The organism is Actinomadura darangshiensis, assembly GCF_004349235.1.
Classification (GTDB): domain Bacteria; phylum Actinomycetota; class Actinomycetes; order Streptosporangiales; family Streptosporangiaceae; genus Spirillospora; species Spirillospora darangshiensis.
The window spans coordinates 1-46,019 of sequence record NZ_SMKY01000036.1 but is presented as its reverse complement, the minus strand read 5'-3'; the positions used below and the strand labels follow the sequence as shown (position 1 = coordinate 46,019).

Here is a 46,019-nt window from a genome sequence, read left to right as displayed (position 1 = left end):
GGGCGCCCTCGAACCCGAGCACGGCCAAGCACCCGGCCCCGCTCGGCCCCTCGTCCTCCAGCCCCCGCCCACCACCATCCGACCGACGAGCTACGCTCGGCCCTCCGATGGCGGTCGGGTCGGCGAGGCCGACCATGGTCTCGGCCTCGTCGGACAGCCGCAGGACGGCGGGCAGCGGGCCGTCCTGGGCGAGCCGGCGCAGCGCGGCGGTGCCCTCGGCGAACGACGCGAACCGCCAGCCCTCGTACTCCTTCGCCGCCGGCACGGGGTGCACCCGCACCCGCACGGAGGTGATCACGCCGAACGCGCCCTCCGAGCCGAGGACGAGCTGCCGCAGGTCCGGCCCGGCGGCCGACTTCGGCGCCCGGCCGAGGTCGAGCGTCCCTTCCGGGGTGGCGGCGGTCAGGCCGACGACCATGTCGTCGAACCGCCCGTACCCGGCGGACGCCTGCCCGCTCGACCGCGCCGCCGCGAACCCGCCGATCGACGCCCACTCGTACGACTGCGGGAAGTGCCCGAGCGTGTAGCCGCGCTCGTTGAGCAGCGCCTCCGCCGCCGGGGCGCGCAGGCCGGGCTGCAGGACGGCCGTGCGGGACACCTCGTCGAGCGAGACGAGCCGGTCCATGCGCCGCAGGTCGAGGGCTATGAACGCGGTCACGCCCTCCGGTGCCAGGCCGCCGACGACGGAGGTGCCGCCGCCGAACGGGACGACGGCGATCCGCCGCGCGGCGCACGCCTCCAGCACGGCGAGGACCTCGTCGTGGGAGCCGGGCAGGACGACCGCGTCCGGGGTGTCGGAGGTGTCGCCGGCGCGGATGCGCAGCAGGTCGGGAGTCGACTTGCCGCGGGTGTGCCGGACGCGCGACTCGGTGTCGGCGCGGACGTTGCCGTCCCCGACGACGGCGGCGAGCGCGGTCAGGTCCTCCCCCGGGAGGCGGGGGGCGGCGGCCTTGACGTCCGGCAGCGCGGCGGGCGGCGCGTCCGCGGGCCGCACGCTGAGCAGGTCGCGCAGCAGGCCGACCATCGGCTCGGGCAGCGGGGCCGCCTTCGCGGGGTCGCCCCAGCCGCTCCACAGCATGTCCGGCGTCTCCGTCATCGCGCCCCCTTGTCCGTGTGGCTTACACTGTGACATATGACGTCTACTCGTCACAACAGGAACGGCGCCCGGACCGCCGACGACACCGTGCTCGACGCCGCGCGCGACTGCGTGCTGGCCGTCGGGGTGCGCCGCACGACGCTGACCGACATCGCCCGCCGCGCCGGCGTCTCCCGGATGACGCTGTACCGCCGGTGGCCGGACGTCCGCACGATCGTCGCCGACCTCATGACCCGCGAGTGGACCGCGATCGGCAGCGCGCTGCAGCCGCCCGACGACGGCCGCCCCGTCCGGCCCCGCATGGTGGACGGCCTGGTCACCGGCGTGCGGACGTTCCGCGACCACCCCCTGCTCCGCAAGATCATCGAGGTGGACCCGGAGCTGCTGCTGCCCTACCTGCTGGACCGCCGCGGCGCCAGCCAGCGGGTCTTCCTCGCCTGGTTCGAGGAGGCGATCGACGCCGGGCACCGGGACGGCACCATCCGGCCCGGCCACCCCGCCCGGCAGGCCCGCGCCCTGCTGCTGGTCGTCCAGTCCTTCGGGCTGTCGGCGCCGACGATGCTCGACGCCGCCGACCCCGGCCTGGACTCCGACGCCTTCGACGCCGAACTCCGCGAAATCCTGGAGAGGATGCTCGCCCCATGAACGTCTCCCGACCCGACCCGCGCACCTCGCTCAACGCGGCACGCCGGGAGCGCGAGCTCGCCGCGCTGCCGGAGGAGGTGGTGGACGTCCTGGTCGTCGGCCTGGGCGCGACCGGGGCGGGCGCCGCGCTGGACGCCGCGTCCCGGGGGCTGTCCGTCGCCGCGATCGACGCCCACGATCTGGCGTTCGGCACGTCCAGGTGGAGCTCCAAGCTGATCCACGGCGGGCTGCGCTACCTCGCCCAGGGGCAGCTGGACGTCGCGCACGAGAGCGCGGTCGAGCGCGGCACGCTGATGCGGCGCACGGCCCCGCATCTGGTCCGGGCCCTGCCGTTCGTCCTGCCGCTGACGCCGCTCGTGTCCCGCTCGCAGGCGCTCCTCGCGGGCGGCGGGATGCGCGCGGGCGATCTGCTGCGGCTCGCCGCCCGCACCCCGCGCTCGGTGCTGCCCGGCCCGCGCCGGCTGTCGGCGGTGGAGACGCTCCGGCTCGCGCCCGCGCTGCGCCCCCACGGGCTGCGCGGCGGCCTGCTGTCGTGGGACGGGCAGCTCGCCGACGACGCCCGCCTCGTCACGGCGATCGCCCGGACGGCGGCCGGGCACGGCGCCCGCGTCCTCACCCGCTGCCGCGCGGTCGAGCTGACCGGCGACGGCGCGCTCGTCCGGGACGAGGCGACCGGCCGGGAGTTCACCGTCCGGGCGCGGTCGGTGGTCAACGCGGCCGGCGTGTGGGCGGGCGGCCTCGTGGACGGCGTGCGGCTGCGCCCGTCGCGCGGCACCCACCTGGTGCTCCGGGCCGAGACGCTGCGCGGGCTGACCGCCGGGATGCACGTCCCGATCCCGGGCGCGGGCAGCCGGTTCATGCTGGTGATGCCGCAGGGCGACGGCCGCGTCTACGTGGGCCTCACCGACGAGCCCATGGACGGCCCCGTCCCGGACGTGCCGGTGCCGTCGGAGGGCGAGATCGGGTTCCTGCTCGACGTGCTCGGCTCGGCGGTCGACGTCCCGGTGCGCCACGACGACGTGATCGGCGCCTTCGCCGGGCTGCGGCCCCTGCTGGACGCCGGGCACGGCGGCGACACCGCGGACCTCTCCCGCCGGCATGCCGTGCTGACCTCGCCGGACGGCGTCGTCACGATCGTCGGCGGCAAGCTCACGACCTACCGGCGCATGGCGGAGGACGCCGTCGACGCGGTGGTGCGCGCCCGCGGCCTGCCCGCCGGGCCCAGCTGGACGGCCCGGCTCCCCCTCGTCGGCGCGGCCCCGCGCGCCCGCCTGGACGCGCTGGACGCGCCGACCCGCCTCGTCCAGCGGTACGGGGTCGAGGCGCCGCTGCTGGCCGCGCTCGGCGAGCGGGACACGGCCCTGCTGGAACCGGTCGTGCCCGGGCTGCCGGTGACCGGCGCGGAGCTGGCCTGGGCGGTGCTGCACGAGGGCGCCATGGACGCGGGCGACCTGCTGGACCGCCGCACCCGGATCGGGCTCGTCGCCGCCGACCGGGAGGCCGCGCTGCCCGCGGCGGAGGCGCTGCTCGCCACCCCGCCTGGTTTCGCCGCGATCCGTTAGGTTACCCTTACCTAATCGATTGAGCGAAGATCGACGGGGGGCTCACTTGACGCGGGGCAAGGGCTGCGGGCACTGCCCGGGAAGCCACACCGGCGAGCGGCCGTGCCTGGCGACCGCGACCGTGAAGGCGGGCGCCTGGCTGCTGGTCGAGCATCCCGGCCCCTGGCCCGAGCGCGTCGAGGACCTGCCCGGCCCGGAGCCGGTCGCCGAGGCCGTGCGGAACGCGAAGAAGGCGGGCGTCCGGCCGCAGCTGATCCGCCGCCCGGGCCGTCGCCGCGCCACCCCGCCGCTCCAGGTCTACGCCGGCTTCGCGCGCGGGACCGAGGCCTGGATCGAGGGGCGCGAGCTGGCCGATCCGGCCGAGCTGGCGGCGCTCGATCTGCACGCGCTGGCCGAGGGCCGGTCACCGGGCCTCGGGGAGCGGGTGCCGGACCCGGTGCTGCTGGTCTGCACGCACGGCCGCCACAACGCGTGCTGCGCCCGGACGGGTGCGCCACTGGCCCGTGTCCTCGCGACGCGTTTCGACCGTCTCGTCTGGGAAACCACCCATGTCGGCGGTGACCGCTTCGCAGCGAACCTGGTATGTCTTCCCCACGCGCTCTCCTACGGCGACCTCGGCGAGACCGAGGCCGTGACGGCGGTGGACGCCTACCTGCGGGGCGAGGTCGTCCTCGACAGGCTGCGCGGACGGGCCGGGACGCCCGAGCCGGCGCAGGCCGCCGAGCACTTCGTCCGGGCGCACACGGGGTGCCTCGGAGTGGACGACGTGACCGTGGAGTCGGTCATTGGAACAACCCGGTACGAAGCGGTCGTTGTTGCTCAGCAGAGCCGTTACCGGGTGATCGTCGAGGCCGTCCAGCAGCCCGACCCGTGCGGGACCGGGTGCGGCGAGAACCAGCGAACCTACGTTGTTAGGGAACTCACCCTTCTCAACGAGGCGGCGCTCGTGTAATCTCCATGAGGCCCCATTCGAGGGTCTCCCTGTCGCACGTCCCCAGGTTTCCGGAGTAACCGGACGGGGAACAGAGCGGCAACTCCAGACGTTGGAACATTCGGCGCTTCTGACTCATGTCACCTGAAGCATGTCGAGCGTCCATGTCCCGTTTTTGTTCGAAACCAATCAAGGTGGGTGTTCCATGGCTCAGGTACGTCGGCAGGCAAACCTCCCTCGTCCCAGCTGGGGCTGGCAGGACGCCGCGGCGTGCCGGGGGGAAGACCTCGTCCTCTTCTTCGGTCCCGACGGCGAGCGCCAGCCCGAGCGCGAGATCCGCGAGCGCAAGGCCAAGCAGATCTGCATGGGCTGCCCGGTCCGCACGGAGTGCCTGGACTACGCCGTGTCCCGGCCCGAGAAGTACGGCACCTGGGGCGGCCTCAACGAGGACGAGCGCGCGTCCGAGCGCCGTCGTCGTATGCGCCGCGCCAACGCCGCCTAAACGAGAACGACAGGCCGCCAGAACGCTCCCATCGCGAACCCCGGCACGCCACCTGAAAACGTCACGGCCCCGCCCCGCGGGGCCGTTTGCGTTGCCCGGGCACGGTCGCTCCCGGCCGGACCCGGGCCGTCCCGTCACATCTGCGTCACAGATGCGTTACATCGTCCCACGACATTCCTCGCGGACGCCTTTTACCGCATCAGGTTCCGCGATGTGGCCCATTGACAAGAATGACGCGGCACACCATTCCGGCCGGGTCGCCGGGCGGCACCGCTCAGGTCGGCTCCGGGCCCTCCCCTGCCGCCCGTGCGGCACGGTCCAGCCAGGCGATCACGTCGTCGTCGGTGAGCTGCTCGAAATCTCGGTACCACTGGCCCACGGCGCTGAACTCCCATGGCGCGGCCGGCACCACCACGTCGTCCGCCTCGGTCTCCAGGCTCCGGACGGTCTCGGCGGCGCCCACCGGCACCGCGAGGACCAGCCGGGACGGGCCCCGCTCGCGCATCGCCCGCACCGCCGCGCGGGCGGTCCCGCCGGTGGCGAGCCCGTCGTCCACCACGACCACCGGGCGCCCGGCGACGTCCGGCAGCCGGCGGCCGCCCCGGTAGGCCGCCACCCGGCGGTCCAGCTCGGCGCGCTCGGCCGCCACGGTGCTGGCCAGATCGTCCTCGCGGAGCCCCAGCCGCGCCAGCAGGCCGGCGTCGAACACCGGGGCGCCGCCCTCGGCGATCGCCCCGACGCCGAGCTCCGGCTGCGGCGGGTATCCGATCTTGCGGGTCACCAGCACGTCCAGCCGCGACCCGAGGCGCCGCGCGATCTCGTGCCCGACCGGGACGCCGCCGCGCGGCAGCGCGAGGACCGCGGCCCCGTCCAGCCCCAGGGGCGCGAGGCGCTCGGCGAGCACCCGGCCCGCCTCGGCGCGGTCGGTGTAGGGGAGGCGGACGGTCCGCGGCCGCCGGAAGTCATCGCGAGCCGGTCTGTTCCAGGGCATCGGCGCACCCCCTTTCCGGGGTGACCCCTACCCGTTCAGGAACCGGTGAGCCACCTCAGCGGGTTGTCGTGCAGGATCGCGCCGAGGGTGCCGTCGTCGGCACCGGCGGCGCGCAGCGCGGGCAGGAACGTGTCGAAGAGGTACCCGAAACCCGCGCCGCCGTAACGGGCGACCTGGGCCATCCGGGAGACGCCGGTGCTCAGCAGCACCCGGTCGGCGTGCCCGGCCTCCAGCAGGTCCAGCACGCAGCGGACGCGGGCGGCGACGGCGGCGCGGCCCTCCCCCGCCAGGCCGAGCGTGCCGAACGAGACGTAGCCGCCCGTCTCGGCGATCTTGCGGTGCTGGCCGGAGTCGTCCACCCGGTCCTGCTGGCCGACCGCGACGCGGTCCGGGGCCAGCCCGGCGGTGGTGAGGATCTCCAGCTGGGCGAGGCCCGCCCGCCCGTACGTCGCGACGGACAGCCCGGAGTAGCGGGCGGCCTGCGCGGCGGCCCGCAGGCACAGCTCCTCGGTCTCGGTGGGCGCCTCGCCCCAGGTGCCGATCTCGCCGATGACCCCCGGCAGCGAGTTCGTGCCGTCCATGCCGAAGCCGACCTCGGCGAGCAGCCGCTCCGCGAGCCGGTCGACACTGGACGGGCCGTACGGCTCCTGCCGCGGGGCCGTCCCCCCGGAACGACCCGCCGTGCCGGCGGCGAGCGTCTCGCGGACGAACCCCGGATGGAACGGCTCCGTGAACACGCCCGTCCCGGCGACGACGGCGACCCGGGCGCCCGCGCTGATCCGGGCGAGCGCGGCGGCGTTGCGCCCCATGCCCGAGCACGTCAGGTCGACGACGAGGCCGAGGCCGTGCTCCTTGCGCAGCGCCACCAGCTCGCGCTGGACGGCCTTCTCCTCGTCCAGCCACCGCCCGGGGTCGGACGGGGCCTGCTGCGGGCGGGCCGGCCAGCGCAGATCCATCTGCAGGTGCTCGTGGGAGAGCACCGGCCCGGTGATGTCGGACGTCGCGATCGTGCCGGTCACGGTCCGGAGCCGGCCGGTCTCCTCACGGGGGGTCATAGCACGCGAGGCTACGACATGTTTGCCCTTTTCAAGACCTTATCGGAGGTTGTTTTTACTCGTCGCTCCCTGGTCGCGGGGCACCTGCGCGCCCTCGGCCTCGCGCTCGGCGCGGACCCGTGCGGTGTCGCCGCTCGGCCACCGCCGGTCGATCTCGGCGTTCAGGGTGGCCCCGATCAGCACCGCGAGCGCCGCCACGTACAGCCAGCCGAGGACGGCGATCGGGGCGGCCAGCGACCCGTACACCGACACCCCGCTGAGCGACCCGGCCAGGTAGATCCGCAGGCCCGCGCTGCCGACGATCCAGATCAGCAGCGCCAGCGCGCCGCCGGGCACCTGCCGCCACCAGGACGTCCGGACCGGGATGCTGAGGTGGTAGAGCAGCGAGAGGAAGATGATCGACAGGCTCACCACGACCGGCCAGTACAGCAGCTGGACCGCCGCGGCGCCCTCCGGCAGCGCCTGCCGCACCAGCGTGGGCCCCGCCACCAGCAGCGGGATGGCGATCAGCAGGAGCAGCAGCCCGATCAGGTACAGCACGAACGCGCGCGTCCGGGTGCGGATCACCCCGCGGACGCCGGACAGCCCGTAGGCGATCGTGATCGTGTCGACGTAGACGTTCGTCGCGCGCGAGCCCGCCCACAGCGAGATCAGGAAGCTGATGGACACGATGTCGGGGCTGCCGCCCCGGACCACGTCAGTGATCAGCGGGACGACGACCGAGTCGACGGTCGGGCCGGTCAGCACGGTGTGCGCCTGCTTGATCACCCAGTCGCTGACCTCGGTCATGGTCTCGTGGCTGAACAGGCCGCTCAAGTGGCCCATCGTGCCGATCAGCCCGATGACGAGCGGCGGCAGCGACAGCAGCGCGAAGAACGCCGCCTCGGCGGCCAGGCCGGTCACCCGGTAGCGGAACGCGCCGATGGCGGTGCCCTTGGTCAGGGCCCAGCCGATGCGGGGCGCCGCCCGCGCACCCGCGCGGGCACGGGAGAGCACAAGGTCGCGCCTCCGGGGCTCAGGGCCTTGCCGGCCGTCCTCGGAGTCGGAGTCCCCGGCCGGGGGGACGCCCGCGGCGTCGGAGACGGTGGTCACACCGCCCCACCGTAGAGCGTTACGCGCCCGGAACATGCCGCATCGCCCATTTCACTGGTCTGCTCCGCGCGTGGCGTGCGAAACGCCTCCCCCGCCCGGTCGATCCGCGGCGTCATCGCCTGCCCCCTGCACATCCCTTGGCCCATACCCGCTTTGACGGCACGGAACGTCGTCCCGACCATGATCGTCCCTGACCGGCCACGGTGAACCGGGCATTTGCCTCCATGGGTGACAATGGAAGACATGATCTGCGAGTCGTGCCGTGAGCGCCGCCACAAGGAGTGCCGTGGCGGCTCATGGTGCGACTGCCAGCATCGCACCGAGCCAGCGACGCCCGCCCCCGAGCGCCCCGGGACCCGCCCCGCGACCGGCGACGACGCCGAGCCTCCGGTGAACTGGAGGCGGCAGGGATGACGCATCTCACCCGTCCGCATGCCGGACGTAACTGGACAGTCCGCGAGACGGCATGTCAGAGTCTTGGTATGACTGCCGCGGACCCGTTGCTGGCCAAGCGCCGGCACGTCGACTTCCTGCGCGTCCGCAGCGCGATCTGTTGGTGACGCCCCGACCACGCCCCTGAACGACGGGCGCGTGGCGCATCGGCGTCACCTTTGACTTGAACCTGCTCAGCGTCGAGCCGGCCGCCTCAGAGCGCCGGTGCGCTACGCGTCCCTCACGACCACAGATGAGGACGCGCGCCGTGCCACCCGCGATCAAACGCAAGAAGTCCGAAGGCCAGTGGGCCCTGGGCTACCGCGAACCGCTCAACAAGAACGAAGAGAACAAGAAGAACGACGACGGCCTCAACGTCCGCCGCCGCATCATCGACATCTACTCCAAGACCGGCTTCGACTCGATCGACCCCGCCGACCTGCGCGGCCGGTTCCGCTGGATGGGCCTCTACACCCAGCGCAAGCCCGGAATCGACGGCGGCAGGACCGGCGCGCTGGAGGACGAGGAGCTCGAGGACCGCTACTTCATGATGCGGGTGCGGATCGACGGCGGGCAGCTGAGCGGCCCGCAGCTCCGCACGATCGCCGACATCTCGACGAAGTACGCGCGCGGCTCCGCCGACATCACCGACCGGCAGAACGTCCAGCTGCACTGGGTGCGGATCGAGGACGTCCCGGCGATCTGGGACGCGCTCGAAGCGGTCGGCCTGCACACGACGGAGGCGTGCGGCGACGTGCCGCGCACCATCATCGGCTGCCCGCTCGCCGGGATCGCCGCCGACGAGGTGATCGACGCCACCCGCGACCTGCGCGAGATCCACGACAAGTACATCGGCTCGCCCGAGTTCTCCAACCTGCCGCGCAAGTACAAGACGGCGCTGTCGGGCTGCACGTCGCACTGCACCGTCCACGAGATCAACGACATCGCGTTCGTGGGCGTGGTGAACGAGGCGGGCGAGACCGGCTACGCGCTGTACGTCGGCGGCGGCCTGTCCACCAACCCGATGTTCGCGCAGAGCCTCGGCGTGTTCGTGAAGCCGGAGCAGACCAGCGTGGTCTGGCACGGCGTGACGTCCATCTTCCGCGACTACGGCTACCGGCGGCTGCGCGGCCGCGCCCGGCTGAAGTTCCTGATGAAGGACTGGGGGCCGGAGAAGTTCCGCGAGGTGCTGGAGAACGAGTACCTCGGGTACGCGCTGGCGGACGGCCCCGACCCGGCCGCGCCGGTCGCCCGCCGCGACCACGTCGGCATCCGCCCGCAGCAGGACGGGAACTTCTACGTCGGCTTCGCCCCGCGCGTCGGCCGGGTGAGCGGCGAGATGCTCGGCGTCATCGGCGACCTCGCCGAGCGGTACGGCTCGGGCCGGGTCCGGACGACCATCGAGCAGAAGATGGTCATCCTGGACGTCCCGGAGGAGAACACCGAGGAGCTCGCCGACGAGCTGGCGAAGCACGACCTCCAGGTCCGCCCGTCCACGTTCCGCCGGCAGACGATGGCGTGCACCGGCATCGAGTACTGCAAGCTCGCGATCGTCGACACCAAGCAGCGCTCCATGGACCTGATCGACGAGCTGGAGAAGCGGCTCCCCGACTTCGACCAGCCGCTCACGATCAACGTCAACGGCTGCCCGAACGCCTGCGCCCGCATCCAGGTCGCCGACATCGGGCTGAAGGGCCAGCTGGTCGTGGACGAGAACGGCGACCAGGTCGAGGGCTTCCAGATCCACCTGGGCGGGCAGCTCGGCGCCTCGTTCGGCAAGAAGGTCCGCGGGCTGAAGACGACCTCGTCCGGGCTGACCGACTACATCGAGCGGATCGTCCGCAACTTCGACGAGCAGCGCGGCGACGGCGAGACGTTCGCCGACTGGGTGCACCGCGCCGACGAGGCAGACCTCAAATGAGCGAGCGCATGGCGCCGTTCTACTGCCCCTACTGCGGTGAGGAGCAGCTGGAACCGCGCGCCCCCAGCGATTTTCCCGGGGGGAGTGGGGGGTCGTCCCCCCACAAGGACGCGCACGGTTCCTGGTTCTGCCCCGACTGCCTCCGTTCGTTCACGTTGAAGTTCCTCGGTGTCGGGGCCCCCGCCACCGCGAGCAAGGAGATCCCTCGGTGACTCTTCTGGAGACCGACAGACCTACCCTTGACCTCGAAGACATCGTCGAGTCGGCAGCCGCGGCGCTGGAGGGCGCCCCCACGCTGGAGGTCATCCGCTGGGCCGCGGCCACGTTCGGCGAGCGCATCTGCCTGACCTCGTCCATGTCGGACGCGGCGCTGATCCACCTGGTGTCGAAGGTCAAGCCCGGCATCGACGTGCTGTTCGTCGACACCGGCTACCACTTCGCCGAGACCGTCGGGACGCGGGACGCGGTCGAGGCCGTCTACCCGGTGAACGTCATCAACGTCACCCCGTCCCGCACGGTCGAGGAGCAGGAGACCGCGCTCGGCCCCCGCCTGCACGGCCGCAACCCCGACCTGTGCTGCCACCTGCGGAAGGTGGAGCCGCTCGGCCGCGCGCTGGAGGGCTACATGGCCTGGTTCAGCGGCATCCGCCGGGACGAGACCGCGAGCCGCCGCGACCGCAGGGTCGTCGAGTGGGACCGCAAGCGCGGCATGGTCAAGGTGAACCCGATCCTGGACTGGACCCAGGACGACATGCACAACTACATCGAGGACAACGGGGTGATCGTCAACCCGCTGCACTACGACGGCTACCCCTCGATCGGCTGCGAGCCGTGCACCCGCCCGGTCGCGCCGGGCGAGGACCCGCGCAGCGGCCGGTGGGCCGGGATGGGCAAGACCGAGTGCGGTATCCACCTGTGAGCGTTCCGGTGGTGGCGGTGGCGCACGGGAGCAGGGACCCCCGCGCCGCCGCGACCGTCACCGCGCTCCTGGACGCCGTCCGGGCCCGCCGCCCGGACGTGCCCGTGCACGCCGCGTTCCTGGACCACGCGCCGCCCGCGCCCGACCGGGTGCTGGACGGCCTGGCCCGCGGCGGCGCCGGTGAGGCGGTCGTCCTGCCCCTGCTCCTCACGGCGGCCTATCACAGCAAGACCGACATCCCGGGCGTCCTCAACCGGGTGCGGGGCCTGCATCCGCGGCTGCGGCTGCGCACGGCCGGCACGCTGGGCCCGCACCCGCTGCTGATGGACGCCCTGGAGCGGCGGCTGTCCGAAGCGGGCGCCGAGCCCGGCGACCCGGACACGGCGGTCGTGCTCGTCTCGGCGGGCTCCAGCGACGCGTCCGCGAACGCCACGATCGCCCGGCTGGCCCGCGAGTGGCGGCCGCGCGGCTGGTGGGACGTGACGCCGGCGTACGCGTCCGCGGCCGGGCCGAAACCGGCCGAGGCGGTCGCGGCGCTGCTCGACGCGGGCGCTCCGCGGGTGGCGGTGGCGTCCTACTTCCTGGCGCCCGGCCACTTCGCCGACAAGGTGCGCAACGAGGCCCTGGCGGCCGGCGCGTCCGCGGTCTCGCCCGTGCTGGGCGCCGCCCCGGAGATCGCGGACCTGGCCGTCCACCGCTACGACGAGGCGCTGGAGGCCGCCCGCGCGGCGACCGCGGTCTAGACGGGTAGAGGGCCCGCCCTGAAGCGTGCGGACCTCGGCCACGAGCCCGACGAGACACACGACCGCGACTTCGCGCCGGTGAACGAGAAGCCCGACGCCCGCTGAGCGCTACCGCCGGTCCTTCCACCAGGTGGCGAGGGCGCGGCGCAGCGGGGTGTGGTGCTCGTCGTCGACGATCTTGATGTCGCCCATCACGGCGGTCGCGGCGACGCGGACCACGGGGACGCGGGCGCCCGGGTGCGGGTCGCGGACGGCGACCCGGCGGTCGCCGAGGAAGTTGTGCCCGGACAGCTCGACGGTGACGCCGTCCGGCACGATGATCTTGACGTCGCCCATCACGGCGGTCGCGGTGATGAGCACCTCGCCGCTCGGCACCTGGGCGCCGCGCAGGTCGAGCTCGACGTCGCCCATCACCGACACCGCCTCCAGCGGGCCGTCGATGCGGCCGACGATGCGCTCCTTGCAGTCGCCCATGACCGCGCTGAACCGGCGCTTGACCTGCAGGGGCGCGGGGTTCGCGCCGGGCGCGCCCATGCCGGGCAGGTCGGCGGTGATGTGGTCGAGGTCGCCGCGGCTGACGGCCGCGTAGGCGGCCTCGGTGCGCTCGGTCAGCTCCTCGAAGGTGAGCCGCCCCTCCACCGAGGCGATCCGCAGCCGCTCGACGACGGCCTCCCGCTCGGCGTCGGACGCCCGGACCGGCGCCGCCGCGGCGCCGCCGGGGGCGGTGATGTCCAGGGCCTCGGAGTGGACCTCCGGCCGCCGGTCCGCTGGGCGGCTCGGGCACGGCCGCTCGGGCTGCGGACTGGACTGACTCATGATTTCGAAGGTATGCCCCCGGCGCCGCCGGACAATCCGCCGCGCGGACGAGATCGCCCCACCACCTTAGGAGGATGGACGTCCGGCCACCGCAGAGGCATGATCATTCGTTGTCCCGAACGTGGTTCTGTATCCTGCGAGCCGACGGTGCAGGACGTAGGGAGCGCACGGTGACGCACGAGGTCTTCAACCAGGTCCCCCCGCTCGCCGGGCACGACACGGCCGACGACGCGGTCCTGCTGGACGGGCTGGCGCGCGAGGGGGCCGGGTGGGCCGAGCCGGAGGTCCGCGAACTGGGCCGGCTGGCGGGCGGCGAGCAGGCGCAGGACTGGGGCCGCCTCGCCAACGAGAACCCGCCCGTCCTGCGCACTCATGACCGCTACGGGCACCGGGTCGACGAGGTCGAGTTCCACCCGGCCTGGCACAAGCTGATGACCGTCGCGGTGACGCACGGCCTGCACGGCTCCGCCTGGGCCGACTCCCGCGAGGGCGCGCACGTCGCCCGCGCCGCGAAGTTCTACACCTGGCGCGTGGACGCGGGCCACGGCTGCCCCGTCTCCATGACGTACGCGGCGGTCCCCGCGCTGCGCCAGTCCCCCGACCTGGCCGCCCAGTACGAGCCGCTTCTGGCCAAGCCGGAGTACGACTTCGGGCTGCGCGCCCCGCTCACCAAGAACGCGCTGCTCGCCGGCATGTCCATGACGGAGAAGCAGGGCGGTTCGGACGTCCGCGCCAACACCACCGAGGCCGCCCCGCAGCCGGACGGGACGTACCGCCTCACCGGCCACAAGTGGTTCACCAGCGCCCCGATGTGCGACGTGTTCCTCACCCTCGCCCAGGCGCCCGGCGGCCTGACCTGCTTCCTCGTCCCGCGCGTCCTGCCGGACGGCACCCTCAACCCGCTCCGCCTGATGCGCCTGAAGGACAAGCTCGGCAACAGGTCCAACGCGTCCTCCGAGGTGGAGTATGACAACGCGGTCGCCTGGCCGGTCGGGGACGAGGGCCGCGGGGTCCGCACCATCATCGAGATGGTCAACATGACCCGGCTGGACTGCGTGATCGGCGCGGCGTCCGGGATGCGGCTCGGCGTCACGACGGCCGCGCACCATGCCGCGCACCGCAAGGCGTTCGGGAAGTACCTGATCGACCAGCCGCTGATGCGCAACGTCCTCGCCGACCTCGCGATCGAGTCCGAGGCCGCCACGATCACGATGCTGCGGCTGGCGGGCGCCACCGACCGCTCGGTGCGCGGCGACGAGTCCGAGACGGCGTTCAAGCGCCTCGCCCTCGCCATCAGCAAGTACTGGATCTGCAAGCGCTGGCCGGCGCACGCCGCCGAGTCCCTCGAATGCCTGGGCGGCAACGGCTACGTCGAGGAGTCGGGCATGCCCCGCCTGTTCCGCGAGTCCCCCTTGAACTCCATCTGGGAGGGCTCCGGCAACGTGGCGGCGCTGGACGTGCTGCGCGCGATGGCCAAGGAGCCGCAGACGGTCGACGCGGTCTTCGCCGAGATCGAGCGGGCCGCGGGCGCCGACGCGCGCCTCGACGCGGCCGTCCGCGAGGTCAAGACGTCCCTCGCGGACCTGGCGACGATCGAGGTCCGGGCCCGCCGCATCGTCGAACGGCTCGCACTCGCACTGCAGGGATCCCTCCTGGTCAGGCACGGCCACCCGGCCGTCGCCGACGCCTTCTGCGCCACCCGCCTCGCCGGCGACTGGGGCACCGCCTTCGGCACCCTCCCCGCCGGCCTCGACCTCTCCCCCGTCATCGACCGCACCACACCAAAAGCCGGCTGACCCCGCCCTCGGCACCGCCATCCAGGCCGAGATGGTGGTCAAGAGGCAGTGGAACGAGTTCGGCGAACCGCCCACCGCCTCCTGCCGCCACCGACGACGTTGTCGAAGGCGGCTAGTTAGTCACTTTCCGTTACTTGGAGTTCTTGGACGGTTGTGGTGTGGATCGCCGGCGAGGCTTCGGCGGAGTCTGATTTCGGGTCCGCGGCGGCGTCGTCGACGACCTTGGCGATCCATTCCAGCAGCGGCATTCTTGCCGCCTCGGCTGCCTGGGTCCACAGATCTCTGCGGCCGGCATCGAGGTTCACCACGACCTTGGTCGAGGGTTTTCCGGGAATCTCGCCCGCCCGTTCGCGTGCGCGCCTGAGTTCCGCCCGGAGGCGTCGCGTCGACCATTTTTCCTTTTCCGCGCGCTCCAGCCATCTGTCTTGTTCGATGTTCGGGAGCGCGGCGGTTTCCGCGTGGTGCTGCAGGCTCAGCGCGTCCCGTCTGCGCCAGGCCGGGAAGCGGCGCGCCACCCAGGCGTAGTTGCGCAACGTCTGGTAGTCGAGGGCCGTCTCCTCCAGGACGAGGCGGTAGCGGTCCGGGAAGCGCTTCTCGCCGTATACGAGCCAGTCGCCGAGCCACCAGGCGGACGAATCATTGATCATCTTGAGGTTGCGGCCGATGTGCAGCCAGGATTCGAAGGTCAGGCCGGATGGGATGTGCAGTTCGGCCCGTCTGGCCTGGACGCCGGCGTCGGCGCCGAGACCCGCTTGGACCGACCACCGTTGCGTGCTGCGGGGTGTTCCCGATGGGGCTCGGCGCGGCATGGGCGCCCCGCCCCCGGGATGCGTCCGGCCTCCGGACGGCACATTGTTCGGCGCCGCTCTCACCATGGTCCCCTCCTCGCGGGGATCGCTTCTCGAAGGTGCACCGGAACGGGGACCGCGGCACACCGTCCCCCGGTGGGCTTCGAATCCGCACTCTCGCAGATTTGGGTTCGCAGCCTCGCCGTCATATCGTGTCGACGGGCCCCTGAGAGCCATTACAGCAAAATACACTGGTTCTGCGAATTCGGTTTCGTCAGGCGTTGGCGCGTCGCCCGAAAAACTGAAGCACGACCGTCATCCAGGGCGCCGCCGCCATCCGCGTTTGTCCCTCGATCGGTACACCTGATCATCATGCAGTAGCAGGCGCCAAATAGGCCATTGATTATTTCCTGTGTTCGGCGTGAAAAATTCATGTCCGCGGGAGGGTGCGGTGAGCACGGACTGTCACACCGTGCCAGCGATTCGTTACGCATCAAGCAACCCAGGTTGACAACCCTCGATTAAGCAACCTAGGTTGCTTGCATGACGGGAATCGAGGTTCCCGCCTCGCCGGACCCGGACGAGCGCCAGGACCCGGGCGAGCGGCTCGCGGCCGTGGTGGCCATGCGCAGGCTGGCCGACCGGATGGAGGACGCGGCGGTCGAGGAGGCCATGCGGGCGGGGTGGAGCTGGTCCGAGGTGGCCGAGGCACTCGGTGTGACGCGCCAGGCCGTCCACAAGAAGCACGCCAAGCGGCTGATCGCCGCGGGGGTGCGGCTGCGAAGGAGGACGTGATGCCGCAGATCTTCGGCATGTACATGCACGCGGTCATGGAGCGCGCGGCGGCCGAGGCGCAGGCGATGGGCTCGAAGGACATCGAGGCGGAGCACCTGCTGCTCGCCGTCGCCCGCGAGCCGGAGGCCACCACTCGCGAGCTGCTGGACTCGGCCGGGCTGGACTATCAGACGATCAAGGACGCGCTGCAGAGCGAGTTCGAGCAGAGCCTCGGGGCGGCCGGGATCTCGGTCACCGACCGGGACATGCTGCGCCCGCGCAGGTCGATCCGCAGGCCGTCCGACGCGGGCGCGTCCGCCAAGCTCGTGCTGGAGCGCGGGATGGCTGCGGTCGGCGACAAGAAGGACCTGCGTCCCGCGCACATCCTGCTCGGGCTGCTGGAGCTCAAGGCCGGCACGGTGCCGCGCGCGCTCGCCCTCGCCGGGGTTGACCGGGACGAGCTCAAGGCGCGCACCCGGGCCGCGCTTCCCAGGGCCGGCCGGTAGGCCGCGGACCCCCACACGAAAGGCGAGTCATGGGACCGAACGGGGAAGTCGTCGTCCGGGTCGAGGGGCTGCGGATGCGCTACGGCACCACCGACGTGCTCAACGGTGTCGACTTCGAGGCCCGCCGGGGCGAGGTGCTGGCCATGCTCGGGCCCAACGGGGCCGGCAAGACGACCACGATCGAGATCCTCGAGGGATTCCGGATGCGCTCCGCCGGCCGCGTCGAGGTGCTGGGCACCGACCCCGCGCACGGCGGCGAGGACTGGCGGGCCCGCATCGGCATCGTCCTGCAGTCCTGGCGCGACCACGGCAAATGGCGGGTGCGCGAGCTGCTGACCCACCTCGGGACGTACTACGCAGGCCACTCGACCCCCGAGATCGAGCGGCCGTGGAACGCCGCCGAGCTGATCGCCATGGTCGGGCTGGGCGAGCACGCCGGCAAGCGGGTCCGGATGCTGTCCGGCGGCCAGCGCCGGCGGCTGGACGTGGCGATCGGCATGCTCGGCCGCCCGGAGCTGCTGTTCCTGGACGAGCCGACCGCCGGGTTCGACCCGCAGGCCCGCCGCGAGTTCCACGAGCTGGTCGTCAAGCTGTCCGAGGAGGGCACGACCACCATCATGCTCACCACGCACGACCTGGCCGAGGCGGAGAAGCTGGCGGACCGGATCGTGATCCTCGACCGCGGCCGGATCATCGCCGCGGCACCGCCGACGACGAGGCGAACGCGAAGAAGCCGGTCCAATGAGCGCGAACAGCACGGCGATCCGCTCGGGGTTCGCCCGCGGGATGATCGAACTGCGCCAGGCGTTCTGCGGGTCCGAGCTGGTCAACCAGCTGCTCTGACCGGTGCTGACGCTGGTGGCGATCTTCTTCTACCGGAACCGCGAGTTCCGGCACACCGGTTTCGAGCTGGGGTCGCTCGTGCTGCCGAGCGTCCTCGGCATGTTCGTCGCGCTCGGCCTGATCGTGGTGATGCAGTACCTGACCGTGGAGCGGGAGGACGGCACGCTGCTGCGGGCCCGGGCCACCCCGCACGGCATCCGCGCCTACTTCATCGGCAAGCTGTTCATGACCTCCGGCTGCGTGGTGGCCTACCTGCTGATCCTGCTGGTGCCCGGCGCGTTCATGGTGTCGGGGCTGCGGCTCGGCGCTGCCGGCGCCTGGCTCACGCTGTGCTGGGTCCTGCTGCTCGGGCTGGTGGGGACCCGGTCGATCGGCGCGGTGCTCGGCGCGCTGGTGCCGAGCCCACGCGCCGCCGGGGCGATCACGCTTCCGGTGATGGCGGTGGTCTCGATCTCCGGGGTCTTCTATCCGATTACCGCGCTGCCGGGGTGGCTGCAGGGGACCGCGCAGGTGTTCCCGGTCTACTGGCTCGGCCTCGGTATGCGGTCGGCGCTGCTGCCGGACGAGATGGTGCAATGCGGGCGTTGAAGGTACTTCTCGCCGAGGAACAGGACATGATCCGCGGGGCGCTGGGCCAACGTCGAGAAGGTGCAAACCGCTTTGGCGCGGTTCGGCGAGCACGGGCTGCTGTTCGAGGAGTCGGGCGGCTGCATCAGCCTGGTCGCGGTCGACACCGAGCACGACCCCGAACCCGAACCGCCCGCCACGGCCCCTCACCGCGTGCTGCTGGACCTGAAACCGGTGTCGCGGTCGTCGCCGTAGCCCGTTTTCGTCCCCGTTTCAGGCCGGACGATCGGTGCGTTGCCTTGCGTACCGGGTGAGGACGGCGGCGCCTGCGGCCTCGGCCGACTGGCATTCCAAGTGGGTGAGCGGGCCGCCTTCGGGGAAGAGCCGCTCGCCGCCGCCCAGGATGGTGGGGAAGGTCAGCAGGCGGTACTCGTCGATCAGGTCTGCGGCCATCAGCGTGTGGACGATGCTCAGGCTGCCGGTGATGATCACATCACGGCGCTCTCGTTCGACGGCTTCCACGAGGTCGACGTCGATCACCTTTGAGTTCGGCCACGCCGAGGTGTCGGGCAGCGTGCGGGAGGCGACCAGCTTCGGCACGGCGTTCATGCGTGTGGAGAAGGGGTCGGTGCGTCCCGGCCACAGCTGCGAGAACTGCTGCCAGGTGCGGCGCCCCAGCAGCATGACCCCGTCGTCCAGCGAGCTTCCGAGCTTGAACTTGTCCCCGGCGACCGTCTCGGGACCGTGCCGGAACGCCCAGCCGCCGCCCGGAGTGCCCCCGGACCCGTCCGGGTCGGACACGATCCCGTCCAGGGTGATGAACTGAATGACGATGACGCTCACGATGGGTGTCCTTTCGATCGATGCTCACCGGTGTGTACCGGCGGCAGCGGCTCGACTCATCGCATCCAGCGAAGTTTTTCTGAAAGCTCACACCGACATTGCCCCGCCCCGAGCTACTTCTCCCGTGCCGATGTCGTGGCGCACGCGGACGCGCTGGTTCACCCGCAGTGCGCCGTCGGACCGCGTGATCGAGAAGGTGCCACCGCCGTCGCAGGCCAGCCGGTGCCGGTAAGCGGAACCGGACCCGTTGAAGGTGTCGGTTTCGGTCACGGCCACCACCCGGCAGGTGGTGACGCGTCCGCGCTCGTGCAGCAGCCACGCGCTGAACCAGGCCGGAACGGTACCGGCGAAGATCAAGGCGACGACTCCGGCGACCACGGCGACGGCCAGCCCGACGGGCCGCGCCCCGGCACCGGCCAGTAGGAGGGCCATCCACAGCCCCATCAGCATCAGACCGGCAACGACGAACATCAGGATCAGCGCCCATCCCCGTATGCCGTCCGGCCCGTCGATGATCGCCCACGACATGCCGAACACCGCCGTGGCGAACAACGACAGCAGCCCCACCGCCGTCACGCATCTCAACAGCCGCCGCACACCGGCCTCCTCCGTCCGCCCACGACTGGCGCCGCCGTCAAGGATCGCACCGGCTGCCCGGGAGCGTCCCGCCACCCCGGCCACGTCCTCGCGGCCTACATGGCCTCCGGCACCTGGATCGAGAGACCCGCCGGCTCGCCTGGCCGGGTCTGCTGGACGGCGTGGTGCAGCGCGCTGACGAAGGCGGTGGTCGCCGGCGGGTCCGGCGGGTCGCCGTAGGTGGCCAGGTAGACGTGCCGTTGGAAGTCGCGAAGGACGCTGGCCTCGATTCCGGGCGCGCGGTGGGTGCGCAGTGCCAGCCCCGGCATGGTGATCACGCCCATGCCCGAGGCGACCAGTGCCTGCTGGACGATGATGTCGTCGCTGGTGTAGGCGATGGGCGGGACGAAGCCCGCCTTGTCGCAGGCCTCCAGGAACTCGCGGCGGCAGTTCTCGCAGCCCGCGATCCAGGCGGAGTCGCGGTTGCCTGCCAGTGTCTGGCCGGGTTCGAGGCTGAGCAGGTACATCGGGTCGTCGAACAGGTGCGCGGCGCGGATGTCGTCCGGTGTCGCTTCGTCGTAGCGGAAGACGACCGCGACGTCGACCTGCCCGGCCCGCAGCAGGTCGAGTGCCACCCGCGGGTGGGCCTCGATCAAGCGCAGTTCGAGGCCGGGGTGCTCGCGGCGCAGGGTGCCCGCGGCGTGCGGCACCAGCGCGGCGAGCGCCGACTGGAAGCCGGCGACCCGGACCCGGCCGGTGCGCAGGCCCACCATCGCGGACAGTTCCGCGGCCGCGGTGTCGACCCGGCCGACGATCTCGGTGGCGCGGCGGGCCAGGTGCTCGCCCTCCGGGGTGAGCCGGATGCCCCGGCCGGCCCGCTGGACGAGCCTGGCGCCGGTCGCGGCCTCCAGCCTGGCCAGATGATGGCTGACGGCGGGCTGGGAGTAGTTCAGGTGCTTGGCCGCCTTGGTGACCGAGCCGTGCTCGGCGACCGCCGCGAGGACCCGTAACCGCAGGATATCCAGCATCCATCAATGATACGCATGGGTCACCCCGAGTATTGGCATTAGACGAATGAGTCGGCGCACGGGACGCTGATCGGGACGACCCCGCTCAGCGGAGGAGGACTCGGCGATGACCCGCTCACTGGCAACGCTCACCGATCTCGTCGCGGCGGTGCGCAAGGCGATCGACGTGCGCACCGGTTGGCCGGACACCGCGGACCTGGTCGCCGATCAGCTTCGGGCCCATCTGCCCGGCCCTGAGGTCCTGACGCCCGATCAGCGTCTCGGCCGGCCCGACCGGGTTGCGGGCCACCTGCTGCACGCCGAGCCCGACGGGGCGTTCTCCGTCCTCGGCCTGGTCTGGCGCCCCGGGCAGAGCACCCGGATCCACGACCACATCACGTGGTGCGTCGTGGGCGTGCTTTCGGGCATCGAGCACGAGGAACTGTTCGACGAAGCGCTCAACCCCATCGGCGCGCGGGACAACCGGCCCGGCGAGGTCAGCGGCTTCGCGCCGCCCGGCGACATCCACCGCATCCGCAACGCCGGCGACGAGACCGCCCTCAGCCTGCACATCTACGGCACCGACATCACCCGTGTCGGGTCCAGCGCCCGCCGCTACTACGACTGAGGAGCTCGAACCATGGACCAGCACGCCATCGACGAGGTGCTGAACCGCCCGCTCAGCCAGGAACTGCTGGCCCGTGACCTGGCCAGGCTGGCCTTCGTCGCCCTGGACGGCACCCCGCGGTCGATCCCGATCGGAATCGTCTGGAACGGCACGGAGATCGTCATGTGCACGGCGACGAACGCACGGAAGCTCCCGGCGCTGCGCCGCAATCCCGCGGTCGCGCTGACGATCGACACCGAGTCGCACCCACCGAAGGTCCTGCTCATCCGCGGCCGGGCGGAGCTGGATGCCGTCGACGGCATCCCGGACGAGTACCTCCAATGGAACGGCACCTATGAGATGACGCCCGAGCAACGGGCCGAGTGGGAGGAAGGCGTGAAGTCGCTCTACCTCGGCATGGTCCGGGTCGTGGTGAAGCCGACCTGGGCCAAGCTGATCGACTTCGAGACGACCCTGCCCACCGCCATCGAGGAACTCATGCAGCAGCAGAAGGAACGCCAGCTGGGCTGAACACGCACACGCGCGGCCCCGCCGGCATCCTCGTCGTGCTGGCCGAGCAGACCGAGTGACCGATCAGTGAACGGCCCGGCGCCGGAACGGGGCCGTCTCCGGCATCAGGATGACCCTCAGCTCGGGATCGTCGCGGAGAGGGCGCGCAGATCGTGGAAAGCTTGATGGAGATGCGCGTCCAGGCTTTGTGAGGGATCGTCGATCCAGGCTTGGGCGGCTTGGTGAAAGGCCGCCCAGCCGGTCTGGGCGGCCAGGGTGGCGAGCCGGTCGCCGACACCGCGCTGCCGCAGCGCCTCCGCCACGGCCCCGGTGAGCGACGCGGCCTTGGCCAGCTCGCGTTCGCGGAGCGCCGGTGTCGCGGCGATGACTTCCAGTCGCGGTTCGGAGAACGGGCGATTGTCCTCAAGGATCCGTCCGGCTTTCTGAAAGGCGCTGAGCAAGATCTCAAGCGGCTGCAGACCATCGGGGGCCTCGGCCACCGCTCGCATCAGCGCGGCGCGCAGGTCGGCTTCGCCGTCGAAGAGCACCTCGCGTTTGTCCGGGAAGTGCCGGAAGAACGTGCGTTCGTTGACGCCGGCCCGCGCGGCGATCTGAGCCGTGGTGGTCTGGTCGAACCCGTGTTCCCGATACAGCTCGAGGGCCGCCTGCTGCAGTCGGCGACGCGCTTGCGCTCCACTCCGTGGCACCTTCCGAGGCTACCGCATTGCGCCAGCGACTGGCGTTACGTGTAGAGTCAGCGACTGGCGCTAAGTAGTGCCAGTCACTGGCGTTAACATGGAGGACGTCTCATGCACGTGTTCGTCACCGGCGGTTCCGGCCTGACCGGCCCCACCGTCGTCGCCGAGCTCCTCGCGGCCGGCCACACCGTCACCGGCCTGGCGCGCTCGGACGCCGCCGCCGCCCGGCTGGAGTCACTGGGTGCCACGCCGCACCGCGGCTCCCTTGAGGATCTCGACAGCCTGCGCAGCGGCGCCGAAGCCGCCGGCGGCGTCCTGCACATGGCCTTCGGCGGCGACTTCGCCGACCCCGACGACATGACCAGGCGCGACCGGACCGCGATCCGGACGCTCGGCCAAGCGCTGGAACACTCGGGCAAGCCGTTCGTCAGCACCTCGGGCACGCTGGTCATGCCCGCGGGCCGGGAGAGCACCGAGAAGGACGAGCCCGATCCGTCCGGGATCGCCGGTTTCCGCATCCCGGGCGAGCGAGCCTGCCTGGACTTCGCCTCACAGGGAGTACGCGCGAGCGTGGTCCGGCTGGCTCCCACCGTCCACGGCCCTGGGGACTACGGTTTCATCGGCATGCTCGTCGCCACCGCCCGGAAGACCGGCATATCGGCCTATGTCGGCGACGGCGGCAACCAGTGGCCCGCGGTACATCGGCTCGACGCGGCGATCCTGTTCCGCCTGGCGTTGGAGAAGGCTCCCGCAGGCAGCGTGCTGCACGGAGTGGCCGAAAGCGGCGTCACCCTGAAGAGCATCGCGCAGACCATCGCGCAGGGCCTCGATCTGCCCACCGCCTCACTGACCCCGGACGAGGCCGCCGCGCACTTCGCAAGCCCGTTCATGGCCGGTGTCTACGGCATCCACTCCCCCGTCTCCGGCTCCCGCACCCGGGCACTGCTCGACTGGTCGCCCACTCACCCGACCCTCCTCGACGACCTGAAGCACGGCGACTACCTCACCACGCCGACCTCCTGAGCTCGCGCGGCCTCCCGCCTCCCAGGTGGTGCAGGATGGCGGAAGGACAGGCGCGTATCACCCGGGAGGGAACGATGCTGTTCAGGCAGGAGGTCCTTGAGGGGATCGCGGGCGGGCGGATCGACCGGGTGTTCCGGGTGTGGGCCGAGCCCCGGGTCCGCGCGGGGAGCACCCAGCGCACCCGGGCGGGGATCATCGTCATCGACTCGGTCACGGCCGTCACCCCTGAAGAGATCACCGAGGACGACGCCCTGCGTTCGGGCTTCAAAGACCGCGCGGCGCTGCTGACCGCCCTGTCCAAGAGCACCAAGGAGGGCGGCTACCACCGCGTCATGCTCCACCTGGGCGGCCCCGACCCCCGGACGGAACTGGCCGCGAACGCCGACCTGACCGAACAGGAACTGGCCGACCTCAAAGCCGCCCTGGACGCCATCGACAACCGCGGCCAACGCGTCCCCTGGACCCGCGAGGTCCTCCGCCTCATCGAGGAACACCCCGGTCTGCGCGCCCTGGGCCTGGCCGAACACCTGGGCCGCGACAGACTCCCGTTCAAGGCCGACGTCCGCCGCCTCAAAGCCCTCGGCCTCACCGAAAGCCTGGAGACCGGTTACCGTCTCTCCCCGCGCGGCAAAGTCCTCATGGCCTACCTACGGTCCTTGACCGAATGATCCGCCCCCAGGGCGAGTTCGACCCTGTCTGACCCGGCCGGCCGTCGAAGCGCTTGCGGTTCTCCGCCAGGGCTGCGCAGCCTTCCCGGCATGCGCACCTATCGGGATCTCTTCCGCGTGCCCGAGTACACGCCGCTCTTCGCCTCGTCCACCGTCCAGACGACCGCCCAGACCGTCAGCGCGCTGGCGCTCGGCACGCTCGTGTACGACTCGACCCGGTCGCCGCTGCTCTCGGCGCTGAGCATGTTCGGCGGGTCGTTCGCCCAGATGGCCGGCGCGCTGACGCTGCTGTCCGCCGCCGACCGCCTGCCGCCGAGGACGGCCCTCGCCACGACCGCGCTGGTCTTCGGTGCCGGCACGGCCCTCCTCGCGGTGCCCGGTCTGCCGATCGCGGCGCTGTTCGCCATCGTGCTCGGCCTCGGGCTGGTCGCGTCGCTCGGCAGCGGCGTCCGCTACGGGCTGCTGAGCGAGATCCTCCCGAAGGAGGGCTATCTTCTCGGGCGCTCGGTCCTGAACATGTCCGTGGGGACCATGCAGATATGCGGCTTCGCCGTCGGCGGCGTCCTGGTCGTCGCGCTGTCGCCCCGGGGCACATTGCTCACCGGCGCCGGGCTCTACCTCCTCACCTCGGTCATGGCGGTCGCCGGGCTGAGCCGGCGGCCGCCCCGGGCGGACGGGCGGCCGAGTGTCGGGCAGACGTGGCGCACCAATGCGCGGCTGCTCTCGTCGGTACCGCGCCGGTACGCCTACCTCGCGCTGTGGGTGCCGAACGGCCTGATCGTCGGCTGTGAGGCCCTGTTCGTCTCCTACTCTCCGCAGCACGCGGGCCTGCTGCTCGCCGTCGCCGCCGCCGGCATGCTGATCGGTGACACCGTGACGGGACGCTTCGTCCCGGCGCACCTGCGCGAACGCCTGGGTCCGTCGTTGCGCCTTCTGCTGGCCGTCCCCTACCTGGTGTTCGCCGCCGGGCCGCCGCTCCCACTCGGCGCGGCGGCCGTCCTGCTGGCCTCCGTCGGCTACGCGGCGACGCTGCTCCTGCAGGAGCGCCTCATGGCCCTGACCCCGGTGTCCATGCACGGCCATGCTCTGGGCCTGCACGCGTCCGGCATGCTCACGATGCAGGGCGTCGGCGCGGCTTTGGCGGGTGGTGTGGCGCAGGTGGCGTCTCCGGGGGCCGCCATGGCGATCATGGGCGCCGCCTCGGTGGTCGTCACGCTCGCACTGGCGCCAGGTCTGCGGCCGCTTCCCGGGCTCCGGCCTGCTGAATGAACCAATTCGTCCCCTCGTACGCGCAGGTTCGAGAAGATCCGCTCATATTATTGCAAGTTCGCTCTAAAACGCTCATGCTATGCCGCGAGGACCCCCCGACGGCTCGAACGGATTGGAGTTGTCCGTTGCATGTGCGTCGCCTTCCCACCCTGCTGGTCGCGTTCGCCACGGTCATCGTGAGCGCGGTCGCGCTGCCGCCGGCCCACGCCGATGGCTGGCAGCCGAAGACGCCCCCGCTCACCACTCCCTGGACCCACGAGGTGGGTCCGGACAACGCCCTGCCCGACTATCCCCGTCCGCAGCTCACCCGGAAGCGGTGGCAGAACCTCAACGGCGTCTGGCAGTTCGCGGGCGCCACGGCGGGCGAGAAGCCGCCCGTCGGCAAGGATCTGGACGAGCGGATCCTCGTCCCCTACCCGGTCGAGTCCGCGCTCTCCGGGATCGCGCGGAGCGTCCAGCACATGTGGTACCGGCGGACGTTCACCGTGCCGAGCGGCTGGCGGAACCGCGGGCAGCGGCTGGTCCTGCAGTTCGGCGCCGTCGACCACACCGCGAAGGTGTACGTGAACGGCCGCGAGGTGGCCGCGCACACCGGCGGCTACAACGCGTTCTCCGTGGACGTCACCGACGCGCTCAATCCCCGTGGCGCGCAGGAGCTGATCGTGGGCGTCGACGACCCCACCGACATCGGCCACCAGGCCGTCGGCAAGCAGCGCAAGCCCGGCGACGGGATCTTCTACACACCGGCATCGGGCATCTGGCAGACGGTCTGGATGGAGCCGGTGGCGGGCGCGCACATCGGCGACCTCACGACGACGCCGGAGCCGTCCGCCGGGAGGCTCCGGCTCACCGCGAACGCGTCCGCCCCGGGCGGCACGGTCGAGGCGATCGCCTACGCCGGGCACAAGCCGGTGGGCAGGGTGACGGGCAAGGCCGGCGATGAGCTGTCGATCCGGATCCCGCACGCGCACCTGTGGACGCCCGACGACCCGTACCTGTACAGGCTGAAGGTCCGGCTCCGCAGCGGCCACACGGTCGTGGACGAGGTCGGCTCCTACTTCGGCATGCGGTCGGTCAGCCTGGGCAAGGGCGAGGACGGCAAGACGCGCATGCTGCTCAACGGGAAGTTCGTCCCGCAGGTCGGCACGCTCGACCAGGGCTACTGGCCGGACGGCATCTACACGGCGCCGACCGACGAGGCGCTCAAGTTCGACCTGGCCGCGCACAAGAAGCTCGGCTTCAACATGGTGCGCAAGCACATGAAGGTCGAGCCCGACCGCTGGTTCTACTGGGCCGACCGGCTCGGGCTGCTCGTGTGGCAGGACATGCCCGCCATGTTCGGCGGCCACGAGCCGTCCGCCGCGGACAAGAAGCAGTTCGAGGCCGAGATGCAGGCCATGGTCCGGCAGCACGACAGCCACCCGTCGGTCATCGTGTGGGTGCCGTTCAACGAGGGCTGGGGCGAGTACGAGCCCGGGCGGATCGCCGACACGGTCAAGGGCTGGGACCCGAGCCGCCTCGTCAACGCCGACAGCGGCGTCAACTGCTGCGACTCGCTCCCCGACAACGGCGAGGGCGACATCTACGACGACCACACCTATGTCGGGCCCGGCTCCCCACCGATCCCGCGCGGCGACCGCGCCAGCGTCGCCGGCGAGTACGGCGGCCTCGGCCTCAAGGTCGACGGCCACATGTTCGACCCGGCGGGCAGCTTCGCCTACGAGATGACGCCCGACTCGGCCACGCTGACGCGCCGCTACACCGAGGTGCAGGACGGGGTGCGCAAGCTCGTCGTGAAGTGCGGCCTGTCCGCCTCGGTCTACACGCAGATCACCGACGTGGAGAAGGAGGTCAACGGCCTCTACACCTACGACCGGCAGCAGCCGAAGATGGACGCCGCGAAGGTCCGCGAGGCCAACCGGTCGATCATCGCGGCGAAGCCGTCGCCGGACGGCGGCGACCAGCCGCCCGGAACCCCGGGCCTGGAGGGCGTGAGCTTCTACCCGTTCGGTGAGGGCAGCGGGACCACGACCGCCGACGCGGTCGGGGACCACGACGCCACGCTCGTCGGCGGGCCGCAGTGGACGACCGGGCACGACGGACCGGGCCTGCAGCTGAAGGGTTCGAGCCAGTTCGCGGACACCGGTGCGGCGATCCTCGACACGACGGGCAGCTACAGCGTCTCCGCCTGGGTGAAGCTCGACCGCCGCGGTTCGTTCGCCACCGCCGTCAGCCAGGACGGGCCGAGCAACAGCGCGTTCTTCCTGCAGTACTCGGGAGCCGACGACCGGTTCGCGTTCAGCTTCGCCGGGGTCCGCGCGCTGGCCCCCGCGGCGCCGGAGACCGGGAAGTGGTACCACCTGACCGGTGTCCGCGACGCCGCCTCCGGGTCGCTCACGCTCTATGTGGACGGCCAGAAGGCGGGCGCGGCCGAGTCGTGCCTCGGCGACGCCTCCACCGGCCACACGGTGATCGGCCGCGGGAAGTTCGGCGGCAACCCGGTCGACTTCTGGCCGGGCGCGCTCGACGAGGTCCGCGTGTTCGACCGCGCACTGTCCGCGGCCGAAGTGGCAGAACTCGCCGGCTGATCCGTTCGCTTGCGGCGTGTCGTTGTTATCGAGGTCCTGATAACAACGACACGCCGCAAGTGAACGCGGGGGTCAGCGGGCCTCGCGGAGGCGGCGGGCAGCGTCCTCGGGGAGGATGTCGCTGATGAACGCGCCTGCGCCCGACTCGCTGGCCGCGAGGTATTTGAGCTTTCCCTCGGCGCGGCGCGGTGTGAACACCCTGATGGACAGGTGCGCCAGGCCGGGGTCGGTGCGGGCGGGCGCCTGCTGGAAGTGCGCGATGTACGGGGCGGGCGCGTCGAAGAGGCGGTCGAAGCGGCGCAGGACGTCCCGGTAGAGCACCATCAGCTCGAAGCGCTCATCGGGCTCCAGCTCGGGAAGCCCCGTAACGTGCCGGTACGGGTAGATGTGCACCTCGTACGGCCAGCGGGCCGCCGCGGGGACGAACGCCACGAAGCGGTCCGATCGGGCGACGACCCGTTCCGCGGCCCGTTCCGCGGCCACGATAGAGCAGAACAAGCAGGACCCCTGCTCGGCCCGGTGGCCGCGCGCCATCTCCAGTGCGCGCGCCGTCCTCGCCGGGACGAAGGGGTAGGCGTAGATCTGCCCGTGCGGATGGTGCAGGGTCGTCCCGATCTCCACTCCGCGGTTCTCGAAGACGAAGACGTACTCGGTGTCGGGGCGCCGGTTCAGTTCGGCGGTCCGGTCCGTCCAGGCGCGCGCGACCGTCTCCAGACGCCTGTCCGGCAGCAGGGAGAACGACGAGTCGTGGTCGCTGGTGAAGCACACGACCTCGCACCGCCCGCCCGCGGGCGGGCCGCCGAGGGAGGGGAACCGGTTCTCGAACGTGGCGACGTGGTAGTCGGCGGCCGGTATCTCGCTGTGCCGGCCGTCCGCCGACGGGCACAGCGGGCATTCGCTCTGCGCGGGCAGGTGCGTGCGGTCCTGGCGGTGCGCGGCCATGACCACCCACTCGCCCATCACCGGGTCGAGCCGCAGCTCCGACCTCGGCCGCCGCGGAGGCAGCGGACGCCGGTCGGGCGCCGAGCGGTCGTGGCCGGGTTCGTCGTCGAAGTAGATGAGCTCGCGGTCGTCGGCCAGCCGGACCGACGTGCGCGGAGAATCCTGGGCGTCCAGGGCTTCGTCCCCCGTGTCGAAGACCGTCATGTGAGCCTTTGCACCCGGCTCAGGTAGCGCTGCACGACCACGACCACGGCGAGGAACGTGCCGCTGACCACCTGCTGGTAGGCCGAGGTCAGGCTGCCGATCTGGTTGATGATGTTCTGGATGACGCCGAGCAGCAGCACGCCGGCGAGGGTTCCGGACAGCGCTCCGGCGCCGCCGGTGAGCAGCGTCCCGCCGATGACCACGCCGGCGATGACGTCCAGCTCCATGCCGGTGCCGAGGATGGTGACGCCGGACGACAGCCGCGCGGCGTTCAGCGCGCCCGCCAGCCCGGCGAGCAGGCCCGTCAGGAGGTAAACGAGGATCTTCGTGCGGGTGACGGGCACGCCCATGAGGCCGGCCGCGTCCTCGCTGCCGCCGACGGCGAACACGTGCTGCCCGAACCGCCCGCGCTGCAGGACGAGCCCGCCCAGCACGAACAGCAGCAGGGTGATGTACACGGGATAGGACAGGCCGAGGAACTTGCCCTGGCCGATCTCCGCGAAGGCGTCGCTCTTGACGAGGTAGGTCTCGGCGCCCTCGTGCGAGATGGCGAGCATCAGGCCCCGCGCGCCGAGCAGGCCGGCGAGCGTGACGATGAACGGCGCCATCCCGGTGCGCGCGATGATCCAGCCCTGCGCGAGGCCGATGGCGCCGCACACCGCGAGGGGCAGCGCCAGCGCGGCGGCCCATCCGTACTGGGACGCCCACGCGGCGAGCACCCCGCCCAGCGCGAACTGGGACCCGACGGACAGGTCGATCCCGCCGCTGATGATGACGAACGTCATCCCCACCGCGATGATCGCCAGGAAGGACGAGCTGACCGCGAGGTTGGCGAGGTTCGCCGTGGAGGCGAACCCGTCGAAGGCGGCGGCGCCCACGCCCGCGACGAGGAGCAGCACGATCGGCGCGCCGTACTGCTGCAGCAGCCGTCCGGTCCGTTCACCGCGGGCCGAGGCGGCGCGCGGCTGCGCCCCGGCGGCGGGAGGGGGTGCGGTGGTGAGCGGTGTCATCGGGTCATCCGTTCCCTGGCTGCGTAGACGGCGACGAGGATGATGGCCGCCTGCACCATCTGCGTCCCGGACGACGGCAGGTCGTGCTTGGTCAGCGTGGAGGCGAGCAGCTGCATGAGCAGCGCGCCCATCACGGTGCCCGCGACCCGGACGCGGCCGCCGGTCAGCGGGGTGCCGCCGACGACCACCGCGGTGATGGCCGACAGCTCCATGAGCAGGCCGAGGGAGGTGGGGTCCGCCGCCTGGATCCGCGCGGTCGACAGGATCCCGGCGACCGCCGCGAGGACGCCCGACAGCATGTAGACCAGCAGCAGCACCCGCTTGACGGGCAGCCCGGACAGCTCGCTGGCCCGCCGGTTGCCGCCGATCGCCACCAGCCGCCGCCCGAACGTGGTGCGGCGGACCAGGAACCCGACCACCGCGACCACCGCGGCCGCCACGAGCACGACGTACGGAACGCCGAGCACGCTGTCGCCGCCGAGCGACAGCAGGGCGGGGTCGCGGAAGTCCTCCAGCTGCGGGACGAACACGTTGGCCAGGCCGCGCAGCCCGACCAGCAGCGCCAGCGTCGCCACGATCGGCTGCACCCCGACGAACGCGACCAGCGATCCGCCCGCCAGCCCGCTGACCGCGCCGGCCAGCAGCGCCATCAGCACCGCGGGCACCAGCCCGTACCCGAGGTACAGCGCGATCATCGCGGCGGCCATCGACATGACCGAGCCGACCGACAGGTCGATGCCCTCGGTGCCGATCACCAGCGCCATGCCGAGCGACACGATCAGTACCGGGGTCACCTGGACGAGCTGGTTCCGGAAGTTGTCCACCTCAAGGAAGTGCGGGGTGAAGAACGCGTTGAAGACGAGCAGCACAGCGACGGCGAGGTAGACGCCGTAGTCCTGCAGCCACGCCAGCACGCGGGCGCGGTCGAGCCCCGCCCAGGGGGAGGCCGTCACCTCGGCCATGTCAGTTCTCGTCCTTTCCTGCGGGGTCCGCTTCCGGCGCCTCGTCTGCGGGAGCCCCGTCCCCGGGGGCCTCGTCCCCGGGGGCCGGGCCGGCCGCGGCCGGGGGTTCCGGCTCCGCGGCGATGGCCGCCATGACGCCCTGCTCGCTCACCTGGTCCCCGGTGAGCTCCCCGGCGACGGCGCCGTCGCGCAGGACGACGACCCGGTCGGCCCCCTCGACGAGCTCCTCCAGGTCGGAGGAGATCAGCAGGACGCCGAGGCCCTCGCGGGCCAGCTCGTCGATCAGCGTCTGCACCTCCGCCTTCGCGCCGACGTCGATGCCGCGGGTCGGCTCGTCCAGCAGGAGGACCTTCGGCTCGGTGGCCAGCCACCGGGCCAGCAGCACCTTCTGCTGGTTGCCGCCGGACAGCTCGCCGACCCGCTGGTGCATCGAGGACGCCTTGATGCGCAGCCGCTTCATAAACGTGCCGACGATGCGGTCGATGCGCGCGTCGGAGACGATGCCGGCCCGGGAGAGGCCGGGCAGCGCGGCCAGGGCGATGTTCTCGCGGATGGACAGCGCCGGCACGATGCCCTCGGCCTTGCGGTCCTCCGGCAGCATCGCGATGCCCGCCTTGGTGGCGTTCGCGGTGGTGGGCCAGCGCAGGGGCGTGCCCGCGACGACGACGGTGCCCGCGTCCAGCGGCAGCGCGCCGGCGATGGCCTTGGCCGTCTCGCTGCGTCCCGACCCGAGCAGCCCGCCCAGCCCGACGACCTCGCCGGGGCGCACGGTGACCGACACCCCGTCCAGCTGGTGCCGGCGGGTCAGCCCGCGCGCCTCCAGGACGGGGACGTCGCCGGCCCGCTCGTGGTCGCCGGAGAACTTCGTCATCCCCTCGGCGCGGACCTCGGCCATGTCGCGGCCGAGCATCAGGGAGACCAGCCGGAGCCGGTCCAGGTCGGCGAGGTCGCCGGTGTGCACCATCCGGCCGTCGCGCAGGACGGTGACGCGGCTGCAGACGCGGAACAGCTCGTCCAGCCGGTGGCTGACGTAGACGACGGCGATGCCCCTGGCCCGCAGGTCCCGGATGACGCCGAAGAGGGTCTCCACCTCGCGCGGTTCGAGGGAGCTGGTGGGCTCGTCCATGACGACCACGCGGGCGTCGACCGACACCGCCCTGGCCAGCGCGACCATCTGCTGCGTCCCGACGCCGCAGGAGCGCAGCGGCCTGCGGACGTCGATCCGGACCCCGTAGGGGGCGAGCAGGTCCTCGGCCGCGCGGTGCAGGGCGCGCATGTCGATGAGGCCGAGGCGGTTGCGCGGCTCCCTGCCGAGCAGCAGGTTGCGCGCCACGCTCATCAGCGGGACGAGGCCGATCTCCTGGTGGATGGCCTGGATGCCCGCGCGCTGGGCGTCGAAGGGGCCGCCGAACGCGACCGGCTCGCCGCGGAGCCGGAGCCCGCCCGCGTCGGGGCGGTACACGCCGGTCAGCACCTTCAGCAGCGTCGACTTGCCGGCGCCGTTCTCCCCGACCAGCGCGTGCGCCTCCCCGGCGCGCAGGCCGAACGAGACGCCGTCGAGGGCCAGCACTCCGGGGAATCGCTTGACGACGCCGGCGGCCTCGATGAGCGGCGCCTCCGGCTGGGCGGACGTGGATGGGGACACGGGCACTCCCGGCGGGGTCTCCGGTGGGCGGCGGGCGGCCACGGGGTTTGTAGGCTCGCCCGCCGCCCGGTCTGGAGGCGTGGTGGTTCAGCGGCGGATCAGCGGCGGATCAGTAGGCGTACGACAGGGCTTCCTTGGCGTTGGACGAGTCGTACTCGCGGTCCTGGATCACGACCTTCTGCGGGATGCTCTCGCCGTCCAGGAACTTCTGCAGGGTCTGGAAGGCGAGCGGCCCGAACCTCGGGTTGGACTCCACGACCGCGTAGATCCAGCCGTCCACGATGCCCTGGACGGCGGCGCGGGTGCCGTCCACCGAGACGACCTTGACGTCGCCGGCCTTCTTGCCCGCGCCCTTCAGGGCGGTGACGGCGCCGAGGGCCATCTCGTCGTTCTCGGCGTAGACGGCGTCGATGTCGGGGTGGCTCTGCACGAGCTGCTCGGTGACCTGCTGGCCCTTCTCGCGGGCGAACTCACCGGTCTGCTCGAAGGTGACCTGGATGCCGGGGGCCTTGGCCTGGATCTGGTCCTTGAAGCCCTTGGTGCGCTCGGTGGTGACGTTGTTGCCGGCCGCGCCGAGCAGGATCGCGACCTTGCCCTTGCCGCCCAGCGCCTTGATCATCTGGTCGGCGGCGCGCTTGCCCTGCTCGACGAAGTCCGAGCCGATGAAGGTCACGTAGTCCTTGCAGGCGGTCGCGTTGATCTGCCGGTCGACGGTGATGATGGGGATCTTCTTGGCCGCGGCCTGCTGCAGCACCGGCTCCCAGCCGTCGGAGTTCAGCGGGGCGATGACCAGGGCCTTGGCGCCCTGGGCGATGAGCTGCTGGACGTCGCTGATCTGCTTGCCGAACTGCGACTGCGCGTTGGTGGCGCGCAGCGTCGCGACCCCGGTCTTCTTCGCCTCGGCCTTGATCGAGGCGGTCTCGGCGATGCGGAACGGGTTCGCCTCCTTCTCCGACTGGGAGAAGCCGATCACCGAGCTCTTCAGGTCGAACTTCTGCCCCCCGAACCTGCCGAGCGTGCAGGCCGGCCCGGCGGCGCCGGAGGACTGCACGACCTGCTGCTGCCCCTGGGCGTTCTGGTCCGCGCCGGGCTTGCCGTCGTCCTCGGACTTGGCGCACCCCGACACGGCGAGCGCGACGACGGAGCAGATCGCGAGGGCGGACTTCAGGGAGGCGCCGGGTCTGGGGGGCTTGACCATGATCGAGGTCCTTTCGCGAACCGGGGTGGTGCCGTCATTCAGCCATCCCCGATCAGATTCTGTCAATATCGCTCAGATAACGCCAGTGGCGGGCTCTCTCGTGACAGGACATGACCGATTCCGGGCACGCCGATGAGCGCGCCCGGCGGCGCGGCGATCGGGACGTCCTAGCCGTCGGTGCGGACGGGGGCGACCCACACGTCGACGCCCGCGTTCTCGAACTCGCTCAGCTCCGACTGCGACGCCTTGGCGTCGGTCACGAGGAACGCGATCTCATCGGTGGGGACCGTCTGGAACATCGTGTCGACGCCCACCTTCGTGTGGTCCACCAGCGCGACCACCTCCTGGGCGGCGTGCGCGAGCGCGCGGTCGACGCCCGCGACCAGCATGTTCGGCGTGGACAGGCCGCGCTCGGTGGTGAGCCCGTTGCCCGAGATGAACGCCCGGCGGACCCGCAGGCTCGCGAGGGTCTGCTCGGCCGCCCCGCCGACCAGCGCGTGGATGGCCCCGCGCAGCGAGCCGCCCGTCATCACGACCTCGACGCCGCGCGCCTCGGCGAGCATCTGGGCGACCAGGAGCGAGTTGGTGACCACCGTGAGCGCGTCGAAGCCGACGAGCTCGCGGGCGAGCTCGCGGGTGGTCGTGCCCGCGCCGATGACGACGGCGTCGCCCTCCTCGACGAGGTCGGCGGCGAGCCGCGCGATCGCGGTCTTCTCCTCGGCCGCCACCTTGGCCTTCTGCTGGTAGGTCGGCTCCCACGACAGCCCGCCGGGCGCCATCGCCCCGCCGTGCCTGCGGTCGAGCAGCCCTTCGGCCTCCAGCGCCCGGATGTCGCGGCGCACGGTCGCCTCGGACGCCTCCAGCGAGGCCGCCAGATCGCGCATGGAGACCGCGCCGTTCGCGCGGACGATCTCCAGCAGCCGCTGGCGCCGCTCTGCGGCGAACCCCGGACGACGTGGCATGCGAGAGCCCTTCCAGGCGATGGGCGGAGGCATCTCGATGATGCCAGACGCGCGGGCACTGCGAACGATCTTCACCGGCCGGGCGGCGCCGGGGTGCCGCGCAGCAGCCGGTCCAGGGTGACCGCCGCGAGGATCAGCAGGCCCTCGATGACCTGCTTGTAGGTGGAGTCCCAGCCGAGCAGGTTGAAGCCGTTGGAGATGAGGGTGAGGATCAGGGCCCCGGCGAGGCAGCGCCAGACGGCGCCCTCGCCGCCGAAGATGCTGGTGCCGCCGATGACGACGGCGGCGATCGCGGTGAGCTCCAGCAGGGTGCCGAGGCCGGCCTGGGCGGAGCCGGCGCGGGTGGTCATGACGAGGCCGGCCGTCCCGGCGCAGGCGCCGCTGATCGCGAACACCGCGACCCGGATCGGGACCGTCCTGATCCCCGACAGGCGGGCCGCCTCGGCGTTGCCGCCGACCGCGTAGACGCCGCGGCCGAACACGGTCGCCGCGAGCAGCAGCCAGCAGGCGGCGGCGACGGCCGCCAGGACGAGCGTCGGCGCGGTGATGCCGCCGAGCACGGTCGGCAGGCTGAGCGTCTGGAACGCGTCCAGCTGCCGGGCGTGCGGGTAGACGATGGCGCCGCCGGTGATCACCACGGCCAGGCCCCGGTAGACGATGCTCAGCGCCAGCGTGGCGATGAACGAGTGCACGCGAGACAGCGCGACGACGAGCCCGGTCGCGGTGCCCATGAGCGTGCCGGTCGCGATGCCCGCCGCGTACCCGGCGGGAACGCCCGCGGACTTGGTGACCAGGACGGACACGACCGCGCTCACGGCGAGGACGGCGCTGACCGACAGGTCGAACATGCCGCAGACGATGCACAGCGTCATGCCGCAGGCCAGCAGCCCCACGACGGCGGCCTGGTCGAGGACGTTGACCAGGTTCCCCTTGGTGAGGAACGTGTCCGTCGAGAGGGACAGCGCGATGACGAGCCCGGCGAGCGCCACGACGATGCCGTTGTCGCGCAGCGCGGCGGCCCTCACCGCAGGCCCGCCCGCGTGAGGACGTCCTCGGCGCTCGCGCCGCGCGGGAACTCGCCCGCGATCCGGCCGTCCCGCATCACGAGGACGCGGTGGGCGAGGCCGAGCACCTCCTCGACCTCCGAGGAGGCGAGCAGGACGGCGACGCCGCGGGCGGCCAGGTCCGCGATGAGGCGGTGGATCTGCGCCTTCGCGGCGACGTCGACGCCGCGCGTGGGCTCGTCCACCAGCAGGAGGCGGGGCGAGCGGACGAGCCACTTGCCGAAGACCGACCGCTGCTGGCTGCCGCCGGACAGCGTCCAGGCGGGACGGTGCGGACCCGTGATGCCGAGGGGTTCCGCCACCGCCCGCACGGCCCGGCGCTCCGCGCCCCGCCGCACGAACCCGAGGCGGCGCCGCCGCGGGAGGCTGGCCATCGCCAGGTTCTCGGCGGCGGACCGGACCAGGACGAGGCCCTGCTCGCCCCGCGACTCCGGCACCAGCGCCGCGCCCAGCCCCATCGCGTGGGCCGGGGATCCGCCGGTGGCCGGGCGGCCCAGGATCGTCACCTCGCCCGCGTCGGGGCGGTCGGCGCCGAAGACGAGCCGCAGCGTCTCGGACCGGCCGCTGCCGACGAGCCCGGCGAGGCCGACGATCTCCCCCGCTCGCACCTCCAGCCGGACGTCCCGTACGGCACGGCCCCGCGACAGTCCCCGCACGGCCAGCACGACGGGTGCGTCGTCCGGGACGGGCGCGGGCTCGGGGTAGAGCGTCTCGACGGGGCGGCCGACCATGGCGCGCAGCAGGGCCTGCGGCGTCAGCTCCGCCGCGGGCGCGGTCGTGACGTGCCGCCCGTCGCGCAGGACGGTGACGGAGTCGCAGGCGGACAGGACCTCGTCGAGCCGGTGCGAGATGAGGACGATCGCGATGCCGTCGCGCTCGGCGAGGTCGCGGGCCAGCCGGAGCAGCCGTTCGGCGGCGGGCGCGGGCAGCAGCGCGGTCGGCTCGTCCAGCGCGATCAGGCGTGCGCCCTGGGCCAGGGCGCGCAGGATCTCGACCTGCTGGCGGTGCACGAGCGGCAGGTCGCCGGCGCGCGCCGCCGGGTCGAGGGAGAACCCCGTGCGGGCGGCGAGGCGGCCGAAGCGCCGCCGGTCCCCCGCCGGGTCGCGCAGGCCGCGGACGCGGCGCCCCCGCCGGTCGCCGAGGGACACCCCGCCGCCGAGGAACACGTTGTCGGCGACGCTGAGCCCGGGCACGATCGCGCCCTCCTGGGTGACGAGCGCGATGCCGCGCCGCAGCGCGTCGCGCGGTGAGCGGATCGCGGCCGGCTCGCCGTCCACCGCCACCTGCCCGGAGTCGGCCGCGACGGCACCGCACATGATCCGGGCGAGGGTGCTCTTCCCCGCGCCGTTCTCGCCGACGATCCCGTGGACGCGGCCGCCGCGCAGCGTGAGGGACACCTCGTGCAGGACGGCCGTCCCGCCGTAGCTCTTGCGGATGCCCTGGAGCGCGACGTCCACCGCCGTTACTCGTCGTACTCGCCGGTGATCCCGGAGGAGGCGATCAGGTCCTTGGTCAGCTCGCCGCCGTTCGGGGCGAGGGACGACATGTCGGTCGACGCCGCGACGGTCTTGCCGTCGGCCTTGGCCAGCCCCAGCTCGGCGGCCTTCGCCCCGGCGGTCTTGACCGGCAGGTAGGGGATCCCGTACCAGCGGCCCTCGGTCACCGCCTTCACGGCCTGCCGGGAGGCCCCGTTCCCGACGTACTGGATCTTCTTGCCCTTCGCCGCGTCCTCGGCCCCGAAGAGCGCCTGCGACGAGCCGATGACCACGTTGACGTCGGAGTGGGCCTGCAGGAGGTCCTGCATGGCCTTGCGGCCCGTGTCACGTGTGTAGCCGCCCTCGATCTGCGCGACGACGTCGACGTCCGGCACCGTTTTCAGCGTGTCCACGACCGCCTTCGTGCGGGCGTTGTCCAGCGGCAGCGTCTTCAGGCCCTCGAAGTAGGCGACCTTGCAGGGCTTCGCCTTGACCTGCTTGCAGGCGTCCCTGCCGAGGTGGCCGAGCCGCTCGCCGTTGAGCGTGGGGACGTCCACCAGGGAGATGACGCCGGGCACCTGCGGCTCGGCGGTGTCGTAGCGCGTCCCGACGGGGGTGAACTGCACGACCACCGTGATGCCCTTGCGGACGGCGTCGCGGACGGCGGGGACGACGGCGGTTCCGTCGTTGGCCTGCAGGACGAACACGCCGAACCGCTTGGAGGTGATCGCGTCCTGGAGCTGGCGGATCTGCGCCTGGGCGTCGAAATTGGAATCGAAGAACTCCGCCTTTCCGCCCGCCTTCGCCGCCTGCTCCTTCACCCCCTCGAAGGTCGCCACCGAGAATGAATTAGCCTTGGCGAACCCGAAGAACGCGATGCTCTTCGGATCGCCGGCGGAGGAATCACCGGACGCCCCTCCGTCATCGGGGTCGGCACACGCCGCGAGCAGGACGAGTCCCGCCGCGAGCGTCACCCAGTGGCGCTTGAGGAGATGCGCTCTCATGGCTTTCGTCCCATTCCCACGTAGAACCATTCGCCGCCGGGACGATCCCGGTCCTCGGCGTCGTCCGGACGCCATTCGTTGACCACCGTCACGCCCGGTTCCAGCACCTCGAACCCCTCGAAGAACCGGGAGATCGCCGCGTGGTCGCGGTGGATCAGCGGCGCGGTGGCGTCGTCGTAGACCTCGCGCGCCGCCGCGCCCACCTCCGGGTGCGCGTCGTCGGTCAGGTGAGTGACGATCAGGTGGCTGCCGGGGGCCATCCGCGCGGCGAACTCCCGGACGACGCCCCAGGGGTCCTCCTCGGCCGTGAGGCAGTGCAGGATGGCCACGAACAGCACCGCGACCGGCTCGGAGAAGTCGATCAGGCGGAGCACGTCGGGGTTCTCAAGGATCTTCTCCGGCCTGCGGACGTCCTCCTGGACGACGGTCGTGGTGTCGTCGATCGCGCGGAGCGCGCGGGCGTGGGCGAGCACGACCGGGTCGTAGTCGACGTAGACGACGCGCGAGTCGGGCGCCACCCGCTTGGCGACCTCGTGCACGTTCTCCTGCGTCGGCAGGCCGGTGCCGAGGTCGAGGAACTGCCTGATCCCGTTCTGGGCGGCGAGCCGGACGGCGCGTCCGAGGAATCTGCGGTTGGCGATGCAGATGTCCCGGCTCGGGCCGAGGGCCATGATCTTCTGGGCGGCCTCCCGGTCGGCCGGATAGTTGTCCTTGCCGCCCAGGTAGTAGTCGTACATGCGCGCGGCATTGGGGGTGTCCACGTCGGGTTCGTACGGCGTGAAGTCCGATTCGGTCACCAAGGCCCCTCTGCACAGAGTCGACGGCGATGCCAGCGCGCCGGCCCCAGCGTAATGGCCGCATGATCACAAGACGGGAACTCCAGGGAGATCGCCGTAAATATCCGGTATTTCCACCGGACCGCTTCGCGGGTTTCGGTCAGGGTTTGCGGGCGACCCCGCACAGCGTGGACGTACTGGGCACCTCGCCGAACGGACTCGGCTCCGGACGCCACTTCTCGCACGCCACCACGCCCGGGTCGGCCAGCTCGAACCCGTCGAAGTAGCCGGCGATCTCCTCCGGGCGGCGGAGCCGGTACGGGACCGCGCCGGTGTCGTCGTACTCCTGCTGCGCCTTGTTGTGGGCGTCGTCGCTGTCGGTGTCGTCGTACAGCGCGAGGAAGCTGCCCGCAGGAAGGCCGCCCATCAGCGTCCGGATGATGTGCAGCACCTCGTCGTAGCCGTCGATGTGCCCGAGGACGCCCATCAGCATCAGGGCGATCGGCCGGTCGAAGTCGAGCTTCTCCCGCGCGACCCGCAGGATCCGCTCCGGGTCGCGCATGTCCGACTCGATGTAGCTGGTCTCGCCCTCGGGCCGGCTGGTGAGCAGGGCGTGCGCGTGGGACAGGACGAGCGGGTCGTTGTCGACGTAGACGATGCGCGCCTCGGGCGCGACGCGCTGCGCCACCTCGTGGGTGTTGTCGACCGTGGGGAGCCCGGTGCCGACGTCGAGGAACTGGCGGACGCCCTCCTCCCCCGCCAGGTACCGGACCGCGCGGGCCAGGAAGTGCCGGCCGGTCCGGGCGATGTCCACGATCCCCGGGTAGACGCTGACGTACTGGTCGCCCGCCTCCCGGTCGACGGGATAGTTGTCCTTGCCACCGAGCCAGTAGTTCCATATACGGGCGGAGTGCGGAACGGACGTGTCGATGGCGTTGGCCGGATCGTCAGCCATGGGACTCTCCCTACTGTGCTCCACCGGTGGTCGCGCATAAAATAGACCATTCTCCGGGCGTCCAGGCAATAACCAACGAAGCGGGGGCCGAGTGCGTTTCCGGCGGCTTGTCGCGATCGGGGTCCTGCTGACCGCGCTCGGCCTGCTCGCCGGATGCGGCGCCGGGGCACCGAACCGGGAGCAGCGGGCCCGCGTCGAGGTCGCCGTCCTCGACGACGGAGGCGCCCTCGTCGACCTGTACGCGGCGGGACGGCTGGAGTCGGACGCCGAGGTGCGGGCCCTGGCCGGACGGGTCGCCCGGCGGCTGTTCCCCCGCGCCGCGGACGTCCGCGTCCGCACGACAGAAGGGCGGGGCACGGCGTTCGCCCGCGCCGAGATCGATCGCGCCTACCGGACGGGACGCACGCCGTCGCTGCACATCGACACGTCCGGCGCACTGCGCGAACTCACCGCACGCGGATTCGACGACACGGCCGTGAAACTGCGCCTGCCGCCGGTTCCGGCCACGTCGGCTCAGCCCTCTCCCGCCCGCCTGCGCAAGAACGCCCCGGCGCCCGTCGTGGACATCGCCATGAGACCGGAGCCGAAGCGCTGGTACGGCGCGATGGCGCTGCCCGTGCTCGGCGCGGCGGGCGTCGTGCTGGGGTTCTTCGTCCGGCGCCGCTCCATCGCCCTGCCGTCGGCAGGGGTCGCGGTCGTGACCGCGGTCCTCTCCGTCACGCTCTCCGCGGGACGGCAGGGCGCCAACCTCGGCGTCGCGGGCAAGCTCGGCGGCACCGCGCTGGACGTGGCGTCCGTCGCACCGCTGACGGCCGTCCCGATCGGCCTCCCGGCCGCGATGCTCCTGGTCACGGTCGCCGTCCGGTGGTTCCACAAGCCGGTCGCCCACCAGCCCGAGATGCGCCCGCGCGACACCGGCGTCTTCTGGTGACCGCGCAGGGAGGGGACGGCGCGTTCGCCCAGGGTCGATTGATCGTAAACTGAGGGTCATGTCCGGCGACCGGCCCTCGTGCACCTGCGTGATCTGCAGTGACTACGGCGACCGCGACCGCCTGGACAACTTCCAGCTCCGCACGATCGTGCACATCACGCAGTACGGGTGGAGCGTCGTCCTCGTCCACGGCGACGACGGCGGGCCCGGCTGGGCGTACACGGTGGGCCTGTGGCACAGCCACCGCGCCCCCGAGCTGGCGATGTTCGGCGGCGACGTGTACGAGACCGAGGAGATCCTCAACGCGCTCGGCCGGCAGACCGCCGAGGGAGGCGGCCCGGCCGACGGCGAGCGCCGCGACGGGGTCGTGCGCGGGCAGCAGGCGGCCTTCCGGGACGTCGACCCGCACTGGTACGACGGGCTGTTCAGCGGCGCCGTGACGTTCTACCGGCGCCCGCCGCTGCCGATGCTCCAGGTCGTCTGGCCGAACCGGGACGGGCTCTTCCCGTGGCAGCCCGGCACCGACCTGCCGTTCCGGCACGCCCAGCCGTGGCTGTGGCTGCACCCGAAGCAGCACCCGGCCGGCGCCTGGACCAGGCGGCTGTCAGACAAGCGCACCGAATGGCGGCTCTGATCCGCCGCTTCCCACGGCTTCACCCGCCGGGCGGGCCGCGTCGGCATACGATCGGCGGGTGTACGGGCCGATCGCGGAGACCATCCGCACCCAGCGCCTCGTCCTGGAGCCGCTGGCGGTCCACCACGCGGACGAGATGGCCCCCGTCCTGGACGACCCGCGCCTGCACCGCTACATCGGCGGCGAGCCCCTCACCCGGGACGAGCTGCGCGCCCGCTACGCGCACCTGGTCGCGGGCCCGGCGCCGTTCCACCAGGAGTACTGGCTGAACTGGACCGTCCGCCGCGCCCGGGACGGGCAGGCCGTCGGCTACGTCCAGGCGACGGTCACGCCCGCGACCCCCGAATTCACGGTGACGCCCGCGTCCGCCGGGTCGACCGTCTCGCCGGGGCCGCCGCGGCACATCGCGTCGGTCGCCTGGGTCGTCGGCATGCCCTACCAGGGGTTCGGCTTCGCCACCGAGGCGGCGCACGCCCTGCTGGACTGGCTCCTCGCGCGCGGCGTCGGCGAGATCGTCGCGACCGTCCACCCGGAGAACCGCGCGTCCGAGGCCGTCGCGTCCAGGATCGGCCTGCGCCGCACCGCCGAGCGGCGCGACGAGGAGACCGTCTGGCGGCTGCCTCGTAACCCGCCGTGACAGTGTGTTGCTGCACGGTGGGGTAGAGGTAGGCGACAATCGACTGGCGAGGACGTACCGGCCGAGGGGTGGAGAGCATGCGGGAGGTCTGGCCCGGGGATCCCTATCCGCTGGGCGCCACCTGGGACGGCACGGGCACGAACTTCGCGCTGTTCTCCGAGGTGGCCCGGCGGGTCGAGCTGTGCCTGTTCGACGCCGACGGGCGGGAGACGCGGCGGGAGCTGCCCGAGGCGGACGGGTTCGTCTGGCACGGCTACCTGCCCGGCATCGGCCCCGGCCAGCGGTACGGGTACCGGGTGCACGGGCCGTTCAGCCCCCGTGAAGGGCACCGCTGCAACCCGTCCAAGCTGCTGCTCGACCCCTACGGCAAGGCGGTGGAGGGCGACGTCCGCTGGCACGAGTCGCTGTTCTCCTACCGGTTCGCCGACCCCGACGCGCTGAACGACGACGACAGCGCCCCCCACATGCCGAAGAACGTCGTGGTGAACCCGTTCTTCGACTGGGCGGACGACCGGCCGCCGCGCGTCCCCTACCACGAGAGCGTCATCTACGAGGCGCACGTGAAGGGCCTGACGAAGCTGCACCCGGGCATCCCGGAGGAGCAGCGCGGGACCTACGCGGGCCTCGCCCACCCGGTGATGATCGACCATCTGCTCGACCTCGGCGTGACGGCCGTCGAGCTGATGCCGGTGCACCAGGCGATCCCCGAGCACGCGCTGGTGGCGCGGGGGCTCGACAACTACTGGGGCTACAACACGATCGGGTTCTTCGCGCCGCACAACTCCTACAGCTCGTCCGGGCAGTACGGGGAGCAGGTGCTGGAGTTCAAGGCGATGGTCCGCGCCCTGCACGACGCGGGCATCGAGGTCATCCTGGACGTCGTCTACAACCACACCGCCGAGGGCGACCACCTGGGCCCGACGCTGTCGTTCCGGGGCATCGACAACGCCTCGTACTACCGGCTGCGCGACGACGACAAGCGCTACCACCTCGACTACACCGGCTGCGGCAACTCGCTGAACGTCCGGAACCCGCACGCGCTGCAGCTCATCATGGACTCGCTGCGCTACTGGATCCTGGACATGCACGTCGACGGGTTCCGCTTCGACCTCGCCTCCGCGCTGGCCCGCGAACTGCACGACGTCGACCGGCTGGCGGCGTTCTTCGACCTCGTCCAGCAGGACCCGGTCGTCTCGCAGGTGAAGCTCATCGCCGAGCCGTGGGACGTCGGCGAGGGCGGCTACCAGGTCGGCAACTTCCCGCCGCTGTGGACGGAGTGGAACGGCAAGTACCGCGACACCGTCCGCGACTTCTGGCGCGGCTCCTACGCGACCATGCCGGAGTTCGCGTCCCGCCTCACCGGGTCGTCCGACCTGTACGAGCACAGCGCGCGGCGGCCGTTCGCGTCCATCAACTTCGTGACCTGCCACGACGGGTTCACGCTGACCGACCTTGTCTCCTACGACAACAAGCACAACGAGGCCAACGGCGAGAACAACCGGGACGGCACCGACGACAACCGGTCGTGGAACTGCGGTGTCGAAGGGCCGGCGCGCGACCCGGCGGTCCTCGACCTGCGGGCCAGGCAGCGCCGCAACTTCCTCGCGACGCTGTTCCTGTCGCAGGGGGTGCCGATGCTCTCCCACGGCGACGAGCTGGGACGCACGCAGAAGGGCAACAACAACGCCTACTGCCAGGACAACGAGATCGCCTGGGTGCGCTGGGATGACTCCGACGACATGGAGTTCGTCCGGATCCTGTCGCGGCTGCGGCACGACCATCCGGTGTTCCGGCGCCGCCGGTTCTTCACCGGGACCGGCCGCGGCGCCGCCGCCGACATCGCCTGGCTCACCCCGGCGGGCGACAGCATGACCGACGAGGACTGGAACGTGGGGTTCGCCAAGTCCCTCGGCGTGTTCCTCAACGGCGACGCCATCACCGAGCCCGACCCGCGGGGGCGGCGCGTCCGGGACGACTCGTTCCTGCTGCTGATCAACGCCGGGTCCGAGCCGGTCGAGTTCACGCTGCCGGGCGCCGAGTACGGCGAGCGCTGGGAGTTCACCCTGGACACCGCCGAGCCCGGCACGGTCGGCGAGCGGGCCCGCGTCAAGGCACGCGACGTCATCCCGCTCGCCGACCGCGCTCTCCTCGTCCTGAAGCGCGGGCAGTGACCCCTCAGCGGCTTCTCATGCGCGGGTGACCTCCATCGCGGTCAGGAAGACCAGCACCACCGTCGTGGCCGCGACCGCCCCGTGCACGGCGACCGCCGTGGCGGGGAACGCCTGCTCCGCGCCCCGGGCATGCCGGCCGCCCCGTCCGACGAGCCAGCGGGTGAACAGCAGGAACCCCTGGAGGACGACGACCAGCAGGGCCGCGAAGGCCACCCAGGCGTAGGCGGCGTCCCCGGTGGCCAGGTAGGCGATCCAGACGGCCAGGCCGGCGACGGCCGCGAACGGATGCCCCACCACGACCAGGAAGGGGAACCGCGTCACCTTCGTCGAGTGCCCCCCGTTGGTCAGCCAGATGATCAGCAGGTAGCCGCCCGCCACAGCGGCCAGGATCCACGCGCCCAATGCGGCGAACTCCAACCCCCCGCTCCTTTCATGAAATTCTCATCCCCGTCCCCTGCGCTCAGTGTCGCCCCCCGGCGCTCCTGGCATGACGGATTCGTACAGATTGGTGTACGGCCGGTCACCGGAGCGGTCAACCCGGGCCCCGGGTAGCTTGAGACTCCTATGCGGACCCTTACTCCGGAGCCCGGCGACGTCGACCTGACCGAGCGCTACGCCTACCCGCCCGGAACCACCTGGATGCGGGCGAACATGGTGGCCAGCCTCGACGGCGCGGCCCAGCGCGACGAGCGCAGCGGCGGCCTCGGCAACGCCGCCGACCAGCACCTGTTCCTGCTCCTGCGCGGGCTCGCCGACGTCGTCATCGTCGGCGCCGGGACGGTCCGCGCCGAAGGCTACGGGCCGGTCCGGCCGAGCGAGGGCTGGGACGGCGTCCGGGACGGCCGGCCGCCCGTCCCGCCGCTGGCGATCGTGTCCCGCACCCTCGACCTGGACTTCGACGCGCCGGTCTTCGCCGAGGCGGAGGTCCCGACGATCGTGCTGGCGCCCGCGACCGCCGACCCGGTGCGGCTGAAGGCGGCGCGCGAGCACGCCGACGTGATCGTCGCCGGCGAGGACTCGCTCGACTTCCCCGCCGCCGTCCGGGAGCTCGCCGCCCGCGGCCACAGGCGCCTCTTGTGCGAGGGCGGTCCGGGCGTCCTCGCGCAGGTGGTGGCGGCCGGGCTGCTGGACGAGCTGTGCCTCACGCTGAGCCCGCTGCTGCTCGGCGGGCACCCGACGCGGATCCTGAACGGGCCGCCCGTGCCCGTCCCGCCGGAGCTGACGCTCGCCCACGCTCTGCAGGACGAGGAGTTCCTCTTCCTGCGCTACGTCCGCAGCCGGTAGCGCACGAACAGGACGCCCTCGTCCAGGTAGAGGGCGGCGGGGTCGAGCGGCACCTCGGCGTCAAGGCCGTCCAAGAGGCGGGTGTGGCGCTGGGCCCCGAGGAGGGCCGGGGCGATGTTCAGGCACAGTTCGTCCACGAGGGACGCCCTGATGAGCGCGGTCGCCAGTGACGGGCCGCCTTCGCAGAGGAGATGCTCGTGACCGAGGTCGTCGCGGAGCGTCTTGACGGCGGCGGGGAGGTCGACGTCGTCTTCCCCTTCTGCGACCACCTGGATATGGCCTGGGACCTTGTTCCGGACGTTCCGTGCCGTCACGACGATGGTGGGTGTCTCGGCCTCGGTGAACAGGGGCAGCGTCCAGTCGAGGTCAAGGGAGCGGCTCACCACGACGATGGGGG

Annotated in this window: 46 protein-coding genes and 1 pseudogene; 24 read left to right on the top strand and 23 right to left on the bottom strand. The window is 72.0% G+C overall.

Going from position 1 to position 46,019, the window contains the following annotated elements; genetic code table 11:
• The coding region (locus E1293_RS11195; RefSeq protein ID WP_132196675.1) for an FAD-binding oxidoreductase at positions 1-1,078 on the bottom strand (1,078 nt) is incomplete at its 3' end.
• Between the two features lie 54 nt (positions 1,079-1,132).
• Between E1293_RS11195 and E1293_RS11190 the strand changes: the two genes are divergently transcribed.
• From E1293_RS11190 to E1293_RS11175, 4 genes are all read left to right on the top strand, one after another.
• Entirely contained in the window at positions 1,133-1,741 is a 609-nt protein-coding gene (locus E1293_RS11190; RefSeq protein ID WP_132196665.1) for a TetR/AcrR family transcriptional regulator, read from the top strand.
• On the top strand, positions 1,738-3,303 hold the full coding sequence (locus E1293_RS11185; RefSeq protein WP_132196663.1) for a glycerol-3-phosphate dehydrogenase/oxidase: 1,566 nt from the start codon (positions 1,738-1,740) through the stop codon (positions 3,301-3,303). Before E1293_RS11190 ends, E1293_RS11185 begins: the two co-directional genes overlap by 4 nt.
• A 46-nt stretch (positions 3,304-3,349) precedes the next feature.
• Positions 3,350-4,255, top strand: coding sequence for a sucrase ferredoxin (locus E1293_RS11180; protein WP_132196661.1), 906 nt, complete (start codon positions 3,350-3,352; stop codon positions 4,253-4,255).
• 184 nt (positions 4,256-4,439) lie between these two features.
• Entirely contained in the window at positions 4,440-4,736 is a 297-nt protein-coding gene (locus E1293_RS11175; RefSeq protein ID WP_021600082.1) for a WhiB family transcriptional regulator, read from the top strand.
• A 274-nt stretch (positions 4,737-5,010) separates the two neighbouring features.
• On the opposite strand, the gene E1293_RS11170 is transcribed toward E1293_RS11175, so the two are convergent.
• From E1293_RS11170 to E1293_RS11160, 3 genes are read right to left on the bottom strand one after another with little or no spacing between them, the layout of a single operon-like run.
• Positions 5,011-5,727, bottom strand: coding sequence for a phosphoribosyltransferase (locus E1293_RS11170; RefSeq protein WP_132196659.1), 717 nt, complete (start codon positions 5,725-5,727; stop codon positions 5,011-5,013).
• 35 nt (positions 5,728-5,762) lie between these two features.
• Positions 5,763-6,782: a phosphotriesterase family protein gene (locus E1293_RS11165; protein ID WP_132196657.1), complete on the bottom strand. Its 1,020-nt coding sequence runs from the start codon at positions 6,780-6,782 to the stop codon at positions 5,763-5,765.
• A 39-nt stretch (positions 6,783-6,821) separates the two neighbouring features.
• Entirely contained in the window at positions 6,822-7,874 is a 1,053-nt protein-coding gene (locus E1293_RS11160; protein ID WP_243716157.1) for a YihY/virulence factor BrkB family protein, read from the bottom strand.
• Between the two features lie 685 nt (positions 7,875-8,559).
• Here E1293_RS11160 and E1293_RS11155 point away from each other — a divergent pair.
• The 3 genes from E1293_RS11155 to E1293_RS11140 all read left to right on the top strand — a co-directional run bounded on the left by E1293_RS11155 (position 8,560) and on the right by E1293_RS11140 (position 11,889).
• Positions 8,560-10,227, top strand: coding sequence for a nitrite/sulfite reductase (locus E1293_RS11155; protein WP_165978172.1), 1,668 nt, complete (start codon positions 8,560-8,562; stop codon positions 10,225-10,227).
• Positions 10,228-10,435: 208 nt separating this feature from the next.
• A complete protein-coding gene (locus tag E1293_RS11145) occupies positions 10,436-11,146 on the top strand; it encodes a phosphoadenylyl-sulfate reductase (RefSeq protein WP_132196649.1) in 711 nt (236 codons plus the stop codon).
• Positions 11,143-11,889 carry a sirohydrochlorin chelatase gene (locus E1293_RS11140; protein ID WP_165978171.1) on the top strand — a complete coding sequence of 249 codons (747 nt, stop codon included), beginning with the start codon at positions 11,143-11,145 and terminating at the stop codon, positions 11,887-11,889. The genes E1293_RS11145 and E1293_RS11140 overlap by 4 nt, the downstream gene beginning before the upstream one ends.
• A gap of 108 nt (positions 11,890-11,997) precedes the next feature.
• On the opposite strand, the gene E1293_RS11135 is transcribed toward E1293_RS11140, so the two are convergent.
• Positions 11,998-12,705: a DUF1707 SHOCT-like domain-containing protein gene (locus E1293_RS11135; protein ID WP_132196647.1), complete on the bottom strand. Its 708-nt coding sequence runs from the start codon at positions 12,703-12,705 to the stop codon at positions 11,998-12,000.
• Between the two features lie 170 nt (positions 12,706-12,875).
• On the opposite strand from E1293_RS11135, the gene E1293_RS11130 reads away from it, so the two are divergent.
• Positions 12,876-14,501: an acyl-CoA dehydrogenase family protein gene (locus E1293_RS11130; protein ID WP_243716156.1), complete on the top strand. Its 1,626-nt coding sequence runs from the start codon at positions 12,876-12,878 to the stop codon at positions 14,499-14,501.
• 116 nt (positions 14,502-14,617) lie between these two features.
• Here E1293_RS11130 and E1293_RS11125 read toward each other — a convergent pair whose 3' ends face one another.
• Positions 14,618-15,376, bottom strand: a complete 759-nt coding sequence (locus tag E1293_RS11125) for an LmbU family transcriptional regulator (RefSeq protein ID WP_243716155.1) — start codon at positions 15,374-15,376, stop codon at positions 14,618-14,620.
• A gap of 456 nt (positions 15,377-15,832) precedes the next feature.
• Between E1293_RS11125 and E1293_RS11120 the strand changes: the two genes are divergently transcribed.
• The 5 genes and pseudogenes from E1293_RS11120 (at position 15,833) to E1293_RS47360 (ending at position 18,234) form a co-directional block, all read left to right on the top strand.
• Positions 15,833-16,084: a hypothetical protein gene (locus E1293_RS11120; RefSeq protein WP_132196642.1), complete on the top strand. Its 252-nt coding sequence runs from the start codon at positions 15,833-15,835 to the stop codon at positions 16,082-16,084.
• Positions 16,084-16,569 (top strand): Clp protease N-terminal domain-containing protein, encoded by a 486-nt coding sequence (locus E1293_RS11115; RefSeq protein WP_207938784.1) that lies wholly within the window; start codon positions 16,084-16,086, stop codon positions 16,567-16,569. Before E1293_RS11120 ends, E1293_RS11115 begins: the two co-directional genes overlap by 1 nt.
• A gap of 29 nt (positions 16,570-16,598) precedes the next feature.
• Positions 16,599-17,267, top strand: a pseudogene (locus E1293_RS11110) (ABC transporter ATP-binding protein); the annotation flags it as partial.
• Positions 17,268-17,415: 148 nt separating this feature from the next.
• Positions 17,416-18,000 carry an ABC transporter permease gene (locus E1293_RS11105; protein WP_132196640.1) on the top strand — a complete coding sequence of 195 codons (585 nt, stop codon included), beginning with the start codon at positions 17,416-17,418 and terminating at the stop codon, positions 17,998-18,000.
• A gap of 60 nt (positions 18,001-18,060) precedes the next feature.
• On the top strand, positions 18,061-18,234 hold the full coding sequence (locus E1293_RS47360) for a hypothetical protein (protein ID WP_165978170.1): 174 nt from the start codon (positions 18,061-18,063) through the stop codon (positions 18,232-18,234).
• A gap of 18 nt (positions 18,235-18,252) precedes the next feature.
• Here the strand turns inward: E1293_RS47360 and E1293_RS11100 are convergent, their stop codons facing one another.
• From E1293_RS11100 to E1293_RS11090, 3 genes are all read right to left on the bottom strand, one after another.
• Positions 18,253-18,822, bottom strand: coding sequence for a dihydrofolate reductase family protein (locus E1293_RS11100; RefSeq protein ID WP_132196638.1), 570 nt, complete (start codon positions 18,820-18,822; stop codon positions 18,253-18,255).
• Positions 18,823-18,909: 87 nt separating this feature from the next.
• Positions 18,910-19,419, bottom strand: a complete 510-nt coding sequence (locus tag E1293_RS11095) for a hypothetical protein (protein ID WP_132196636.1) — start codon at positions 19,417-19,419, stop codon at positions 18,910-18,912.
• 95 nt (positions 19,420-19,514) lie between these two features.
• Positions 19,515-20,426 carry a LysR family transcriptional regulator gene (locus E1293_RS11090; RefSeq protein ID WP_132196634.1) on the bottom strand — a complete coding sequence of 304 codons (912 nt, stop codon included), beginning with the start codon at positions 20,424-20,426 and terminating at the stop codon, positions 19,515-19,517.
• Between the two features lie 106 nt (positions 20,427-20,532).
• Here E1293_RS11090 and E1293_RS11085 point away from each other — a divergent pair, with 106 nt between their 5' ends.
• Both E1293_RS11085 and E1293_RS11080 read left to right on the top strand, forming a co-directional pair.
• Positions 20,533-21,033 carry a cysteine dioxygenase family protein gene (locus E1293_RS11085; RefSeq protein WP_132196632.1) on the top strand — a complete coding sequence of 167 codons (501 nt, stop codon included), beginning with the start codon at positions 20,533-20,535 and terminating at the stop codon, positions 21,031-21,033.
• Between the two features lie 12 nt (positions 21,034-21,045).
• Entirely contained in the window at positions 21,046-21,543 is a 498-nt protein-coding gene (locus tag E1293_RS11080) for a pyridoxamine 5'-phosphate oxidase family protein (RefSeq protein WP_132196630.1), read from the top strand.
• A 116-nt stretch (positions 21,544-21,659) separates the two neighbouring features.
• Here the strand turns inward: E1293_RS11080 and E1293_RS11075 are convergent, their stop codons facing one another.
• The gene (locus tag E1293_RS11075; protein WP_132196628.1) at positions 21,660-22,229 is read right to left on the bottom strand and encodes a TetR family transcriptional regulator; all 570 of its coding nucleotides are present in this window, start codon (positions 22,227-22,229) and stop codon (positions 21,660-21,662) included.
• Positions 22,230-22,331: 102 nt separating this feature from the next.
• Here E1293_RS11075 and E1293_RS11070 point away from each other — a divergent pair, with 102 nt between their 5' ends.
• The 4 genes from E1293_RS11070 to E1293_RS11055 all read left to right on the top strand — a co-directional run bounded on the left by E1293_RS11070 (position 22,332) and on the right by E1293_RS11055 (position 27,768).
• Positions 22,332-23,243, top strand: coding sequence for an SDR family oxidoreductase (locus E1293_RS11070; RefSeq protein ID WP_132196626.1), 912 nt, complete (start codon positions 22,332-22,334; stop codon positions 23,241-23,243).
• Between the two features lie 74 nt (positions 23,244-23,317).
• Complete coding sequence (locus E1293_RS11065; protein WP_132196624.1) at positions 23,318-23,911, top strand: ASCH domain-containing protein; 594 nt, start codon at positions 23,318-23,320, stop codon at positions 23,909-23,911.
• Between the two features lie 90 nt (positions 23,912-24,001).
• Complete coding sequence (locus E1293_RS11060; RefSeq protein WP_132196622.1) at positions 24,002-25,180, top strand: MFS transporter; 1,179 nt, start codon at positions 24,002-24,004, stop codon at positions 25,178-25,180.
• A 131-nt stretch (positions 25,181-25,311) separates the two neighbouring features.
• Positions 25,312-27,768, top strand: a complete 2,457-nt coding sequence (locus E1293_RS11055; RefSeq protein WP_243716159.1) for a LamG-like jellyroll fold domain-containing protein — start codon at positions 25,312-25,314, stop codon at positions 27,766-27,768.
• A 72-nt stretch (positions 27,769-27,840) separates the two neighbouring features.
• Here E1293_RS11055 and galT read toward each other — a convergent pair whose 3' ends face one another.
• From galT to E1293_RS11000, 11 genes are all read right to left on the bottom strand, one after another.
• A complete protein-coding gene (galT, locus tag E1293_RS11050; protein WP_132196618.1) occupies positions 27,841-28,914 on the bottom strand; it encodes a galactose-1-phosphate uridylyltransferase in 1,074 nt (357 codons plus the stop codon).
• Entirely contained in the window at positions 28,911-29,924 is a 1,014-nt protein-coding gene (locus tag E1293_RS11045) for an ABC transporter permease (RefSeq protein WP_132196616.1), read from the bottom strand. The genes galT and E1293_RS11045 overlap by 4 nt, the downstream gene beginning before the upstream one ends.
• Positions 29,921-30,886: an ABC transporter permease gene (locus E1293_RS11040; protein WP_132196614.1), complete on the bottom strand. Its 966-nt coding sequence runs from the start codon at positions 30,884-30,886 to the stop codon at positions 29,921-29,923. Before E1293_RS11040 ends, E1293_RS11045 begins: the two co-directional genes overlap by 4 nt.
• A gap of 1 nt (position 30,887) precedes the next feature.
• Positions 30,888-32,531: a sugar ABC transporter ATP-binding protein gene (locus E1293_RS11035; RefSeq protein WP_132196612.1), complete on the bottom strand. Its 1,644-nt coding sequence runs from the start codon at positions 32,529-32,531 to the stop codon at positions 30,888-30,890.
• A 109-nt stretch (positions 32,532-32,640) separates the two neighbouring features.
• A complete protein-coding gene (locus E1293_RS11030) occupies positions 32,641-33,729 on the bottom strand; it encodes an ABC transporter substrate-binding protein (RefSeq protein ID WP_132196610.1) in 1,089 nt (362 codons plus the stop codon).
• 167 nt (positions 33,730-33,896) lie between these two features.
• Positions 33,897-34,691, bottom strand: a complete 795-nt coding sequence (locus E1293_RS11025) for a DeoR/GlpR family DNA-binding transcription regulator (protein ID WP_132196608.1) — start codon at positions 34,689-34,691, stop codon at positions 33,897-33,899.
• 71 nt (positions 34,692-34,762) lie between these two features.
• Entirely contained in the window at positions 34,763-35,716 is a 954-nt protein-coding gene (locus tag E1293_RS11020; protein WP_132196606.1) for an ABC transporter permease, read from the bottom strand.
• The gene (locus tag E1293_RS11015) at positions 35,713-37,212 is read right to left on the bottom strand and encodes a sugar ABC transporter ATP-binding protein (RefSeq protein WP_132196604.1); all 1,500 of its coding nucleotides are present in this window, start codon (positions 37,210-37,212) and stop codon (positions 35,713-35,715) included. Before E1293_RS11015 ends, E1293_RS11020 begins: the two co-directional genes overlap by 4 nt.
• A 5-nt stretch (positions 37,213-37,217) precedes the next feature.
• Positions 37,218-38,234, bottom strand: a complete 1,017-nt coding sequence (locus tag E1293_RS11010; protein ID WP_207938783.1) for a sugar ABC transporter substrate-binding protein — start codon at positions 38,232-38,234, stop codon at positions 37,218-37,220.
• Positions 38,231-39,031 (bottom strand): SAM-dependent methyltransferase, encoded by an 801-nt coding sequence (locus E1293_RS11005; protein ID WP_243716154.1) that lies wholly within the window; start codon positions 39,029-39,031, stop codon positions 38,231-38,233. The genes E1293_RS11010 and E1293_RS11005 overlap by 4 nt, the downstream gene beginning before the upstream one ends.
• A 139-nt stretch (positions 39,032-39,170) precedes the next feature.
• Complete coding sequence (locus E1293_RS11000; RefSeq protein ID WP_132196602.1) at positions 39,171-39,965, bottom strand: SAM-dependent methyltransferase; 795 nt, start codon at positions 39,963-39,965, stop codon at positions 39,171-39,173.
• Between the two features lie 91 nt (positions 39,966-40,056).
• Here E1293_RS11000 and E1293_RS10995 point away from each other — a divergent pair, with 91 nt between their 5' ends.
• The 4 genes from E1293_RS10995 (at position 40,057) to glgX (ending at position 44,338) form a co-directional block, all read left to right on the top strand.
• Complete coding sequence (locus E1293_RS10995) at positions 40,057-40,896, top strand: hypothetical protein (protein ID WP_132196600.1); 840 nt, start codon at positions 40,057-40,059, stop codon at positions 40,894-40,896.
• A 58-nt stretch (positions 40,897-40,954) separates the two neighbouring features.
• Positions 40,955-41,530, top strand: coding sequence for a DUF4262 domain-containing protein (locus E1293_RS10990; RefSeq protein ID WP_132196598.1), 576 nt, complete (start codon positions 40,955-40,957; stop codon positions 41,528-41,530).
• 58 nt (positions 41,531-41,588) lie between these two features.
• Positions 41,589-42,167 (top strand): GNAT family N-acetyltransferase, encoded by a 579-nt coding sequence (locus E1293_RS10985; protein ID WP_132196596.1) that lies wholly within the window; start codon positions 41,589-41,591, stop codon positions 42,165-42,167.
• Between the two features lie 77 nt (positions 42,168-42,244).
• On the top strand, positions 42,245-44,338 hold the full coding sequence (glgX, locus tag E1293_RS10980; RefSeq protein ID WP_132196594.1) for a glycogen debranching protein GlgX: 2,094 nt from the start codon (positions 42,245-42,247) through the stop codon (positions 44,336-44,338).
• 15 nt (positions 44,339-44,353) lie between these two features.
• On the opposite strand, the gene E1293_RS10975 is transcribed toward glgX, so the two are convergent.
• Entirely contained in the window at positions 44,354-44,755 is a 402-nt protein-coding gene (locus tag E1293_RS10975; protein ID WP_132196592.1) for a hypothetical protein, read from the bottom strand.
• A 147-nt stretch (positions 44,756-44,902) separates the two neighbouring features.
• Here E1293_RS10975 and E1293_RS10970 point away from each other — a divergent pair, with 147 nt between their 5' ends.
• Positions 44,903-45,622 (top strand): pyrimidine reductase family protein, encoded by a 720-nt coding sequence (locus E1293_RS10970; protein ID WP_132196590.1) that lies wholly within the window; start codon positions 44,903-44,905, stop codon positions 45,620-45,622.
• Here the strand turns inward: E1293_RS10970 and E1293_RS10965 are convergent.
• Positions 45,604-46,019: dihydrofolate reductase family protein (locus E1293_RS10965; protein WP_207938782.1), on the bottom strand; the 416-nt coding region annotated here is incomplete at its 5' end. The genes E1293_RS10970 and E1293_RS10965 overlap by 19 nt on opposite strands.

Excerpts from the sequence above, each read along its gene's own strand:
- E1293_RS11125 (WP_243716155.1), bottom strand. The coding sequence starts at position 15,376 with ATGGTGAGAGCGGCGCCGAACAATGTGCCGTCCGGAGGCCGGACGCAT.
- E1293_RS11080 (WP_132196630.1), top strand. The coding sequence starts at position 21,046 with ATGGACCAGCACGCCATCGACGAGGTGCTGAACCGCCCGCTCAGCCAG.
- E1293_RS11135 (WP_132196647.1), bottom strand. The coding sequence starts at position 12,705 with ATGAGTCAGTCCAGTCCGCAGCCCGAGCGGCCGTGCCCGAGCCGCCCA.
- E1293_RS11185 (WP_132196663.1), top strand. The coding sequence starts at position 1,738 with ATGAACGTCTCCCGACCCGACCCGCGCACCTCGCTCAACGCGGCACGC.
- E1293_RS11030 (WP_132196610.1), bottom strand. The coding sequence starts at position 33,729 with ATGGTCAAGCCCCCCAGACCCGGCGCCTCCCTGAAGTCCGCCCTCGCG.
- E1293_RS11155 (WP_165978172.1), top strand. The coding sequence starts at position 8,560 with ATGAGGACGCGCGCCGTGCCACCCGCGATCAAACGCAAGAAGTCCGAA.
- galT (WP_132196618.1), bottom strand. The coding sequence starts at position 28,914 with ATGACGGTCTTCGACACGGGGGACGAAGCCCTGGACGCCCAGGATTCT.
- E1293_RS11000 (WP_132196602.1), bottom strand. The coding sequence starts at position 39,965 with ATGGCTGACGATCCGGCCAACGCCATCGACACGTCCGTTCCGCACTCC.
- E1293_RS11085 (WP_132196632.1), top strand. The coding sequence starts at position 20,533 with ATGACCCGCTCACTGGCAACGCTCACCGATCTCGTCGCGGCGGTGCGC.
- E1293_RS11170 (WP_132196659.1), bottom strand. The coding sequence starts at position 5,727 with ATGCCCTGGAACAGACCGGCTCGCGATGACTTCCGGCGGCCGCGGACC.
- E1293_RS10970 (WP_132196590.1), top strand. The coding sequence starts at position 44,903 with ATGCGGACCCTTACTCCGGAGCCCGGCGACGTCGACCTGACCGAGCGC.
- E1293_RS11040 (WP_132196614.1), bottom strand. The coding sequence starts at position 30,886 with ATGGCCGAGGTGACGGCCTCCCCCTGGGCGGGGCTCGACCGCGCCCGC.
- E1293_RS11025 (WP_132196608.1), bottom strand. The coding sequence starts at position 34,691 with ATGCCACGTCGTCCGGGGTTCGCCGCAGAGCGGCGCCAGCGGCTGCTG.
- E1293_RS10990 (WP_132196598.1), top strand. The coding sequence starts at position 40,955 with ATGTCCGGCGACCGGCCCTCGTGCACCTGCGTGATCTGCAGTGACTAC.
- E1293_RS11045 (WP_132196616.1), bottom strand. The coding sequence starts at position 29,924 with ATGACACCGCTCACCACCGCACCCCCTCCCGCCGCCGGGGCGCAGCCG.
- E1293_RS11175 (WP_021600082.1), top strand. The coding sequence starts at position 4,440 with ATGGCTCAGGTACGTCGGCAGGCAAACCTCCCTCGTCCCAGCTGGGGC.
- E1293_RS11010 (WP_207938783.1), bottom strand. The coding sequence starts at position 38,234 with ATGAGAGCGCATCTCCTCAAGCGCCACTGGGTGACGCTCGCGGCGGGA.
- E1293_RS11190 (WP_132196665.1), top strand. The coding sequence starts at position 1,133 with ATGACGTCTACTCGTCACAACAGGAACGGCGCCCGGACCGCCGACGAC.
- E1293_RS11060 (WP_132196622.1), top strand. The coding sequence starts at position 24,002 with ATGCGCACCTATCGGGATCTCTTCCGCGTGCCCGAGTACACGCCGCTC.
- E1293_RS11070 (WP_132196626.1), top strand. The coding sequence starts at position 22,332 with ATGCACGTGTTCGTCACCGGCGGTTCCGGCCTGACCGGCCCCACCGTC.
- E1293_RS11165 (WP_132196657.1), bottom strand. The coding sequence starts at position 6,782 with ATGACCCCCCGTGAGGAGACCGGCCGGCTCCGGACCGTGACCGGCACG.
- E1293_RS11115 (WP_207938784.1), top strand. The coding sequence starts at position 16,084 with ATGCCGCAGATCTTCGGCATGTACATGCACGCGGTCATGGAGCGCGCG.
- glgX (WP_132196594.1), top strand. The coding sequence starts at position 42,245 with ATGCGGGAGGTCTGGCCCGGGGATCCCTATCCGCTGGGCGCCACCTGG.
- E1293_RS11090 (WP_132196634.1), bottom strand. The coding sequence starts at position 20,426 with ATGCTGGATATCCTGCGGTTACGGGTCCTCGCGGCGGTCGCCGAGCAC.
- E1293_RS11120 (WP_132196642.1), top strand. The coding sequence starts at position 15,833 with ATGACGGGAATCGAGGTTCCCGCCTCGCCGGACCCGGACGAGCGCCAG.
- E1293_RS11065 (WP_132196624.1), top strand. The coding sequence starts at position 23,318 with ATGCTGTTCAGGCAGGAGGTCCTTGAGGGGATCGCGGGCGGGCGGATC.